Annotated in this window: 51 protein-coding genes (1 of these 51 running past the window's edge); 37 read left to right on the forward strand and 14 right to left on the reverse strand. The window is 47.2% G+C overall.

Features of this window, described 5'->3' with window-relative positions; genetic code table 11:
- Window positions 1–57 precede the first annotated feature (57 nt).
- The 15 genes from RQP52_RS25080 to RQP52_RS25150 all read left to right on the forward strand — a co-directional run bounded on the left by RQP52_RS25080 (window position 58) and on the right by RQP52_RS25150 (window position 16255).
- A complete protein-coding gene (locus RQP52_RS25080) occupies window positions 58–1800 on the forward strand; it encodes an ABC-F family ATP-binding cassette domain-containing protein (protein WP_315954367.1) in 1743 nt (580 codons plus the stop codon).
- A gap of 183 nt (window positions 1801–1983) precedes the next feature.
- On the forward strand, window positions 1984–3180 hold the full coding sequence (locus RQP52_RS25085; protein ID WP_315954368.1) for an MFS transporter: 1197 nt from the start codon (window positions 1984–1986) through the stop codon (window positions 3178–3180).
- 137 nt (window positions 3181–3317) lie between these two features.
- A complete protein-coding gene (locus RQP52_RS25090; RefSeq protein WP_315954369.1) occupies window positions 3318–3788 on the forward strand; it encodes a phage tail protein in 471 nt (156 codons plus the stop codon).
- Between the two features lie 152 nt (window positions 3789–3940).
- Entirely contained in the window at window positions 3941–4528 is a 588-nt protein-coding gene (locus tag RQP52_RS25095) for a YdeI/OmpD-associated family protein (RefSeq protein WP_315954370.1), read from the forward strand.
- Window positions 4529–4665: 137 nt separating this feature from the next.
- A complete protein-coding gene (blaI, locus tag RQP52_RS25100; protein ID WP_315954371.1) occupies window positions 4666–5040 on the forward strand; it encodes a penicillinase repressor BlaI in 375 nt (124 codons plus the stop codon).
- Window positions 5041–5082: 42 nt separating this feature from the next.
- Window positions 5083–6558 carry a M56 family metallopeptidase gene (locus RQP52_RS25105; protein ID WP_315954372.1) on the forward strand — a complete coding sequence of 492 codons (1476 nt, stop codon included), beginning with the start codon at window positions 5083–5085 and terminating at the stop codon, window positions 6556–6558.
- 163 nt (window positions 6559–6721) lie between these two features.
- Entirely contained in the window at window positions 6722–7060 is a 339-nt protein-coding gene (locus RQP52_RS25110) for a TM2 domain-containing protein (protein WP_127454005.1), read from the forward strand.
- Window positions 7061–7073: 13 nt separating this feature from the next.
- Window positions 7074–7475 (forward strand): TM2 domain-containing protein, encoded by a 402-nt coding sequence (locus RQP52_RS25115; protein WP_315954373.1) that lies wholly within the window; start codon window positions 7074–7076, stop codon window positions 7473–7475.
- Between the two features lie 320 nt (window positions 7476–7795).
- Window positions 7796–10225 (forward strand): EAL domain-containing protein, encoded by a 2430-nt coding sequence (locus RQP52_RS25120; protein ID WP_315954374.1) that lies wholly within the window; start codon window positions 7796–7798, stop codon window positions 10223–10225.
- Between the two features lie 130 nt (window positions 10226–10355).
- Entirely contained in the window at window positions 10356–11822 is a 1467-nt protein-coding gene (locus RQP52_RS25125; protein WP_315954375.1) for a spore germination protein, read from the forward strand.
- Window positions 11823–11850: 28 nt separating this feature from the next.
- Window positions 11851–12948, forward strand: coding sequence for a GerAB/ArcD/ProY family transporter (locus RQP52_RS25130; RefSeq protein WP_315954376.1), 1098 nt, complete (start codon window positions 11851–11853; stop codon window positions 12946–12948).
- Entirely contained in the window at window positions 12945–14114 is a 1170-nt protein-coding gene (locus RQP52_RS25135; RefSeq protein ID WP_315954377.1) for a Ger(x)C family spore germination protein, read from the forward strand. The genes RQP52_RS25130 and RQP52_RS25135 overlap by 4 nt, the downstream gene beginning before the upstream one ends.
- A 320-nt stretch (window positions 14115–14434) precedes the next feature.
- Window positions 14435–15451: an SDR family oxidoreductase gene (locus RQP52_RS25140; RefSeq protein ID WP_315954378.1), complete on the forward strand. Its 1017-nt coding sequence runs from the start codon at window positions 14435–14437 to the stop codon at window positions 15449–15451.
- 18 nt (window positions 15452–15469) lie between these two features.
- Window positions 15470–15838 (forward strand): DUF4180 domain-containing protein, encoded by a 369-nt coding sequence (locus tag RQP52_RS25145; RefSeq protein WP_315954379.1) that lies wholly within the window; start codon window positions 15470–15472, stop codon window positions 15836–15838.
- Between the two features lie 48 nt (window positions 15839–15886).
- Entirely contained in the window at window positions 15887–16255 is a 369-nt protein-coding gene (locus RQP52_RS25150) for a VOC family protein (protein WP_315954380.1), read from the forward strand.
- Between the two features lie 70 nt (window positions 16256–16325).
- On the opposite strand, the gene RQP52_RS25155 is transcribed toward RQP52_RS25150, so the two are convergent.
- Both RQP52_RS25155 and RQP52_RS25160 read right to left on the reverse strand, forming a co-directional pair.
- A complete protein-coding gene (locus RQP52_RS25155; RefSeq protein ID WP_315954381.1) occupies window positions 16326–17171 on the reverse strand; it encodes an aldo/keto reductase in 846 nt (281 codons plus the stop codon).
- 177 nt (window positions 17172–17348) lie between these two features.
- Window positions 17349–19094: a sigma-54-dependent Fis family transcriptional regulator gene (locus RQP52_RS25160; protein WP_315954581.1), complete on the reverse strand. Its 1746-nt coding sequence runs from the start codon at window positions 19092–19094 to the stop codon at window positions 17349–17351.
- A gap of 235 nt (window positions 19095–19329) precedes the next feature.
- On the opposite strand from RQP52_RS25160, the gene adh reads away from it, so the two are divergent.
- From adh to RQP52_RS25190, 6 genes are all read left to right on the forward strand, one after another.
- Window positions 19330–20850 (forward strand): aldehyde dehydrogenase, encoded by a 1521-nt coding sequence (gene adh / locus RQP52_RS25165; protein WP_315954382.1) that lies wholly within the window; start codon window positions 19330–19332, stop codon window positions 20848–20850.
- A gap of 13 nt (window positions 20851–20863) precedes the next feature.
- Window positions 20864–21226 carry a DUF779 domain-containing protein gene (locus RQP52_RS25170; protein ID WP_315954383.1) on the forward strand — a complete coding sequence of 121 codons (363 nt, stop codon included), beginning with the start codon at window positions 20864–20866 and terminating at the stop codon, window positions 21224–21226.
- Window positions 21227–21442: 216 nt separating this feature from the next.
- Window positions 21443–22732: an RNA polymerase factor sigma-54 gene (gene rpoN, locus RQP52_RS25175; RefSeq protein WP_315954384.1), complete on the forward strand. Its 1290-nt coding sequence runs from the start codon at window positions 21443–21445 to the stop codon at window positions 22730–22732.
- A 265-nt stretch (window positions 22733–22997) separates the two neighbouring features.
- On the forward strand, window positions 22998–24191 hold the full coding sequence (locus tag RQP52_RS25180) for a ParM/StbA family protein (RefSeq protein ID WP_315954385.1): 1194 nt from the start codon (window positions 22998–23000) through the stop codon (window positions 24189–24191).
- Window positions 24188–24616: a hypothetical protein gene (locus tag RQP52_RS25185; RefSeq protein WP_315954386.1), complete on the forward strand. Its 429-nt coding sequence runs from the start codon at window positions 24188–24190 to the stop codon at window positions 24614–24616. Before RQP52_RS25180 ends, RQP52_RS25185 begins: the two co-directional genes overlap by 4 nt.
- A 37-nt stretch (window positions 24617–24653) precedes the next feature.
- Window positions 24654–25112 (forward strand): hypothetical protein, encoded by a 459-nt coding sequence (locus tag RQP52_RS25190; protein WP_315954387.1) that lies wholly within the window; start codon window positions 24654–24656, stop codon window positions 25110–25112.
- A gap of 98 nt (window positions 25113–25210) precedes the next feature.
- Here RQP52_RS25190 and RQP52_RS25195 read toward each other — a convergent pair whose 3' ends face one another.
- Genes RQP52_RS25195 through RQP52_RS25210 form a run of 4 tightly spaced genes read right to left on the reverse strand, consistent with a single transcriptional unit; the run spans window position 25211 to window position 28970 of the window.
- Window positions 25211–26221: a FecCD family ABC transporter permease gene (locus RQP52_RS25195; RefSeq protein ID WP_315954388.1), complete on the reverse strand. Its 1011-nt coding sequence runs from the start codon at window positions 26219–26221 to the stop codon at window positions 25211–25213.
- A complete protein-coding gene (locus RQP52_RS25200; RefSeq protein WP_315954389.1) occupies window positions 26218–27216 on the reverse strand; it encodes a FecCD family ABC transporter permease in 999 nt (332 codons plus the stop codon). The genes RQP52_RS25195 and RQP52_RS25200 overlap by 4 nt, the downstream gene beginning before the upstream one ends.
- Window positions 27217–27238: 22 nt before the next feature.
- The gene (locus tag RQP52_RS25205; RefSeq protein ID WP_315954390.1) at window positions 27239–28174 is read right to left on the reverse strand and encodes an iron-hydroxamate ABC transporter substrate-binding protein; all 936 of its coding nucleotides are present in this window, start codon (window positions 28172–28174) and stop codon (window positions 27239–27241) included.
- On the reverse strand, window positions 28122–28970 hold the full coding sequence (locus tag RQP52_RS25210) for an ABC transporter ATP-binding protein (RefSeq protein ID WP_315954391.1): 849 nt from the start codon (window positions 28968–28970) through the stop codon (window positions 28122–28124). The genes RQP52_RS25205 and RQP52_RS25210 overlap by 53 nt, the downstream gene beginning before the upstream one ends.
- Window positions 28971–29148: 178 nt before the next feature.
- Here RQP52_RS25210 and RQP52_RS25215 point away from each other — a divergent pair, with 178 nt between their 5' ends.
- The gene (locus tag RQP52_RS25215) at window positions 29149–30198 is read left to right on the forward strand and encodes an NAD(P)/FAD-dependent oxidoreductase (protein WP_315954392.1); all 1050 of its coding nucleotides are present in this window, start codon (window positions 29149–29151) and stop codon (window positions 30196–30198) included.
- A gap of 271 nt (window positions 30199–30469) precedes the next feature.
- Window positions 30470–30823 carry a hypothetical protein gene (locus RQP52_RS25220; RefSeq protein ID WP_315954393.1) on the forward strand — a complete coding sequence of 118 codons (354 nt, stop codon included), beginning with the start codon at window positions 30470–30472 and terminating at the stop codon, window positions 30821–30823.
- A gap of 78 nt (window positions 30824–30901) precedes the next feature.
- Here RQP52_RS25220 and RQP52_RS25225 read toward each other — a convergent pair whose 3' ends face one another.
- A complete protein-coding gene (locus RQP52_RS25225; protein WP_315954394.1) occupies window positions 30902–31333 on the reverse strand; it encodes a VOC family protein in 432 nt (143 codons plus the stop codon).
- Between the two features lie 252 nt (window positions 31334–31585).
- Here RQP52_RS25225 and rlmN point away from each other — a divergent pair, with 252 nt between their 5' ends.
- The gene (gene rlmN / locus RQP52_RS25230) at window positions 31586–32668 is read left to right on the forward strand and encodes a 23S rRNA (adenine(2503)-C(2))-methyltransferase RlmN (RefSeq protein WP_315954395.1); all 1083 of its coding nucleotides are present in this window, start codon (window positions 31586–31588) and stop codon (window positions 32666–32668) included.
- A 131-nt stretch (window positions 32669–32799) separates the two neighbouring features.
- Here the strand turns inward: rlmN and RQP52_RS25235 are convergent, their stop codons facing one another.
- Window positions 32800–33318 (reverse strand): hypothetical protein, encoded by a 519-nt coding sequence (locus tag RQP52_RS25235; RefSeq protein WP_315954582.1) that lies wholly within the window; start codon window positions 33316–33318, stop codon window positions 32800–32802.
- A gap of 237 nt (window positions 33319–33555) precedes the next feature.
- On the opposite strand from RQP52_RS25235, the gene RQP52_RS25240 reads away from it, so the two are divergent.
- Window positions 33556–34215 (forward strand): glycosyltransferase, encoded by a 660-nt coding sequence (locus tag RQP52_RS25240; protein ID WP_315954396.1) that lies wholly within the window; start codon window positions 33556–33558, stop codon window positions 34213–34215.
- Between the two features lie 60 nt (window positions 34216–34275).
- Here RQP52_RS25240 and thrC read toward each other — a convergent pair whose 3' ends face one another.
- Window positions 34276–35664 carry a threonine synthase gene (gene thrC / locus RQP52_RS25245; RefSeq protein ID WP_315954397.1) on the reverse strand — a complete coding sequence of 463 codons (1389 nt, stop codon included), beginning with the start codon at window positions 35662–35664 and terminating at the stop codon, window positions 34276–34278.
- Between the two features lie 130 nt (window positions 35665–35794).
- Window positions 35795–36487 (reverse strand): hypothetical protein, encoded by a 693-nt coding sequence (locus tag RQP52_RS25250; protein ID WP_315954398.1) that lies wholly within the window; start codon window positions 36485–36487, stop codon window positions 35795–35797.
- Window positions 36488–36675: 188 nt separating this feature from the next.
- On the opposite strand from RQP52_RS25250, the gene RQP52_RS25255 reads away from it, so the two are divergent.
- From RQP52_RS25255 to RQP52_RS25290, 8 genes are all read left to right on the forward strand, one after another.
- Window positions 36676–38418 carry an ABC transporter ATP-binding protein gene (locus RQP52_RS25255; RefSeq protein ID WP_315954399.1) on the forward strand — a complete coding sequence of 581 codons (1743 nt, stop codon included), beginning with the start codon at window positions 36676–36678 and terminating at the stop codon, window positions 38416–38418.
- A gap of 22 nt (window positions 38419–38440) precedes the next feature.
- Window positions 38441–40189, forward strand: coding sequence for an ABC transporter ATP-binding protein (locus tag RQP52_RS25260; protein ID WP_315954400.1), 1749 nt, complete (start codon window positions 38441–38443; stop codon window positions 40187–40189).
- Window positions 40190–40599: 410 nt separating this feature from the next.
- Window positions 40600–41043, forward strand: a complete 444-nt coding sequence (locus RQP52_RS25265) for a MarR family winged helix-turn-helix transcriptional regulator (protein WP_315954401.1) — start codon at window positions 40600–40602, stop codon at window positions 41041–41043.
- Between the two features lie 98 nt (window positions 41044–41141).
- Window positions 41142–41543, forward strand: a complete 402-nt coding sequence (locus RQP52_RS25270; RefSeq protein WP_315954402.1) for a DoxX family protein — start codon at window positions 41142–41144, stop codon at window positions 41541–41543.
- Between the two features lie 70 nt (window positions 41544–41613).
- Window positions 41614–42567 carry a ring-cleaving dioxygenase gene (locus RQP52_RS25275; RefSeq protein ID WP_315954403.1) on the forward strand — a complete coding sequence of 318 codons (954 nt, stop codon included), beginning with the start codon at window positions 41614–41616 and terminating at the stop codon, window positions 42565–42567.
- Window positions 42564–43172: an alpha/beta hydrolase gene (locus RQP52_RS25280; RefSeq protein ID WP_315954404.1), complete on the forward strand. Its 609-nt coding sequence runs from the start codon at window positions 42564–42566 to the stop codon at window positions 43170–43172. Before RQP52_RS25275 ends, RQP52_RS25280 begins: the two co-directional genes overlap by 4 nt.
- Window positions 43173–43192: 20 nt before the next feature.
- Window positions 43193–43810, forward strand: a complete 618-nt coding sequence (locus RQP52_RS25285; protein WP_379173389.1) for a flavin reductase family protein — start codon at window positions 43193–43195, stop codon at window positions 43808–43810.
- Between the two features lie 132 nt (window positions 43811–43942).
- Window positions 43943–47185, forward strand: a complete 3243-nt coding sequence (locus RQP52_RS25290; protein ID WP_315954406.1) for an Ig-like domain-containing protein — start codon at window positions 43943–43945, stop codon at window positions 47183–47185.
- A 111-nt stretch (window positions 47186–47296) separates the two neighbouring features.
- Here RQP52_RS25290 and RQP52_RS25295 read toward each other — a convergent pair whose 3' ends face one another.
- Window positions 47297–48526: an MFS transporter gene (locus tag RQP52_RS25295; protein WP_315954407.1), complete on the reverse strand. Its 1230-nt coding sequence runs from the start codon at window positions 48524–48526 to the stop codon at window positions 47297–47299.
- Between the two features lie 222 nt (window positions 48527–48748).
- Here RQP52_RS25295 and RQP52_RS25300 point away from each other — a divergent pair, with 222 nt between their 5' ends.
- From RQP52_RS25300 to RQP52_RS25315, 4 genes are all read left to right on the forward strand, one after another.
- Window positions 48749–50659: a heparinase II/III domain-containing protein gene (locus RQP52_RS25300; protein WP_315954408.1), complete on the forward strand. Its 1911-nt coding sequence runs from the start codon at window positions 48749–48751 to the stop codon at window positions 50657–50659.
- A 23-nt stretch (window positions 50660–50682) separates the two neighbouring features.
- Complete coding sequence (locus RQP52_RS25305; protein WP_315954409.1) at window positions 50683–51819, forward strand: glycoside hydrolase family 88 protein; 1137 nt, start codon at window positions 50683–50685, stop codon at window positions 51817–51819.
- A gap of 144 nt (window positions 51820–51963) precedes the next feature.
- The gene (locus tag RQP52_RS25310; protein WP_315954410.1) at window positions 51964–52500 is read left to right on the forward strand and encodes a PadR family transcriptional regulator; all 537 of its coding nucleotides are present in this window, start codon (window positions 51964–51966) and stop codon (window positions 52498–52500) included.
- A 1-nt stretch (window position 52501) separates the two neighbouring features.
- On the forward strand, window positions 52502–54025 hold the full coding sequence (locus RQP52_RS25315; RefSeq protein ID WP_315954411.1) for a DHA2 family efflux MFS transporter permease subunit: 1524 nt from the start codon (window positions 52502–52504) through the stop codon (window positions 54023–54025).
- A gap of 876 nt (window positions 54026–54901) precedes the next feature.
- On the opposite strand, the gene RQP52_RS25320 is transcribed toward RQP52_RS25315, so the two are convergent.
- The 3 genes from RQP52_RS25320 to RQP52_RS25330 all read right to left on the reverse strand — a co-directional run.
- A complete protein-coding gene (locus tag RQP52_RS25320) occupies window positions 54902–55912 on the reverse strand; it encodes an extracellular solute-binding protein (protein WP_315954412.1) in 1011 nt (336 codons plus the stop codon).
- Window positions 55913–55991: 79 nt separating this feature from the next.
- The gene (locus RQP52_RS25325; protein ID WP_315954413.1) at window positions 55992–57071 is read right to left on the reverse strand and encodes an ABC transporter ATP-binding protein; all 1080 of its coding nucleotides are present in this window, start codon (window positions 57069–57071) and stop codon (window positions 55992–55994) included.
- A 17-nt stretch (window positions 57072–57088) separates the two neighbouring features.
- A protein-coding gene (locus tag RQP52_RS25330; RefSeq protein WP_315954414.1) for an ABC transporter permease crosses the window boundary here: on the reverse strand, window positions 57089–57671 show its 3' portion. The gene runs 1076 nt beyond the window's last position; only the last 583 of its 1659 coding nucleotides appear in the window; the start codon falls outside the window, past its right edge; the stop codon is at window positions 57089–57091.

The following is a 57671-nucleotide window of genomic DNA, read 5'->3' on the forward strand; positions in this document are numbered from 1 at the left end:
GTGTTACTCTTACAACGGTAAACACATACTCTACGTTTTGCAAAGAAAGGTAACACTATGATAAAAGTTGAAAACCTATCCTTCTCATTTCCGCAAAAAGAACTATATACAAACGTTTCATTTACGCTTGAAGAGGCACAACATTGCGCTTTTATAGGAACAAGTGGCAGTGGAAAAAGTACATTGATAGATATACTTATGGATCCAGAAAGATATTTGTTCGAGGGCAAGTTAGAAATAGATCCGACTTGCAAAATTAGGCATGTAAGTCAATTCCCACAATTCGACAAAACGAAAGAAACAACGGTTTTTGAATATATAGGGGAAGAATTTATTAAGATACAAGATGAAATAACATCGATTTGTACGGAAATGGAAACATCACCGGATGATATTGAATCGTTATTAGACAAGTATCAATTAGCTTTAGACGCATTTGATTCAATCGGTGGGGCTGATTTTGAAAGTAATATCAATAAGAAACTAAATCTAGCAAACCTCATGAAGCTAAAGGATCTTAGGGTATCCGATCTAAGTGGCGGGGAATTCAAACTTATTCAAGTGATGAAGGAAATGCTTAGTAGTCCAGACTTAATGATTATGGATGAACCAGATGTATTTTTAGACTTCGAAAACCTAAATGCACTTAAAAATCTGATTAATTCTCACAAAGGAATACTGCTTGTTGTTACGCACAACCGATATCTATTGAACCATTGTTTCAATAAAATCATACACCTTGAAAACATGGAGATCCAAGAGTTTGATGGGCGATATATGGAGTATACTTTCTCATTACTTCAGACAAAAATTGAGTTGCAAGAGATCGCAGTCGCTGAGCAAGAAGAAATTGAGAGATACGATAACATTATTGATAATCTTAGAGTTATCGCAACTATTAATTCAGAAGCATCTAGAGGCAGAGCATTAAAAGCTAGAGTTAGGTTTCAAGAGAGATTGGAAGCGCGTAGAATTAAAGCGCCATTCGTTGATATTAAGCAACCGAATATTCGTTTTGGTATGGATAATGAAATTGAAGACAGCGTTGTTGTAAAAGTCAATAATTATAGTGTTACTTTTGATGAGTTGCTTTTAGATAATGTTAACTTTGAGATAAAATCTACGGATAAAGTAGCCATTATTGGTCCAAACGGTACCGGAAAAACGACCTTACTCCGAGATATCTTTAAAAATAAGCATGCTGCAATTGAAGTTAATCCTGATGTTAAAGTGGCATATTTATCTCAGTTTCAAGGCGAAATGCTAAAAGATTCTAATACAATACTAGAAGAATTCATCGATGCTGGGTTTAAAACTTATGATGAGATTAGAACATTTATTTCAAACTATGGCTTTGAAGGGGAAATCGTTAATCAAAGGATAGCTTCTTTATCTGGTGGAGAAAAAAATATGCTTCAATTGGCTAAGGTTTCTGCCAGTAAAGCAAACGTTTTGCTTCTTGATGAACCGACAAGCCATTTGGACACGTATACACAAATAGCGCTAGAGAAAGCCATTGAAGACTATAAAGGTGCGATTCTCATGATTTCTCATGATTTCTATTCGGTTGTAAATGGTATGGATTATGTTTTAATCATTGACGATAAGACGATTAGAAAAATGAGTATGCGAAAATTTAGACAGATGATTTATGCTAGTCATTTTGATAGAGACTATCTAGAACATGAGCAAAATAAAAAATCACTTGAAATGAAAATAGAATTGGCTTTAAAAGATACGAATTTTGAACTTGCAAAAGTTTTGGTTGATGAGCTAGAAGAGCTGATTAAGTTGCTTTAGAAGACAATAATCCTGAAAAAGGGCTCTTCCGAATACAGGAAAGGCCCTTTTGGTGCGGCATCTGTTTTTCGCAAACCCTGAGCTTCTATATGTCGCCTTCTTATATAATAAGTAATTGGAAAAAGGGAAGACTACACGATATCGCTTTTTCGCCAAAACTTATTATTTCTTGGAGGATGACAAATGAAAGGCAATTCAACCAAAGCAGCATTTTGGATAGTCGCCTGGGTGCTCGTGCTCTGTTTATGGTCTAGTGCAGCGCCTTCCATTGTGTTTCCATTATATGCAACAGATTGGCATCTCTCGAAATCAACAACGACAGGTATCTTTGCTATGTATCCTATTGCAATCATCTTCGTGCTTGTAATCGTAGGTAATATTTCAGATTACATCGGACGCCGAATGACGTTAATGATCGGACTTACTTTCCTCCTCTTTGGCGCATTCGTTTTTGCCTTAGCTCCGAACTTGCACTGGCTGTTTGTCGCCCGAGCACTGCAGGGCTTTGGAGTTGGATTGACATCGGGGGCGGGGGCCGCAGCGCTTGTAGAGTTTAATCCGACATCGAACACGAAATTTCCCGGATCGATAAACACGATTACTCAGGCAGTTGGTGTGTTCATTGCATTAATTCTTGGGGCAATTCTAATTAAGTATGAGCCATTCCCGCTACATTTAAGTTATTGGGTTTTATCCTTACTCATATTTGTCAGCATGATCCTGTGTTTCTTCCTTCCGAAAAATCAAACATCTCGATCTGGCGATAAATCGAACTGGAAACCAGCGGGGATTAAGGTACCGAAAGGATTATGGGGCATTTATCTCCTGGCAGCATTAGCCGTAGGAATCGGCTTTGCCTATGGAGGAATATTTTTATCTCTTGGGGCTCAAATTGCGCGCGATGTCGTTGGGACGAAAGATATTCTTGTGATCGGTATGGTGTTATCGATTTTGAGTTTGCTAATTGCGGTGGGTGCTACAATTGCAGGGCGAATGAGTCCGCTGCCTTCAATTCGTATCGGAACGGTTCTGATAAGCTCGACATTGGTTCTTCTTGTCATGGCGTCAGAAATGCATTCTTTCATCCTATTCGTAACGTCGTCGATTACCGGAGGACTTGGTTATGGATTCTCTGTAACCGGAGGGATTGGCCTTGCGAACATGTACGCGTCACCTGAAAACAAAGCGCAGTTTTTATCTTCTGTTTTTGTCGTCTCTTATCTGTTCCAAGGAGCCAGCGCATTTGGCGGTGGTTTGGCTTCCACTATTTATGGCTTTAGCTACGCAATATGGATGCTTTCTCTTATAGTCGGATCAATTGCGCTTATTACGCTACTGTCTACGATGATGTTCAATAAGAAAATGGTCTATGCCAAGTAAATAAAAACACGAAAGTAGACTATCCTTCCTCAGGGTGGTCTACTTTTTGCTATAATATGTATAGTAGGACTGTTTAACAATTGGGCAAATATGGAATCCTAGTACTATCAAATAATGAGAGAATATGAGGGATGAAAATGTCGTACATCGTTGATTTTAAAAATGTGTCTACAGTAGGTTTAGAATCTTCGCCTGTAGCAGAAGCGCTTGCCGGTTTACGTGCGAATGAAGCCCGTTATTTCATGAACAAATACAAGCATGAATTCGAGGTTGTACCCGCTAGCGAAAGTCAGGAAAATCTTGATTATGCGAACAAAATTTTAAAAGAACGTGACATTGAGTTTGCTGCCAAGCCTCTAGAAACGTCGCATTTTCAAGTGGAAAATATTCAGTTTACCTATGTTTTTTACGAGGATGGCCTGTCGATCAATGTCATGTATACCGTGGATGATCCTAAGAAGCGGGCGGTTGGGTTTAAGCTTTCTGAGGGTATGGAGATACCTAAGGAGTTAGAATCGAAGTTCAAGTTCGCTAGGCAGAAGTCTAAATTGGCTGGAACGATTCGGGGTTCGTTTTTCGTAATCAAAGGAGAATATACGTATAACTGAAGCTTGAAATAAGAGGGTGCCCCTGCCATTTCCATGGCTTTTGGGACACCCTTATTTACGCTACATATGGTTGTGTGATGTTAAAAGCGACTGACCGCAACAATGACAGCTAACGCGATGAAGACGAATAAGTTGTACGGAGGTGATCTTTCATGACAAAAACGAATCCTAAGGTTGACGAATTTATTAGTAAGGCTAAAACCTGGAAGGAAGAATACGTAGAGTTGAGAAGAATCGTTCTTGGCTGCCAGTTAACCGAGGAATATAAGTGGATGCATCCTTGCTACACGATTCAGGATAAAAATGTTGTTCTCATACACGGGTTTAAAGACTACTGCGCGCTTTTGTTTCACAAGGGAGTTCTGCTAAAAGATGCTCATGGTATCCTTATTCAACAAACCGAGAATGTCCAGGCGGGGCGCCAGATTCGGTTCACCCATGTTCGGGAAATCCTTGCAATGGAGTCGATCTTGAAAGACTACATTAACGAAGCGATTGAAGTTGAAAAAGCCGGTTTGGAAGTAAGTTTTAAAAAGCAGACAGAATTCACAGTTGCAGAAGAGTTTCAAATGAAGCTCGATGAGAACCCTGCTTTGAAAACGGCCTTTGGAGCCTTAACACCCGGACGGCAAAGAAATTATCTTCTTCATTTCTCTGAGCCCAAACAATCTAAAACGCGAGAGTCACGGGTGGAGAAAAATGTGCAGAAAATTCTCGATGGAAAGGGATTAAACGATTAAAGAGGAAAACCATCCGTTTGCAGGGTGGTTTTTTTGTTATTTCATGACCTAGCCGTTGAACTTGACAAGTATGGATTACAAATGTAATACTGAGTTTGTATTACATTTGTAATCCAAGTAGAAAGGAGGTAGCTAATGTGAAAACTGTCCCACATATTACGGATGCCGAATGGGAAGTTATGAAGGTGCTCTGGAATCAGTCGCCACGCACGGCGAATGAAGTGATTGAAGCAATGCAGGATCAGACGGAGTGGAAGCCGAAAACGATTCGAACGCTGTTAAACCGATTAACGCAGAAGCAGGCGCTGTCTTTTACGCAAGAAAACAGAGTGTATGCCTATTTCCCTTTAGTTTCTGAGGGGGAATGTGTGAAGTCAGAGACGCAATCTTTTCTGAAAAGAATGTATGGCGGTGCCTTTAAGCCGATGCTGGTTAACTTTTTGAAGGAGGAGCAGCTGTCGGAGGAAGATATTAAAGAGTTAAAACAACTTTTGGAAAATAAATCCAACTAACAGCGATGCCCGAACAGGCGGCGCTGCTTCAGGAAGGAAAGGGTGAAAGTGAACCAAACCAATGAACTTCTCAAGGGTGTTTTTGAGTGGATTTTGTCGGTATCGGTAATGGCCGCCATTACGGTAGTGTTGATCATGCTAACCCAACGTGTCCTGCATAAACGGATAAAACCAAGATGGCACTATCTCCTGTGGTTATTGGTCATGGTGCGACTGCTCCTACCCTGGGACCTGGAAAGCGATTTAAGCATCTACAATTGGATAGCTTACTCTGGTGGCATTCACGAAATCGACTCCGTGGTTCAGATAGGAACACAAGAGAGATTGGCTGCTGTGGACTCAGTAGGTACTATTTTGTACAGGTACTCCATGTATGTATGGTTGCTTGGTATTGTCGTATTTGGCATATACACGGTGGTGATTAACCGTAAATTTGCGCGGAAAATAACAAAAGAAACGAGTCCGATTACAGACGCCGGCATCCTGCAATTGTTTTCCCGATGCCAAGAGCTAATGTCGGTACATAAACCCGTTACACTAGTCGTATCGGATCAATTGACGATGCCCACGCTTTTTGGATTCTGGAAACCACGGTTAGTTATACCTCAGAGGGTGATTAATAGCTTAAGCCAGGAACAATTGCGGCATATCTTTCTGCATGAGCTGGCCCACTGCAAACGGAATGATATTGGCATCAATTGGATCATGCAATTTTTATTGATTATTCATTGGTTCAATCCTGTTCTTTGGTACGCGAATCAACGCATGCGCGAGGATCAGGAGATTGCAAGCGACGCGTTAGCACTTTCTTATCTTGAGCCAGCGGGAAGAGACAGTTACGGATATACGCTCATTCAGTTATTGGAAAGCTATGTACGTCCTGTAAGTGTACCTGGCAATGTTAATTTATCGGGCAGTAAGTCACAGTTAAAAAGGAGAATTATCATGATTAAACAGTTTCAATTTAATTCGTACCGTTGGTCGTTCGTTGGCTTAGCTGCTGTTTTGATAATTAGCGGATGTTCATTGACGAATGCGACGAATACGGATAAGCAAGCTTCGGCTCCACCGAGCTCTCCGGCTATTGATCAAAAGACGACGGAAACAACAAATACTGCAAACTCAACAGATACAACAAATACAAGTACGCAGACAACTGATACGGATAAAAAGCCGGAAACAACAGGTGATACACAAACTATTAACTCCGTGACACCGACTGCACCACCAAAAGTTACCGCGGAAGAAGCTAGGCCAACAGCAGTAGTATCAAGAACGAACGAGTCGAAGCCTTCACCGGTAGCCTCCGTCACAGAGGCAAGACGTGCTGCGGCTCAGGCAGCGGAGAGTCCAAGACAAGCACCTGCTGCATCACGACAAGCGAGTGAGGTAACGGCAGTGCCTTCATCCCGAGATGTCAAAAGGCCGACGGCAGTGCCAGCACCGGTACCGGATACTCGGCCGGCACAGGCTGAGCCAACCGCCAGAGTGCTAACTCCGGAGCAAGCGGCTCAGTAAACTTTCAGGGCAAAGTTAACCAAGAAGAAGATACCTTTGAGGGTGTTTTCTTCTTTTTCTATACGAATCTTTGTGAAAACTTGACCAAAATTTAGGGAAAATTGATATAAAATGATACTTCCTCACGGTATAATTTAAACATTATACGAGAAGGGGTCGAACTATGTCGTCACTATTGCAAAAACAGAGTTTAACATCGGAACAGCTTCAATTGCTTGCTTCCGAGATGAGTAAGAAACAGAAATCAGGTGGTATTGCATGGCTACTCTGGTTTTTCACTTGCTCATTTGGAGGTCACCGTTTCTATTTAGGTCGAATTGGAACAGGAGTAGCTATGTTACTCACACTTGGCGGTTTGGGTATTTGGTCACTCGTTGATTTGTTCCTGTTATCAGGGATGATTAGAGATACGAATGAAAAAGTTGAGAATGAGATTATTTCCGAAATCCGTCTGATCCACCAAGCGCGAGCCAACTCAGAAGCTGCTGTAGCGCAGGCATAACGAACATCATATTATGGATAATTTAAATTTATTGCGTACGCTAACACTGGAAGAACTAGCTATTTTAGAAGCAGAACTGCTGAAGAAGCGCAAATCTAAGGAAGTTGTATGGGCGCTATGGTCTGTGCTGCATTATTTTGGAGCTCACCGTTATTATACAGAGAATTATCTGTATGCCAGCATGATGTTTGCTGCTACGGTCGTTCCGGGTCTTGCGATCATTCTACTGGTGGTCTACACAGAGTTAGAAGCATTTAGTTACTTTCTTTTATGGTTTAGCATAGCCATATTAGCTGGATCTTTGCTTTGGAGCTGGATCGATGCTTTTTTTCTAAACAGAAGAATAGAAGAGATGAATCAGGAGCAGGAACGTGTAGTGATTCGTCGTATCAAAGCAACAAGTATGAACCAATAAGAATGAGGCCGTCAGAAACCACAAGGTTTCAAACGGCCTCTCTTTTTTATACGCAATGACCACACTAATTAATCAACAATGTAAGTAAAACCACGCCAAGAAAAGCTTTCGTGACCTTATGCTGTTCGACAATGGATTGACGGAGCTCGGCAGCTTGTACGAGGTGGCGCAGTGAGAACAATCATCTGTGTCGAAAGGGTTAACTGTTAATCAGTTAGCCCTCTTTTACAGGTTAGGAAGCTATTTATCTTTCGACAAATCAGGTAATATATATATTATAAATGATTGCCAATATTTTATAGTTGAAATGAGGTCTAGAAGTGCATCATTTGCATGGTACATACGATATGGTTTTAGTTGCATTTTCCTATGTGGTTGCTGTCGTGGCATCCTATACTGTCCTCGATTTAGTAGGAAGAATCAGCACGTCCAAAGGGCTGTTTCGCTGGTTATGGCTCCTTTTCGGAGCGATCGCAATGGGGCTTGGCGTATGGTCCATGCATTTTGTCGGGATGCTTGCATTTTCGCTGAACATTTCAGTTGCCTATAACTTAGTCAAAGTCATACTTTCCGTCGTGGTCGTTATCGCGGCTTCCTTCCTTGCCTTGTATGTAGTTGGCCGCAGTCAATTATCTTGGCGATTATTACTTGTAGGAGGGCTGCTGCTCGCAACGGGCATCTCGGCTATGCATTACATCGGGATGGCGGCAATGGAGATTCATATTTCCTATAAGCCTGTATATTTCGTACTATCGATTCTCATTGCTATTGTGGCGTCCATCGCGGCGTTATGGTTAGCATTCTATTTCCGTAAGGGCACAGAGCCAAGTAGAATGTGGAAAAAGCTAGGCAGCGGCTTAATCATGGGAGCTGCCGTGGTAGGCATGCACTATACGGGCATGTATGCAGCGCAATTTCAAATGCTCGATGCACTAGACGAAACGAAGGGTATGTTTCTGGATCAGAAGCTTCTCGCTTATACGATTGCAGGGGGTACATTGTTCACGTTAGGTTTGTCGCTTTTTGGCATATTTATTTCCAATCGATTGTCACGCAAAGATACCGAAATTCAGGAACATGAGAAATGGTATAGATCATTATTTGAAAATAATCAGGATGGCATCATTTCAATTAATATGCAGTATCGCATTATTGGGTTCAATTCCGCTATTACGCAGCTCACAGGGCTAACCGGTGAATGGTTTCGCAATCAGACGATCGACAATATTCTACATTTCATTGTACCGGAAGATCAGGAGCGCACGAGGGAGATGTTTGTAAAGTCGCGCAGCGGCGAGATGCAAACTTATCAGACTGCGATTATCCACGAGCAAGGGCACCGAGTCGAACTCAGTGTGATTAACGCTCCGGTCATCCTCGATGGACAAGTTGTCGGCAGCTACATCATTGCCAAAGACATTACAGAAGAAAAGCAGTCCAAAGAGAAAATTCAACATCTCGCCTTTCATGATGAGTTGACGGGAATGCCGAACAGACGAATGTTCAATGAAGTGCTGGGCCAAATGATCGATAGTGAAGCTGAGCAGTTCGCTGTTATGGTAATGGATCTGGATCGGTTTAAATTAATTAATGATTCGCTTGGGCATACGTATGGAGACCAATTTTTGCAGGAGATGTGTGAGCGTATCCGTCGGTGCATGGAGGGCATGAATGTGACCTTGGCGCGTATGGGCGGTGACGAGTTCACACTGCTCTGTGACAGCCGTTACGATAGAGAAGAAGTTGCCGATTTGGCTGAACAAATCATCAGAGCGATTGGCGTACCGTATCGTCTTAAAGAGAATGACTTCTACGTTACAGCGAGCATTGGTATTGCCCTCTATCCGAACGACGGCGCGGATGGGGTGCAGCTGCTCAAAAATGCGGACACTGCGATGTACGAAGTGAAGAAAAACGGCAAGAACGGGTACCAGTTCTATACGGGCGAATTAAACGAGCAGCTGCAGGAGAAAATTGAGCTGGAAGTTGAATTGCGTCAGGCGATCGCGCGCAAACAGCTGTTCTTGAATTATCAGCCGCAAATTCGAGCCGGGGACGGCCAGATGATTGGCGTCGAAGCGCTCGTTCGTTGGAATCATCCGACGAAAGGCACGATTTCTCCAGGCGTATTCATTCCCATAGCCGAAGAAACAGGCATTATTTATGAAATGGGCACATGGGTGCTGAGAGAAGCCTGCCGGCAAATGAAAGAATGGCATCGCGGCGGCGGGCCGTTGATCCCTGTTTCCGTCAATTTATCCTCCCAGCAGTTCCACCAGACCAATTTGGCGATGTACATTAAGGAAATCCTTGAGGAGACGGGGCTTGAGCCGCAATATTTGGAGCTGGAAATTACAGAAAGTATGATGATGGATGCGACGGTTTCCAGAAGTATTCTAAATGAATTGACGGAATCGGGCATTCGGATCAGTCTGGACGACTTCGGAACGGGATACAGTTCCTTAAGTTATCTGAAGCTTTTGCCGATCCACAAGCTCAAAATTGACCGTTCGTTTATCCGTGATATTACGGAGAACAATAATGATAAAGCGATAGTGGCCACGATTATCTCGATGGCGCAGCATTTGAATATGGACGTTATTGCGGAAGGTATTGAAACGAAGGAACAGCTGGATATTCTCATGGATAATGATTGCAAAAAGATTCAAGGTTATTATTACAGCAAGCCGTTGCCTGCTCAAGATGTAGAAGAAGCTTTTTTCGCGCCAATGCGAGCAAGTGGATCATAAAAACGACAAGTTAGAAACCCGATTAGCTCAGTAGAGCTTGTCGGGTTTTTGTTTACTAGTATAAGTAATGTTTACCAAACAAATAATACCATGAGATCTGACAAACGACGTTGGAAGGTGGGGAGTGGCATTGACGGTAAGTGGAACCCTCTCTGACAGTGTTAATTTGATTATGGACGTCATCGGGCACAATCATGATGTCGTTTTGCGAGAAATTATATTAGGAAGTACAGGGCGAAAAGCTGCAATTATCTATATTACTACCATCGGGAGTTCGGATGTTATTAACAAAAACGTGATGCAACCACTGATGCAGATGGAAGCGGCTGACGGCGATTCACTCTCAGAACGGTTCAAAGAGAGAGTGCTGGGCACCACGATTTTACTCTCCGAAATCGTGGAAATTGACTCCGTGACGGCGTGTATTCGCAATATTTTATCAGGGAATACCGTACTCATCATTGACCAAATTAACAGCTTTATCATTCTTAGCACGGCACATTTGGAAGGAAGAAGTATTCAAGAACCGAAGTCGGAATCCGTGGTGCGGGGCTCGCGTGAAGGTTTTGTTGAGAACATCTCTAAGAATATTACGCTACTGCGGCAGCGGATCAAAGATCCCACGTTCACGATGCTCCAATATCACGTTGGCAAGCGTACCGAAAGAGAGCTCATTATTGCTTTCATTAAGGATATTGCCAATGATCAGATTGTGGAAGAAGTCTGTCGCAGGATTGAAACGATCGATATTGACGATGCAGCTGAGTCCGGGTCTATTGAACAGTTTATTGAAGATAATACCTTTTCTCCGTTCCCGCAAGTTATGAACACAGAACGACCGGATCGAGTGGTCAATGCCTTGATGGAGGGCAAAGTGGCTATCCTTTTGGATGGCACGCCTTTTGTGCTTATCGTGCCGGTGACATTACCGATGATGCTTTACTCTCCGGAAGACAATAACGAACGCTGGATCTATTCAAGTTTAATCCGCATGATGAGGTACATCCTCGTCGTCGTTTCTCTTTATTTGCCATCCCTGTATATTGCCTTTATTTCCTTTCATCAAGGGCTAATCCCCACCAAGCTGGCCATATCCATCACTTCCAGCAGGGAAGGTGTTCCCTTTCCTACCTTCGTGGAAGCCATGATGATGGAAATAACGATTGAAATACTACGTGAAGCCGCAATTCGGCTGCCCAAACCAATCGGGCAAGCGATTGGCATGGTCGGCGGCTTAGTCATCGGGCAATCGGCGGTACAGGCGGGTATTGTGAGCCCGATCATGGTTATTGTCGTGGCTGTGACGGCAATCGCATCGTATACGATACCTATATATTCGGCGGGAATTGCCATGCGTTTGCTAAGGTTCTTCATGATGCTGGCAGCCGCAGTGTTAGGCTTGTACGGGATTATTATGGTTACGCTGCTGCTCCTCTCCCACATGATGAAGCTAAAAAGCTTTGGGACTAATTATGCAGGCGTGTACGTGCATTATCACCCTTCAGACTGGAAAGATTCAATCATTAAATATCCCTTGAAATGGATAAAAGACCGTCCAAAATTGTTAGATCCTAAAGATAAGAAACGAGCAAATTAAAGCAACTATTTAAAGGGGAAATGGACACATGAAGATCGTGCGAAGTGATCAGATTTCGTTATCGCAATTAACTGTCTTAAACACGTCCATGATTCTCGGACTGTCCGTTCTCACGCTGCCAAGGGCCACTTCTGAGAAGATCGGTACCCCAGACATATGGATCAGCATCATCATAGCGGGGTTAATCTCTATACTGTTAGCTGTCATTTGTACGAAGGTAAGTCAGCGGTTTCCCGGAAAAACTTTTTTTGAATACAATAAGCAGATTGTCGGTAAAGCGATCGGAATAGCTTTTAGTGTCATATTTTGCGTTTATTATATTTTGATGGCTGCATTCGAGGTGCGTATGCAAGCCGAGGTGATCAGGCAATTTCTATTAGATCAGACACCGATTGAAATGACCATGATCACGTTTCTGTTTGTTGCCGGTTATTTGCTCCTGGGACAAATAAACCCCATTGCCCGACTCATGGAATTTTTATTGCCGATTACCTATATAAGCATTCTGTTTGTTATGCTGCTCAGCGTCCAAGACTTTGATGTCGATAAGTTGCGCCCGGTTCTAAGCGAAGGGATGCGTCCTGTTTTAAATGGCCTTCTCTCGACGGCACTTTCTTATTCAGGTTTTGAGTGTATTATGGTGTTCTCCGCTTTTGTGGATAAGCCCCAAAAAATGGTGCGTTCAGCTATCATCGGTGTTGGCTTGATCATCGTCTTATACACGATCAATGCGGTAATTGTTATTGATGTACTAGGTGTCTCAGAATCCAGTACGTTAACCTGGCCGACCTTGGAATTAATCAAAAACGTGGAGATGGCTGGCTTTTTTTTAGAGAATTTTGAAGTCATCTTTATTGCTGTTTGGCTTGTTGAGATTTTTACTACCTATATTATCTCTCATTACATCGCAAGTCTTGGTATCAGCCAGTTGTTTGGCGTCAATATCAATTATGTGCATATCGGTTTGTTGATTGTTATTTATATCATTGGCATTTATCCAAGCGATTTGAACGGCAGTATCAAGCTAGGAGAAATCATTGGCAACTTGTCCTTATTCACTGCTGGAGTCATGCCAATCTTATTATTATTCCTTGCAGCACTTAGAAAAAGGGGACATACACCGTGAAACAACCTGCAAAACGGACTGTCTTATTCCTATCCTTGCTGTCATTCATTGTACTGCCTGGGTGCTGGGATAAACGGGAAATTGAACAGATTGGCATGATTACCGGAATCGGGCTGGATCAAGGGGAAGACTCAACCGACCACCGGATAAAAATGACGCAACAATTCGTCAACACGACTATCGGATCGAAAGAAGGCGTAGTAAAAGGATATTATAACCTTACGGATGAAGGCTCCAATATATTTGAAATCGTTAGAAGAACGTCAACCCGGACGGATCGTTCTCCCTATTATACGCATTTGAAGGTCATTATTTTAAGTGATAAGATCACATCAACCTCCCAGTTGATGGACTTAATAAACTTTTTTCAGCGGGACCATGAGATGAGACGTACCGTGCGTGTGTACTTTTCCAAAGGGCCTGCGAGCACGATTCTTGAAAAAACGACGGAAAATAAAGAGATTCCGGCCTTTAATATTTTTTATAAATCCCGAAATCATTACAAAACGCTAGAGATGCCTCGTCAATTAACCTTAGGAGAGATGTCCGTCTATCTATCTAGTCAACAAAGCTTCCTTGTTCAAGTAATTGGTCTTATAAATGGGTCCGAGATGCAAGGAGCTGCTATCGTTTCAGGAAAAAAGAAGCGTTTAATCGGTTGGTTGAACAGAGAGGAGGTTTCGGGAATCAATTGGATTTTGGGAACTAAGAGTGGAAGTAAAGGAGGAATCATCACAATCATAGATAAGAAAACGAAGAAGGACATTATCTATGAAGTTGATCATATCGCTACAAAAATAAAACCCAAGGTGGAGGGTGAGCAGATCACATTTCACGTTTCCATTGATTCTGAAGGTCGTCTTGGGGAAGATTGGACCGTGAATGATGCTTTTGATGAGGATTTTATTAAAAAGACGGATGAACAGATAGCGGAAGAGGTAAAGCGTATTGTGGAACAAAGCATTGCCAAAATAAAGGACACCTATAAAGCGGATGTTGCTGGCTTTGGGGAACAATTTAGAATCAAGAACTACAAGGAATGGAAGAAAGTAAAGGATGACTGGGATGATGCGTTCAGCCGTTCAAACGTAGAGGTAGAGGCAAAAGTGCACATTCGAGAGTTCGGATCGAAAGGAAGGAAGGTTCCCAAGATTCCCAAAACCTAAGACCAACAATAGGGGAGGAATCTGAAAAGCCTACGCAAAGCCAATCATTAGTGGCTTTGCGTAGACTATTGTCGTGTATTTAATCAATTCGATATCTATTGATTTCCCATTTACTGCATCGAACTCTACAGTCGTTTGCCGTAATTCTGATATGCGCCATACACATTTTGATTGCTGGCAGATTCGAAGTTCCAGGCTACAAAAGACACCTAGGGGGTGCCCTTAGTACTAGGTTTCTTTTGACATAGATCAGCATAGGAGGTTTCAGAGTCCTTATGGCGAATAAATAGGTGATTGTCTAAGAACGCCGGAGGTGGAACATGAAAGCGCTATTTATTGGAGGAACAGGAACAATTAGTTCAGCAATTACGAAGCAGCTGCTGGACAGTGGATGCGAGCTTTATCTGTTGAATAGAGGCACAAGAAATGAATCGTTGCCAGCGGGGGCTAACTTGCTCACTGCAGACATTCGGGATGAAGAGCATGTCGCTAGTCTAATTGAACACTTGGAGTTCGATGTCGTTGCGGATTTCATCGCGTTCGAACCAACTCAGCTCGAAAGAGATTATCGCTTATTTCAAGGTAAAACCAAACAATTTATATTCATAAGTTCAGCGTCTGCGTACCAAACACCGCTGTCTGATTATAGAATTACGGAAGGGACGCCTTTATCGAACCCGTATTGGGAGTACTCGAGGAACAAGATTGCTTGTGAGGATTACTTACTCAAGATGTACCGCGACCATGGTTTTCCCATTACGATCGTAAGACCGAGCCACACCTATGATGAACGCTCCATACCGCTTGGTGTGCACGGCAGTAAAGGCAGCTGGCAGGTTGCCAAACGTATGCTGGAGAACAAGCCCGTCATCATTCATGGAGACGGCACTTCGCTGTGGACAATGACGCATAATAGCGACTTTGCTAAAGGTTTTATTGGACTTATGGGCAATATTCATGCTATTGGGGAGTCCGTACATATCACTTCCGATGAGACGCTGACTTGGAATCAAATTTATGAAGCTATTGCTGATGCACTAGGGGTCAAACTGCAGGCGGTTCATGTTTCGTCTGAATTTCTGGATGCGTGCAGCACGGAGAATTACAGAGGCGGATTGCTCGGAGATAAGGCGAATTCCGTTGTTTTCGACAATGCGAAGCTGAAGCGGCTTGTTCCGGAGTTCGTTGCGACGACTCGTTTTGATCAAGGGATTAAAGCGACTGTCGCCCATATTTTAGCTAAACCCGAGTTACAAAGAGAAGATCAGGAATTCGATCAATGGTGCGATAAGGTGATTCGGGCCCTAGAAGCGGCTGTACAGGCAATTCGGGAATAGATTCGAAGGGGATGGCTAATGAATATAACGGTTGATACCAGAAATAACTCCAGAGTCGCTATTGTGCAAAGTGAAGACATCCTCATAAGTAATGTGCAGGAGGCTTTGGATTTAATGGCGTCTGTTCAATATCTGGAAGAGTGCCACAAAATTTTGATGGACAAATCTAACATTTCAGAAGACTTTTTTGAGCTTAAAACCCGCCTTGCAGGTGAGATTTTGCAGAAATTTACGAACTACAAGGTTAAATTTGCGATTGTTGGCGATTTTGACGTGTATAACAGTAAAAGCCTGAGGGATTTTATCTATGAGTGCAATCAAGGAAACGCAGTTTTCTTCCTCAAAGACAGAGGGGCAGCGCTGGACGCTCTGCACAATGCTAATTAAGGTTATTTCGTCACATCTTTTAGAAATGGAAACTCGGAGGGAACCGTAATGAGCAAGGTTTTACGTTTTGAAATGCAAGTACCGGATCCAGAAAGTACGATCGCGTTTTATTCGAATACCTTCGGATGGAAGTTTACAAAGTTCCCTGGGTCGCGAGATTACTGGTTTATTGAAACTGGGGAGGCGGATGAAAAAGGCATTGACGGAGGGTTAATGAAATCGCCAGATGGTGTGGCTAGAACGGTTAATTCGATTCATGTATCCTCCATCGATGATTTTTTAGCCTCCATTCCTGCCAATGGCGGAGCCATTGTTGTTCCCAAAATAACGATGCCAGGAATGGGGTATCTTGCCTATTTTACGGATCCTAGCGGCATGCTCCTTGGGGTTTCGCAGGCAGATCCAAACGCACGTTAAACGAAAAAAAAGCACTGTTCCTCCACGTTGGAAGGAACGGTGCTTTTTTAATAGGCTGCTTAAAAGCTGCTTAAAAATCAAAGTTGTCCGGATCGGGTCCGACACGTCGATTCTCGTTCAAGGCATCAATACGAGCCATCTCTGCATCCGTTAACGCGAAGTCAAAAACGTTGGCGTTATCGATGATGCGCTGCTCTTTGATTGACTTCGGAATCGTCACAATGCCGCGCTGCAGATCCCAACGGAGAATGACTTGAGCAACCGACTTGCTGTGGCTAGCGGCGATGTCATTAAGAACCGGGTGATCGAATAGCTGGCCCTGCATGAGCGGAGACCAAGCTTCTAACTGAATATTATGCGCTTTGGAGAAGCTGAGGAGCTCTTGCTGTGACAGAAGCGGGTGAAGTTCAACCTGGTTCACCATTGGCACGATTTCCGCGTCTTTCATCACATCTTCGAGATGATGAATTTGGAAGTTGCTGACGCCGATCGCTTTCACGCGGCCCTCTTTGTACAGGGTTTCCAGAGCACGCCAAGCTTCTTTATATTTCCCTTTGACCGGCCAGTGAATGAGGTACAGGTCAAGATATTCCAGCCCCAACTTGGATAAGCTGGCTTCATAGGCGGCAATTGTCGACTCATAGCCAAGATTTGCGTTCCACACCTTGGAGGTTACGAACAGATCCTCTCTAGCGAGTCCTGTTTCAGCAAGGGCCTCGGAAATGGCTTGTCCGACGCCTGTCTCATTCCCGTAAATAGCGGCCGTATCAATACTGCGGTAGCCGCTTCGAATGGCTGCTTTGACAGAGCTTACTACCTCGGAACCGTCTTCTACTTTGAAAACACCTAACCCGAACCATGGCATTTGAACGCCGTTCAGCAGGGTAGTTGTGGATTGTAAATGGTTGATCGTCATGCGTAATTCCTCCTCATGTAACTGTGTATATATGGGCCAACCGGCCTCATCGCATCATAAAATCCTCACCATCAGTAGGATGTCACCTGTTGGCAATTGCTATTATGAACGTTTCATGAGGAGATGAAAAGTACGTACTTTTTAGTACGATAGTTACTCTTCTGTGACTATTGGTGCTTAAATGATCCTATATTCCTCGATTTTACGGTACAAAGTCGTTCTTCCAATCTGCAATTTGGCGGCAGCCTTGCTGAGATTCCATTCAGAAGCAGTCAGTGCCATCTTGATCGCCTTAATTTCCGCTTCTTTTAGTGTTAGAGGGTAATCTTCGCTGGCGGCTTCGCCTGTAAGCTCATCCGCATCTTCCAGCATTAGATGCTCAGCATCAATCGGCTGATCTCCAGCCAGGAAGATTGCTTGCATCAGAATGCCGCTCAGCTCTCTGATATTGCCTAGCCAATTGTAGGCCAACAGCTTGCGCTTGGCGGCTTCCGTGAAGGCGCAGCACGGTGAAGCATGCTTCTGAAGCAGATGAAGCGCCAATGTCAGGATATCGCTTCTTTCCCGTAGAGCAGGCAGCGTAATCGGGATGCCCTTCAGCCGATAATAAAGATCGGCCCGGAATCCGCCGGCCTTCACTTCTGCGGCCAAATCCTTATTCGTTGCGGCAATTACGCGCACATCAACGGCTTTGCTTTTCGCGCTCCCAACCGGAGTAATCCTACCGTCCTGGAGCACACGCAAAAGCGCAGCCTGCGCCCGAAGGGGCATATCGCCGATTTCATCGAGGAAAATCGTGCCTGTATGCGCAGCCTCGAATTTTCCGATATTGCCCTCTTTGCTTGCACCAGTGAAAGCGCCGCGGGCATAGCCGAACAATTCGCTTTCGACGAGACTGTCTGGGATGGCACTGCAGTTAAGTGCAATGAACGGCCCTCCCGATCGGACGCTTGCCGTATGAATGGATTGTGCAAACAATTCCTTGCCGACACCACTTTCACCCAAGAGCAGAACAGGGAAGTCGGAGGAGGAAGCCTTCTGGGCCAGCTCTTTCCTCTGCAAGAACGTCGGACACGTGCCGACGAGATCATCAAACGTGTATAAATGCTGATCATTTCCAGTCACCCTTCGAATGGAGACAGACTGCCACAGCTTTTGATGTTCATTATGTAAAGTTTGAACGGCAAAACCCTCCAGTTTCGGCATGGGTTTACCGATGACGTCGCCGCCCATGATCCGCATAGCGGCGTGATTTGCCCGGAGGATGCGGTTATCTCGGCTAAGCGAGAGCAGGGGCAAAGGATGATGCATGGAGGAGTAATCCAACTCTTTTAGCGTGATGAGGTGTTCCTTCTTCGATTCCTCGAGCAAAATTTTGTTTTGCAACGATTGAGCAGCCAAACAGGCGAGGGTAAAGGTATAGGCATGGAAATTCTCTTGCTTGCCGCTAATATTGACGATTCCGATAAGCTCGCCGATTGCGTTGAAAACAGGAGCAGAAGCGCAGGTCAGGAAATGGTTCGATTTGAAATAATGCTCTTCGGCATGCACACGCACGGGCTTACGCTCTGTAAGAGCGACGCCGATGGCGTTCGTTCCTTTGCGATGTTCAGCCCAATTGGCGCCTACTTGCAGCTGAACCGCCAGTGCTCGACGGGAGAAGTCGATATCTCCTGCTGTGTGAATAATGGTTCCTTCCGGGTTGATCAGCAGTGCCATCTGGCCGGATTCTTTGATGCCGGCATGCATGTGTTCGAAGATTTGCTCGGTGTATTGGATGGTTTGCTCATTTTGCTTGAGTAAAGACTGCATGTGAATTCCTGTTAAAATGTCATCGTCAATGGGGTCGGTGGGCACTAAACCAAGTTCGTGACAGCGCTTCCAAGAAGCTGCCGCTGCTTCGGATAAAAAGTTATTTTCCACGGATAGCAAAAAGATCCCTCCATTGCAATCGTATCTTATCCGATCATACCATAGTTGCTTTTATTAAAGGAGGGCTGCCCGTAAGAATGTCCCAAAATGGAACACATCCTTTGTATCAAAACGGAACATCGAACTTCGTACGCCATTCATAAACCCCGTTGTAACGGGATTTTGTCCGTTGGCACGATTCTTGCTTATCTATTTATGTATACCATTTTAAGGAGGCTGAGCGAGAATGATTTATGCACAACCTGGACAAAACGGATCCAAAGTAACGTTCAAAAAACGGTATGAAAACTTTATCGGCGGACAGTGGGTTGCGCCTGTTAAGGGGCAATACTTCGACAATCCGTCTCCTGTAAATAATCGTGTGTTCTGTGAGATTCCACGCTCATCTTCTGAAGATATCGAGCTGGCTTTGGATGCCGCACATGCTGCCAAAGAGGCATGGGGACGCACGTCGGTTGCTGAGCGCGCTGTTATTTTAAATAAAATTGCTGATCGTATGGAAGCTAATTTGGAAATGCTTGCGGTTGCCGAAACTTGGGATAACGGTAAGCCTGTCCGTGAAACGCTTGCGGCCGATCTGCCGCTGGCGATTGATCACTTCCGCTATTTCGCAGGGAGCATCCGCGCCCAAGAAGGTACGCTCAGCCAATTGGACGACAATATGGTGGCTTACCATTTTCATGAGCCGCTCGGCGTCGTCGGGCAGATCATTCCGTGGAACTTCCCGCTGCTGATGGCGACATGGAAGCTCGCTCCGGCGCTTGCGGCAGGAAATGCCGTAGTTCTCAAGCCGGCTGAGCAAACGCCGGCTTCCATTCTGGTGCTGCTCGAGCTTATTCAAGATTTGCTGCCTCCAGGCGTCGTCAATGTCGTTAACGGCTTCGGCCTTGAAGCGGGTAAACCGCTTGCCTCAAGCAGCCGTATCTCGAAGATTGCCTTTACGGGAGAAACGACAACGGGCCGTTTAATTATGCAATATGCTTCGCAGAATTTGATACCGGTTACCTTGGAGCTGGGCGGTAAGTCTCCGAACATCTTCTTTGAAGATGTGCTTGCGCGGGATGACGCTTTTTTCAATAAAGCGCTTGAAGGTTTTGCTATGTTCGCTCTCAATCAAGGGGAAGTGTGCACGAGCCCGTCGCGCGCATTAATTCAGGAGTCGATTTACGATCAATTTATGGAGAGAGCTCTGAAGCGGGTCGCTTCGATCACACAAGGCAACCCTCTTGATACATCGACGATGATTGGGGCACAGGCTTCAACAGAGCAAGTTGAGAAAATTATGAGCTATATCAACATCGGCTCGCAAGAAGGTGCGGAATGTCTGATTGGCGGTGACAGAGGGAAAGTGGAAGGGGAGCTTTCGGAAGGCTACTATATCCAGCCGACCGTTCTTAAAGGGAATAACAAGATGAGAATTTTCCAAGAGGAGATTTTCGGCCCTGTACTTGCGGTTACGACGTTCAAGAATCAGGAAGAGGCTTTGGCTATTGCGAATGACACGCTCTATGGTCTTGGAGCAGGCGTATGGACGCGCGATATGAACACAGCCTACCGGATGGGCCGCAGCATAGAAGCGGGGCGTGTATGGACGAATTGCTACCATGCATACCCTGCCCATGCAGCTTTTGGCGGATATAAGACTTCAGGCATCGGCCGCGAGAATCACAAAATGATGCTTTCGCATTACCAGCAAACCAAAAACTTGCTCGTTAGCTACAGCCCTGAAGCACTGGGCTTCTTCTAAGAGAGCTGCTGCGATGACGGAGGCAAGCAAGGTTGTTGCTACTGAGGCTGCTCTGGAGCTAATTGAAATCGTGAAAGCCAAACACGGCCCCGTTATGTTTCATCAATCCGGCGGCTGCTGCGACGGAAGCTCTCCCATGTGTTATGCGCAGGGGGAGTTCCTGATCGGCGACAGCGACGTTTGGTTGGGGGATATCGGCGGCGCCCCCTTTTATATGAGTAAATCCCAGTACGAATATTGGAAAAACACGATGCTGATCATCGATGTGGTTCCCGGCAGGGGCGGCATGTTTTCGCTCGAAGGCCCGGAGGGCCGGCGGTTTTTGACGCGTTCGAGGATGTTTACGGAGGAAGAGCGGCGCGTGTTAGGTTTGTAAGAAGTGTACGCAGGACCTGGCGATGTTCTATCGCTAGGTCTTTTTGTGCCTCATAAAGTACATGTCAGGGAAATTACAGGGCTCTATTTTTGCCCTAAAGGCTATTGTGCGGTGGGCGGATTCTTGGAGTGCAGCCCTTTTTCATGGTGGATTTTACAGCAAAAGTACGAATATACTAAAGGTAAGCGATTTCATTCTAAAAGGAGGAGTATGCGGATGGAAATCTCATTGACTACCCTGCAGGATCAAAGAATGCTGCTTACCCCACATATGCGGCAGTCTATGGAGATTCTTCACATGTCTTCCTCGGATTTGCATGAGTTGGTGAAACAGCAAGCAAATGAGAATCCTTTTATCGAACTTAAGTATAGACATCCGGCAAACCGCCCAATTAGAGGTTCTAATAACGATTGGCGGCTCAATGTCGATCATAACGCCACGCCTACGTTAGAATCGGTTTTACTAGAACAGATAGCCTGTATGAATTTGGAAAGTGTTCTAAAGGTACTCTGCAAATGGATCATCGGAAATCTGGATGCAAAGGGCTACCTTCCCTATACGAGAGATGAAATTTCTGCCATTCAAGGCTCCTCGTTGGAGCTAGTGCGTCAGGCTATTCAAATTATCCAAAGCTTAGAGCCATACGGCGTAGGGGCTTCAACCTTAGCGGAATGTCTTCTCCTCCAATTGCAGCAGATGAAGGGAATAGACCCGTTGGTGGTAGATTTGATCCAACAGGATTTGCCCGAAATTGCCGCTGGCAAGCTTCATCAGTTAGCGGTCAAATACGGGACAGAGTTACCACGCATCCAAGCAGCGATTGAACAGATAAAAGCGCTCAACCCTAAGCCTGGAGCGATGTACAGCAGAGAACAGCCGCAGTATGTAGTACCAGATCTCAAGTTGAAGCTGGTAGAGGGGAAGTATACTGTTTTTCTGGAAAACGCAGCGATTCCGGGCATTACACTCAGCGATTCCTATTTTCGTCTGATGGAGCAGAAGGCTTCGCAAGAGTCTTACCGCTTCTTGAAACAGCAATGGCAAGCAGCAAAGGGGCTCATGGACAGCATTGAGCGAAGAAAAGCTACGCTGCTGCAAACCGCAAGCCTCATGTTCGAGTTTCAGGCCGACTTTTGTGCGAAGGGCACCGCTCATATCGGAGCGATGACGATGAAGCAAGTGGCTGAAGCGCTGCAAGTACATGAATCCACCGTAAGCCGTACGGTCAGCCGGAAGTACGTTCAAACCCCGTGGGGGATATTTGAGCTGAAATATTTCTTCTCCTCTTCGATAAAGCTGGCCGATGGAACGTCGGTTTCCTCTTTTTACATCAAGGAAAAGCTTCGCGAAGCGATTGCGGGAGAGAATCGAGACCAGCCTTTCTCGGATCAACAGCTTTCCGAGCTTTTCATCAGCAGGGGCCTCGTCATTTCGCGCCGAACCGTGGCTAAATACAGAGAACAGATGAATGTTCCACCTGCTCTAAAAAGGCGATCTAACGTTTGAAGGTTAAACTTTAAACGCTAAGCTTTTAAAGTTTTCAGATCTTAAAGTTTAAGATTTGAGGTTCAGATCTTAAACTTTAAGATTTGAGGTTCAAATCTTGAAGTTTAAGGCTTGAACTTTACCGTTTAAAGTTTAAACTTTAGACTTTAAACTTTATTCCAGTGAAAGCGTAAAATTAACGAAATATTCCAAATACCCACTCATTCTACTTTCCTATTGCGAATAGGTATATAGATTCAAATCAAGGTAGGAGAGGGGAATTGACTTGACAAAGAACGAAGTCTTAACCACTACCATCACGCTGTCCATAGATAACGGCAGCAGTCATGTCAAGGTCATTTATGACCATCTGGACTGTAGCTTCATTTTCCCTAATGTACTAGCACAACCGTTTGGTGAACGATTTCTTTTGATGGAACAAGGTGATCCCTTGGATTTCCTCGACGTTCAAATTACATCGCCTGCCATTGAAAGTGATCAGTACCGACATGTTTACGTGGGAAATCTCGCTATTGGCGATGAAGGTATTCTTCACGAGATTGTCGGAGATAAAGCTGTGCAAAAGAAAGCCCAGAGACCGGAGACCATGGTGACGCTTCTGACAGCTGCCGCTTATGCCATTGCCAAACAACATGAGGACGCAATCAAGCAGGGTAAAAAGCGGATTAAAGCTGCCGTAAACCTGGGCACCGGCCTGCCGATTCGCGAAATTACGAAATTCCGCGATGAATTTGCCCGTAAAATTACCGGAGGCGTCCACTCCGTCACGTTCGTAACGACCCCTGTTTTCAAAGGGATCACAGTTGAAATGGAATTTTCGCTTCCAACCGATATCAGCATAGACGATGTATCCGGCGTTTATGATTTGGAAGCAACTTCGAAATCCCATCTGTCGCACAAAGGCTTTGGCATTGCCGATGTCGGCGGCGTAGATATGGATATCGCTTTCTTCCGACCAGGGCTTGATCTGGATCAAAGGCACTCGACTGGCGCAAAAATCTATCTCAACGACGCACTCGAAAGCATTCGGAACGAGGTGAATGCGCAAGGCGAGGAGCTGCTTGCAAGCACAGCCGAATTGACGCTCATGCTCGTCAACAAGGAGTATGAGATCTATGCCGAGGGCAAGGTCGTGTTTGATATGACGAGCCTGATCAACAAACACATGCGCATATTAGCGGAGAAAGTGCTGAAGTTCGCCCGCAGCTCCTGGAAGCATGTTCGTTATGCGAACGAGTTCTGGTTTATCGGCGGCGGAGCTGTTGTTTTGCAGCCTTGGATTGAGAAAATAAACGCCGAGCTGGGCCTGCCCATTCGGTTTGATACAGCCGAGCACAGCCAATTCCGGAATGTTCGAGGCACGTTCCTCATGCTGGACCACGCCCTGAAACATGCGGACGAAGTCGCGGCCGGCACAGATGCCAAAGGAGTCTCCGAGAACGGGAGCGGTCAGGATTGAAAAAACGCCGATCCACCGTCTACGTTCGCTCTGGCAAGGATGTAACTTTGTATATTCCATCAGATACGCCCACTGAGGTCATCGATTATTTAAACCAGTTGAAGATGGATGGCTATTTTAGCCAAGGTATTATAGATATTTTAACGAAATATGTTCGCGAAGAGCGCTTGTCAGCATCTGCAACATCTGAAATTGAATTATTTCCCGGGAAAGAAATGTTCCACGATATAGACAGAGTAAGCCCTCCCGTAGAACTGGAAGAGATCGATCCCAAGGTAGAATTGGACGAGCCTCCAGAGCCAGCTCCAGCAGCAGGTGCGGAGGGGGAACAGAAGAAATTCAGCTTGGCACAAATATTCCAGCAGTCCCGGCAAAATTCAGGGAAGCTAGTGCCTACTTCGGATCATGGAAGGGAGCCCGAGTAGGGGGAACTCCATGATTCAGGATAAGGAGGACACCCAAATGGATAACAATCAGGGGAAAGAAGCAGCTAGGCATTTTACATTAACTGATGATATATTTCGTTATCCTGGCATGGATGTTTATACGCAAATGACCGTTATCGTGTTGAAATGCTTCTCCTCAGAATCAAATGTTCCCGATTTGGTTGATATTGCAAAACTTGGTCGGATGAATCTGAAGCAGGTAACGAAAGCGATGCAGAATCTCGTCGAGATGAAAATTATTTCCCAGAAAATGTTTCGCCGGTTGGTCGGTGATTTCCAAGACGATCGGTTATCCTGGGCAGCCAAAGGTCTGCTTGCTTTTTGCAAGGAACATCCTAAGATTGACTTGACCGACTTGTTGGAACTCTCCAGCGAGTCAGGCGAGGATGAGAGCAGCATCCGCAAGGCACTTACGGAACTGCACCAGTATGGTTACTTGGATGAGTATCCGGTCTGGAGTCAAATCGCGAACTGAGGAAAACTGCAAATAACAGGGAAAACTCCTGTTCATGATCAAAAAAAGCTATTCCCCCAAAAATCGGGAGGATAGCTTTTTTTGCATGCTGTCTTTCTTCATGCTTTCTTCAGCAATAAGTATATGAAATAAGGTGCACCGATCAACGCGACCATAATACCGGCGGCAATCCCATCGGGGTCGAGCAAATTGCGGCCGACAGTGTCAGCCAGAAGCAGCAGCCATCCGCCGATTAGAACAGCGACCGGAATAAACAGCTGATTCCTTGGCCCGACCAAAGCTTTTGCGATATGCGGAGCCATAAGCCCGATAAAGGTAATGCCTCCCGTGACGGAAACGGCTGAAGCCGCAAGTGCGACAGCGGTAAGAAGTAGGACGATACGCTCTTTTTCCACCGATACACCAACCCCGATTGCAACGGGCTCGTTAAGACCAAGCAGATTTAACCGGTTGGCTTTGTACAAGGAGAACGGGATGAGCACGATAAGCCAAGGCAGAAGCGCCCAGATGAACGGCCAATCGGTTCCCCAGATGTTGCCTGCCAGCCACTTGGCGATAAAGTCTACCTTCGCACGTTCTGCGGAGGAGATGACGACAATCATGATGCCGGATAAGGCCATGGAGAAGCCAATCCCCATTAACACTAATCGGACGGGTTGAAGACCTTCTTTTCGACTATAAGAGAGCAAGTAGATGCAGGCTGCCGTTAGCAGAGCTCCAATAAAAGCGACTAGCGGTAGAAAATACACGAAAGAGCCTGCTTTTACCGGGAAAAAGAGAAAGAAGACGGCAACGGCGACACCCGCACCGGAGTTTATCCCGATAATGCCGGGATCAGCTAGATCATTGCGTGTAACGCCCTGCAGGATCGCTCCGGATAGCGCAAGTGCCATGCCGGCCAATAAGGTAATCAGAATCCGAGGTAATCGAATTGAAAATAACACAAAGTCTTCTTTGAAGGTCCCCTGACCAAATAGGGTAGGAAGCAGCCGGTTATAGGACAACGACGAGTAGCCTAGCCCCATGCCGATCACAATCGTAACGATGATAAGTGACAGAGCTCCAACTACGAGCAGGCGTTGTTTTCTGAGAATAGATGGATGAATCATGAGAAGGCTTTGCCCCCTTTACGTACGATAAACAGGAAGAAAGGTAAGCCTAGCATCGCCACAATAGCCACTACAGGCGTTTCATACGGCGCATTCATGGTGCGTCCGAGTGTATCTGCGAGCAGCATGAACGTACCGCCTGAGACTGCGGACATTGGAATAATGAACCGGTAATCGGTGCCTACGATAGCACGCACGACGTGCGGTATCATAAGCCCAATGAAAGCCATATTGCCGACAAGGGCGACGGATGCGCCTGCCAATAGAATAATGATGATGAAGAGAATCGCCTTAATTTGCGCCGTTTTTTGCCCTAATCCAACAGCCACCTCTTCGCTTAAGCTAAGAATGGTAAGCTGCCTGGAGAGCAGGAGAGATACCAGCGATCCCACCACGATAAAAGGTACGATCACCTTCAGCTGGTCCCATGATGCGCCGATCAATCCGCCTGCCGTCCACATGGTAACATCTTTTGAGATTTTGAAATAAAGACCGAGCCCCTCGGAAACAGCGTATAAAAAGGCCGAGATCGCAGCTCCGGCGAGAACGATGCGGATGGGTGAAAATCCGCCTTTTTTCATCGCTCCGATGCCGAAAACCAGAAGCGCCCCTATGGCCGCTCCAATGAAACAAGCGAGCATGATACCCAAGTAGCTTGTTGAAGGGAATAAAGCGATGGTTAGGGCGAGTGCTGCGTTGGCACCTGCTGTCAGCCCCAGCAAGCCGGGATCCGCTAGCGGATTACGTGTTATTCCTTGCATAATGGCGCCTGAGACGCCTAAAGCCGCTCCAACGAAAATCCCCGCGATTTCGCGGGGTAATCGAATTTCACGGATGATTGTAATCGCACCGCTTGTGGTGTGTGAAGTTAGTGCCAGCCAGACATCCGAGAGGGTAGCATCCGCTGCCCCAAACACCATAGCAACAACAAACATTCCCACAAACACAAGGAGCCCAAGGGCAAATTTATAACCAAATGAAATGGATTGTTTCATCCGAGACGGCTCCTCCGTGATGTTATTTAAGCAAATTTTTGATGAAGAAATCTAGTTGGTATTCCAGCGTTAAAGGATCGTTGAAGTAGAAAATCTTGGCGTTGGCTTCATAAACGTGACCGTTTTTTGCAGCCGTTGTATTCTTGTACGTCTCTGTTTGTTGGAACGAGTTGTCGGCATCCGGGTTTTTACTGAAAATCACGTAATCGCCCATGAATTGCGGCAGCACTTCCGTCGACAAGGCATAATAGCCTTCTTTCAGAGCTGTTTCCTTCACTTTGGCAGGCATAGGCAATTTCATTTCTTGATAAAGAATTTCTGTCCCGCGCCCCCAGTTATCGCCATATACGTAAAGCTGTTTGTCGAAGCTCTCGATGACGGAAATGGATTTGTCAGCGCCGATTTTGGCTTTAATGTCAGTACCTGCTTTTTGTGCGCGTTTCTTGAAGTCGTCAACCCAAGCTCTCGCTTCACTTTCTTTGTTCAAAAGCTTTCCGATTTCGATATGTTGGGTTAGATAGTCAACTTTCCCATATGTGTATGTAACGGTTGGCGCGATTTTCTTAAGTTTATCTATATTTTTGATTGTGGATAGACCGATAATGAGATCGGGTTTTAGTTCAATGATTTTTTCCAAGTTTTCATCGGAAACTTCCTGCACATCTTTTAGGGTTTTGTCAAAGTTAGGGTTAGCTTTGGACCATGACTCCACGCCGACAAGCTTCACATTTAACGCCATTACGTTTCCTGCAAAAGCAGAAAGGACTATGACACGCTGTGGATTGGCAGGCACTTCAACGGGCCCATCTTCGGACTGGTATGTGATTGTTTTGGACCCAGCCGCAACTGAAGTAGCCGGTGTTGCAGAGTCATCTTCTTTTTTAGGTGCTGCAGATCCGCAAGCGCTAGTAGCTAGTACTAGGATGAAGAGCAGGAATGGAATCAGTATTTTTTTCACTTGAGTAGTCTCCCTTTAGTAAGTTGTAAGTAATGCACATGGGTTTATGGGTCCTAGGATCTCTTCCGATCTCCGCATCAATGTGGAAAACTTGCTTGAGAACTTCAGGCTGCATCACTTCTTCGCAATCGCCAGCTTTGACAATTTCGCCATCTTTCAGAGCGATGATGTAATCCGCGAAACGAGCGGCTTGGTTCAAATCGTGCAGCACCATGACAATCGTTCGGTCTTGTTCCCGATTCAATCGCTGCAACAGCTCCAGCACCTCTAGTTGATGGGCCAAGTCCAAGTAGGTTGTTGGCTCATCCAGAAAAATAATATCGGTTTCCTGGGCGATAGCCAGCGCAATCCAAACGCGTTGCCGTTGACCACCGGATAAGGAATCGACAGGCCTGTATTTGAAATCTTGGGTGCCTGTCACTTCGAGCGCCCAGTCAATGGCTTCATAGTCCTTTTTTGCCAATCGGCCAAAGCCGGTTTGATAAGGGAAGCGGCCATAAGACACTAATTCACCGACGGTCAATCCGCTGGCGCTTTCAGGCGTCTGTGGCAGGATCGCCATTTTTTTGGCGAGAACTTTGGTGTTTTCTTTCGAGATAAGTGCTCCGTCCAGTACGATACGTCCGGATTGGTGAGGAATAATCCGTGTAGTAGCTTTCAAAAGGGTGGATTTACCGCAACCGTTAGCACCGATAATGGTCGTAATTTTTTTGTCAGGAATGGCAACGCTAAGATTTTTGACAATCGAACGTTCTCCATAACCAATGTTGAGTCCATCTATATACAGGCGAACCATAAGACACCTCCAGAATGTTATCGATAGTGATAATCATTATCATTAACATAACTAAACATACTTTAAGTCAACAAATTAAGGTTGTCAATGATTATTTTGTTGTCAAAAGAAAAAAATAGTCTTATAGTTAATTGATAATGATAATCAATTGCATGTAAGTGAAAAGGAGTGAACGTTTATGGAGAATCAGGAATTGTTTGATGTAACGATCATCGGAGGAGGCCCGGCAGGGCTTTACTCTGCTTTCTATAGCGGCTTGAGAGAAATGAAAACAAAGATTATTGAGTATCAGCCACAGCTTGGCGGCAAAGTGCATGTCTACCCGGAAAAGATGATCTGGGACGTTGGCGGTCATACACCGCTGCCTGGCGCAAAGCTGATCGAGAAACTAGTCGAACAAGGATTAACATTCTCGCCGGAGGTTGTCTTAAGTGAGAAAGTCGAGTCGATCTGGCGCAATGAAGAGGGGATCTTTGAACTACTCGCTGCATCCGGCGCAAAGCATTTGTCGAAAACAGTCATAGTCGCAGTAGGCGGGGGCATTCTCAATCCCAAAAGGCTTGAAATCGAGGGTGCGGAACGGTATGAGGTATCTAATTTGAATTATACGGTGAAGTCTCTTGAGCGCTTTAAGGGTAAAACGGTCGTCATCTCTGGCGGGGGCAACTCAGCCGTTGACTGGGCTAATGAGCTGGAGCCTGTGGCTGGAAAAGTCTATTTAACGTATCGCAAAGATGCGCTTTCCGGTCATGAGGCTCAAGTGAAGCAGCTTATGGAAAGCTCTGTGCAATGTATTTTTAATTCTTCGATTTGTAAATTAATTGCCGGTGCAAATCACGAAACGATTGAGCACGTTCAGCTTGAGAATCACGAAACGGGCGAAATTTCGTATTTGGAAATTGATGAAGTCATCATTAATCACGGCTACGAGCGGGATACGACTTTACTTCAAAATAGCGAAGTGAAGATCGAGATCGTAGACGACTATTATATTAAAGGCAGCGCAGCGAGCGAATCTTCCATCGAGGGGATTTATGCAGCTGGCGATATTCTCAATCATGAGGGGAAAGTCCATCTGATCGCCGCAGCCTTCCATGATGCAGCGAATGCTGTAAATAAAGCGAAACAATTCATACAGCCAGGTGCCTACAAGTATGCTATGGTTTCTTCCCATAATGAAGTTTTCAAAGAACGAAATCGGGAACTAGTGAAGCAAATGTTCAGCTAACAGGACTCTTTAAATTGGTTGCTTTGGGAATAATACCTCTCGTACAAGCAAAGATGCTTCGTCAGGACTTCGAATTGCCAAAGAACGAGGAACCATGCAATTTCTGAGAAAAATACAGGTAAGGCCCACGTTTACAAATTTTTCCTAACAAAAGACGACAAGATTCCTTGGCATTCCCGAAAAATACTATAATCTTGCTCCCCTCACTTCGACAGCTATTCCAATTGGGGTGTTGTACTATTTTAGTACATACATCTAGGAGGTGCAGTGGTTGATAGATAAGAATATAAAGAGCAGAGCAGTTATGTTCGTAAAAAGTGACATGGAGCGGGTTGTGAGGGATTTGGAAAGTGGGATCATCACTAGGGATCAAGCTATTGGCAGTTTGAATACACTTTTCAACATCGCCTCCGGGATTGAAGATACGATGCAAATGCAAATGATTTGCAGGATGATTTCCTACATACGAACGACAAGTTTTTACGGTCAAATTAAGAAGATGTATGCGAATAAAATGTTTCATGATCAGCCAGCACCAACGTCAGCGCCTGTACCTATGCAAGTACCAGCTGCTGAAGAAATAGCAGCCTCTTCTATGAAAATCCTCGAGAAAATCGTTCGATAAGCATGTTAGGGGTTCTACATAAAAAAGCCTTCAATCCAACGGTAGAAATGGAATGAAGGCTTTTTGACATTCCGATCTTTAGTTGTTCGTTGGTTGGTCAGTGAAAATGTGGAAGCCTACGCCAAACTTGTCGACTACTTGGCCATATGCAGGGCTGAAGTGGGATTCTGACAGCGGGATAATGACGCGTCCCCCATCTTCCAGTGCATGGTAGATCGCTTTGGATTTCTCAACATCCTTGATCGAAATGCAAATGGTAACATTGGCACCTTTCTGAACAGGTTGCCCAGGGAAGGCGTCGGACAGCATCAGACGCGTATCGCCCACCATCAGCATCGCATGTCCGATAAGTTCATTAGCCTCTGAAGGGAGCGGGAAGTCCGGATTTGCTGGCATTTCACCAAACGTTTGTACGAAAACTTGTTTAGCTCCTAATGCCTTTTCATAGAATTGGATGGCTTCCTTAGCGTTTCCTTCCATGACTAAATAAGGGTCTAAGCGTAATGTCATCAACCTTCAGCTCCTCGAGTTAATTTTGATTAGGATCAATGTTAAGAAAACCTTACCTCTTATTATTAACACAAAACGCGAAAAAAATAAAGAACATATGTTCGATTAATTTGTAAATCTTTGATGAATCACTGGAAGCTCACTCCTCTTGTGTTCATGGACGATTTTTGGCACAATAATAACTAGATGGTAAGCTTCGGCTGTTTCATAGAAATTGGACTGTAAGTGAAAGTCTTGAAAAGAGGATAACACATGAATAAAGGATCCATTTATGGATTAACGTTTGATCAATTAGTTGCTTGGCTCGCTGAAAAAGGATTCAAAAAGTCGCGGGCTTTACTTGTATGGGATTGGCTGTATGGGAAGCGGGTAACCTCGTTCTCGGAGATGACGGATGTTAAACAGGACTGTCTTCAGGTGTTGGAGGAGCATTTCGCCATTCAAACCTTGACGGAGCATCTGAAACAAGAGTCGGCGGATGGGACAATCAAATTCCTGTTTAAATTGATGGACGGCAACCTGATTGAAACCGTGCTGATGCGTCACAAATACGGGCTGTCCGTATGTGTAACAACACAAGTTGGCTGCAATATCGGGTGCAGCTTCTGTGCAAGCGGTCTGCTGGCTAAGAGCCGGGATCTCACCAGCGCAGAAATTGTGGAACAAATTATGAAGGTTCAGCTTCATTTGGACGGCAAGGGCGCGAATGAGCACGTTAGCCACATTGTTGTCATGGGAATTGGCGAGCCTTTCGATAATTTCAAGAACATGGTGGATTTCATCCGCGTCGTAAAAGATCAGAAAGGTCTTGATATTGCCGCTAGACATATCACCGTTTCCACAAGTGGTCTTGCTGATAAAATCAGAGAATTCGCGGATTCCGATTTGAAGACGAACCTCGCGATTTCCTTGCATGCCCCGACGAACGAGCTTCGGACGCGGATTATGAAAATTAACAAAGCGATTCCTATTGAAAAGTTGATGAGTTCGATTGAGTACTATCTGGAGAAAACAAACCGAAGAATTACAATCGAGTACATTTTGCTGAAAGACGTGAATGACGGCAAAGAGCATGCTATCCAGCTGGCTGAGCTGATACAGCACATCCGTCAACTCGCCAATGTGAATCTTATCCCGTACAATCCGGTGGATGAGCATAGCCAGTACCAACGAAGCGAGCGGGAGTCCGTGCGGGCATTCTATGATACGCTCAAAAAGCAAGGCATTTCCTGCAGTGTCCGTCTTGAACACGGAACCGATATTGATGCCGCTTGTGGACAATTACGCAGCAAACAAATCAAGAAATCCACAGAGGATAACTTGGTTGCTCAATAAAAAAGAACCTTCCAGTCCACAAGTTCGTGGTTTGGAAGGTTTTTTTCAGTAGATAAGAAAGTATAAGTTTTTTACTTTTGCTTCGCTCTACCTTGAGAACCACGCTCGTCCTGAAAGGACGACGAAGTCGTTTATCCTTGGTACTTGCTAGTTTCCCGACCGCGCATAAACATTAAGGCCAAACCGACAACAATGAGCAGAGCGGCGAAGATGGGCTGATTGTGGAAAATGCCAGAGAAGAGCGATCCGATCGAGAAAATCGTAAAGAACAAGAGGGACATCACGGTCAAAATGTTGATCGGAATAAGCAGCCATTTATTGCGGCCTCCGAACCAATACAGCTCGAACAAACCGACGGCGGCTGCAAGCATAAAGCCCGGCCACATGAGATGCCAAATGTCGAACAGCATGGATATTTGGCAAACAACACCTGCCGTAAGCAGAATGCCGCCTGGCACCAGAACCCCTACACCTCTGCGATGCAAGATGAAGAAGTACAGCCAATGAAAGAAGACACCGACTGGAATGACGAATAAGGTTGGCCAGAAATATTCAAAAATGGTGCCCGTACTGAACGTGATTTCCCCTTTAAGAAACAGGAAGATGCCTAAAAGAATCAAGATCGGGCCGAGAAAAGCGCTGCGATTCATATTCACTATTTTCACTCCTATTAATTTATTCATTACATCTAGCATATCACGGTGCAAGAATCACGTCCTCCTGCTTAGGTGGAGGAACTTATCAGTCTCAAGACTGATTTTGTCCGGCCGATTCCCTGCATGCTAACTTTTTGCTGGAGCTTCCTCCCTCTTTTATGAATGAAAACGACTCAAGCGTACACAATATAACGAGCTGTTTCCGATTTAGATGAAAAGGAGAATCTACCTATGCAAGGCAAATGGATCAAGTTAACGCTGCTCTCTCTCTCTATTGCGTTCAGTACGGCTCCACTTCGGGCAGAAGCGCAGATGGATGATCGTGCAGTGGCCGCTAAACAGATGATGTACACGCAATCGATGGTGCAGTTGAAAAGCGACTTAAGAAGGCTATGGATGGATCACGCGATTTGGACCCGCAATTATGTGGTAAGCGCTTTGGCCGGTCTAGAAAATAAAGATAAAACACTGGCTAGGCTGTTAAGAAATCAGAAGGATATTGGGAATGCGATAAAGCCTTTCTACGGAGAGGATGCCGGGAACAAGCTGGGTGAGCTGTTGACGGAGCATATTGTAATCGCTGGCAAAGTAGTAGACGCGGCGAAAAGTGGAAATACGGCTGAGTTCGACAAAGTGAACAAGGACTGGTACCGCAACGCTGACGATATCGCCTCCTTTTTAAGCAAAGCTAATCCGAATTGGCCGATGAACACAGTACAGGATTTGATGTATGTTCACTTGCAAATGTTGACGGAAGATGTGAAAGCCATGCTGGCTAAAGACTGGGATGCTGATATCCTGTGGTTCGATAAAGGCGCTGATCATCTTATGATGATGTCCGACGCGCTGACAGAGGGCATTATTAAACAATTCCCGCAAAAATTCAAGTAGACATGAAAAAGGGACTGCTCCGAAGGTCATTTCAGACTTTCAGAGACAGTCCCTTTGATTTTAGAAGAACTTCACGAGCTGGTCTTTGATCTCCTCATTCGAACCGCCAACAACCGTCTGGAACTGCGGTTTGTCGAATAGAGCTTGAATTTGCTGCGGGTAGGTTTGCTCAATACCGCGCAAACGGATCGATTCATCGAATTTTGCCGGATGAGCGGTGGAAAGGGCTACCGTCACTTCGCTGTCCGCTGCGATACGGTCGGCAGCAGCGACACCACACGCTGTATGCGGATCAAGCAGATAGCCGTACTCCTTGTAATAGGAGCTGATTGTATCCAAACATTCCTCGTTCTGTACGCCGTACGCGGCGAAATCCGCCTGCACCGCTTGCAGCTTGTCGGCAGGAATTACAATGCGACCTTCGGCTTTGAACTGCGCCATCAGGGTGGTCACGGCTTCTGCATCTTCGCCGTATAAATAGAACAGGTAGCGCTCGAAGTTGCTGGCTACTTGAATGTCCATGGAAGGGCTGTATGTGCCGCGGAAAGCTCCAGGCTGGTACACGCCTTCCTTCACGAAACGCTCAAGGATGTTGTTTTCATTCGTCGCAAGAATGAGCTTATGAACAGGAAGGCCCATCTTCTGAGCGAGATAACCAGCGAAAATATCGCCAAAGTTGCCAGTCGGCACGCTAAAGTTAACTTTAGCTCCTGCATCGCCAGCTGTAACTTGGAAGTAAGCATAGAAGTAATAGACCGTTTGCGCTAAAATGCGGGCGATATTGATGGAATTAATTGCGCGCAAGTGGTAGCGATGCTTGAACTCAACGTCGGCAAACAGCTCTTTGATAATGCGTTGGCAGTCGTCGAAAGTCCCTTCAACGGACAGATTCAGCACATTTTCGCTATCAACCGTCGTCATTTGCAGTTCTTGCACGCGGCTTACCTTCTGGTGTGGGTGAAGAATACAGATGCGGATGCCTTCTTTGCCACGCACACCTTCAATAGCGGAAGCTCCGGTATCACCGGAAGTTGCGCCGAGGATGTGAATAATCGAGTTCGTCTTGCGGGAGACATACCCGTACAGATTGCCCAGGAATTGCAGCGCGATGTCTTTGAAAGCAAACGTTGGACCGTGGAACAATTCCAGCACATAAGTGTCATCGTTCAGGCGTTTAACAGGCGTTACAGCTTCATCACGGAACGTGCCGTAGCTGTCCTCAACGAGCTGTTTCAATTCTGCGCGCGGGATTTCGTTTTCAATAAATAGGGAGAAAATTTCAAGAGCCAGCTCCGAGTAGGAGAGGTTTTGCCACTTCTGGAGCGTGTCTGCGGATAGTTGCGGGATCGTTTTGGGAACAAGCAAACCACCGTCGTTCGCCAATCCCATCAGGATGGCATCGATAAAGCCGAGGGGTTCTACTTTTCCGCGTGTGCTAATGTATTCCATATTAGTCCCCTTATTCGAATGAATTTTCAGTTATTGTATCAAAAAACGAATCATTTGGACAGTGCGATCAGCCACGTTAAACAAAGAAACCTCCCATTTGGCATGGAAGATTTCAGCTTTTTACAAAAAATTATTCTTCTTTATCAGCAACAACGATTTTCCAAGCAGTACCGATAGGCGGCAGGCTCTTCGTCAAAGCAGGTCCGTAGAATCCAATCACATTTGCGCCCTTCACAAGCTTTGAGGTCGCAACTTTCTTCCCATTCAAGTCAACGATAGCCGTATCTTTCGTCAAATTCAGCACGATTTCGCTTGGCGAAGTTTCCGTTAAGCCCTCGCCTTTCACACGGATTCGCAGATCATCCTTATTTTCGCTGTGCAATTCTTCAATAACACCGGCTGTTCCCATCAGATCTTTTTGTATTTTCGCATCCAGAACCGTTACTTTGGACGTTGGCGTTTGCGGCGGCAGGCTCATCGTCATCACTATGGAATGTTCAGCCAAAACGGTTAAGCCTACATGCAAATCGGCAAGACTAAGCTTAGTGCCATCGGCCATTTGAAAGACCGTATCTTTGTCGACGTTAAGAACAAGGCCGTCTGTGCCTACACCTTGAATGTGGATCAATGCATGATCGCCGTCCGCACGAATGGAAGTGATGACGCCTGTCGCTTGGATTGTTTTGGCCTCTTCCTTCATGGAGAAAGAGACGGTGAGGTTGCCTTTCATCGATTCTGCAGCAAATGTGTCGCTAGGCGTGCCGTAAGCTGTGCCCGCAGTCAACAAGGCAGATAGGGATAGAATGGCAAAACTTTTTTTCATAACAGGATGCATGGAAGGACTTCCTTTCTATATGTAAAGTTGTCATTAGTCTGTCCTTCTTACATAAAAAATTTCCAAAATGTTGCAGGAACAGGAAAGTTTGATTAAATCGAACTTCCTCATGGACTTCACTCGAGCGAAACTATAGAATCAATTTATGTGTGTAACAATGGAAAGAGGTGGAATTCTTGTCTTTTATCATCAAGCTTCGGTGGTTTTTCAAAGAAAGATGGAAATATTATGCGCTGGCAATCGGTCTGTTAATAGGTGTGAATTTATTGACAACTATCCCGCCTAAAATGATAGGAAATACAATTGACCATATCCGCAGCGGGAATTTGTCCGCTACTGCGCTCAACCATACGGTCCTTTTGCTGATAGGACTTGCTGTTCTGCTATACATCATGGCGTATGTGTGGATCACGACATTATTCGGCAACTCGGCTTTGGTTGAAAAGGTGCTTCGTGGCCGCTTGCTTGCGCATTTGTCGAAAATGACGCCGGCGTTCTTTCAACGCAACAGCACAGGCCAGCTAATGGCGTTAGCAACGAATGACGTGCTGGCGATCGGTCAAACTTCGGGGTATGGAGTAATGACGTTGGTCTCCACGATAGTAGGAGCATCGGTTGTTATTGTGATGATGGTATCGCTCATCTCTTTTAAATTAATGATTGCGGCGTTGATTCCGCTGCCATTTCTAGCTTTTGTGATCAGTAAATTGGGTCAAAAGGTGAGAGTGCGCTTCCTTGCGGCACAAGCTTCATTCGGCAAAATGAACGATCATGCACTGGAATCGATTTCAGGCATTCGGGTAATTCGATCCTATGTACAGGAAGATCATGATCTAAAAGCATTTGATCAAGTCACATCCGAAGTGATGAATAAGAACAAACGCGTATCGATGCTCAATGCGCTTTTTCAACCGTTAACTTCCCTCATTGTAGGTTTGAGTTATTCTATTGGGATCGGATATGGTTCCTATCTGGTGTTTCATCATGAGATTTCACTGGGACAGCTCGTTTCGTTCAACATTTATCTGGGTATGCTGATCTGGCCGATGATTTCCTTCGGCGAGTTTATCAACGTCCTGCAGCGCGGTAGCGCCTCCGCTGACCGACTGGATACGGCTCTGACACAGAAGGCTGATATCGTAGACGTGGATAATCCGGTAGCGGTTAGTGTGCCTAATCGGATCGAAATGAAGGATCTCAGCTTCACATATCCCACTGCGAATCACCCAAGCCTGGCGCATGTGTCTTTCGAGCTGGAGCGGGGTCAAACCTTAGGCATTGTAGGACGTACAGGAAGCGGCAAAAGCACGCTGCTCAAGCAATTGCTGCGACAATACCCGATTCCTCCTGAGAAGCTGCTGATCTCTGATGTACCGATTGAGCAGATTGCGATTGATCGGGTGAAAAGCTGGGTGGCCTATGTTCCGCAGGAGCATTTGCTGCTGTCCAAATCGATTCGCGACAACATCGCGCTGGGCAAGCATGACGCTCCCCCGGATGAGATCGCTCGAGCGGTGGAGATGGCATCTTTCACGCAGGATATTGAGCAAATGCCGGAAGGCCTTGCCACGATCGTCGGCGAGAACGGGGTCATGCTGTCCGGCGGGCAGAAACAGCGCTTGGCGATTGCCAGAGCCCTGCTCATCGATTCCGAGATCCTTCTGCTGGATGACTCGTTATCCGCGGTAGATGCCCGGACGGAAAGCCGCATCCTGCAAAATATCCGCAAGGAGCGGGCAGGTAAAACGACATTGATCTCGACCCATCGTTTATCCGCGGTGAGCCACGCCAATTGGATTCTCGTTCTGGATGAGGGACGGATTATTGAAGAAGGAACACACGAACAGCTGATGCAGTTTGGCGGTTGGTACCGGGAACAGTGGGACCGTCAGCAAATGGAAGCAAGTTTAGACGAATAATGGAAGAAAGGAGGAAAACACGATGAATCAACCATCAACGGCAAGAAGGCTCGTCTCGTACGCGCTTGTCTATAAATTTAGGATCATCGGAGCGCTGCTCATATTATGCTGTGCGGTAAGCGCAGAGCTTGCAGGGCCCTACATTACAAAAACGATCATCGACCAGCATCTTTCCGTAGATACAAGCCAGATGTCCTCTGTGCTGAAATTGATTGGTCTCTACATGGGGCTGCTTTTAATAGCAAGTATTTGCAACTATTCCCAGGCCTATTTATTTCAGTCCACAGCGCTTCAAATCATCAAAAACATGCGTATGGACTTAATGCAGCACATCCAGCGCATCGCACTGCGTTATTTCGACAATACGCCAATTGGTCAGGTGGTGTCGAGAATTGCCAACGATACGGAGGCCATACGCGACTTATTCATGAGTTTCATGGCGACGTTTGTCGTTAGTACGATGCAGCTTATCGGTATTTTCGTCGCCTTATTTATTCTGGATTGGCACTTGGCTGTCTATTGTTTGGTACTGCCGCCAATTTTCGCTCTCATTATGAAGATTCACTTGAAATATTCGAAAGTGTTCATTACCATCATGCGCGCAAGGCTAAGTGACATGAACGCAATGATTAACGAATCAATCGTCGTCATGCCGATTATTCAAGCCTTTCGCCGCGAGAAGGTGACGTTGGATGAATTTGAAGTGTTGAATAAAGACCGCTATGTGAATCAATTGAAGCAGTTCCGCGTTTTTTCCTTGTCCTCCCGCAACATTGTAGGTACAATCGGGAGCTTGGTGACGGCGATGGTCATTTGGTATTTTGGCCGGGAATCTCTGCAAGCGGCTATTTCCTTTGGGGTGTTTTATGCGTTTATCGATTATCTGGGGCGTATTTTTCAACCGATTATCGGGATTTTCGATCAGCTGACCAATGCACAAAGGGCTTTTGTATCCGCAGATAAAGTATTCGCTATTATGGATATGGAAGGCCAGGACGTTGAGAAAACAGATAAGGTGAGCCGTCCGGAAGGAATTGTGAAGTTTGATCAGGTTACGTTTGCCTATAAAGAAGGGGAAAATGTGTTGAAGCAAATTTCCTTCGAGGCTCGCAAAGGGGAAACGATCGCGCTCGTAGGCCATACTGGCTCAGGCAAAAGCTCAATTATGAACCTGCTGCTTGGTTTTTATGAACCCAATGAAGGCAGTATTACTATTGATGGGCGTGACATCAGGTCGATGTCCAAACAGGCGCTGCGGAAACATATGGGCATCGTGCTGCAGGATCCATTCTTATTTGCAGGGGATATTAAGTTTAATGTAAGCCTCTATAATGAGGAGATTTCTATCGATCGTGTAAAAAGCGCACTAAAAGATGTCGGCGCAGCACCTTTCATCGAGCAGCTGCCTCATGGCTACGACGAACAGGTTGTGGAGCGGGGCAGCACGTTGTCCTCTGGGCAGCGGCAGCTGATCTCCTTCGCGCGAGCGCTCGCCTTCGACCCGTCCATCCTCATATTGGACGAAGCGACAGCGAGCATCGACAGCGAGACCGAAGGGCTGATCCAGCAGGCGCTGAAGGTTGTCAGCGAAGGGCGCACGACACTCGTCATCGCGCATAGGCTGTCTACGATCCGCGATGCGGATCAGATACTTGTGCTGCACCGCGGGGAAATTGCGGAGCGCGGCAATCACGATGAGCTGATGGCGCTGAATGGCCGGTACGCGAAGATGTACCAACTGCAGAAGGGCGAGTCGGCTGTGGTGGGTTAAAGGATTGAGCTGCAGACAGCAGGAAAGCACATCCTCTTTTGAAGGAAGAAGGTGTGCTGGACCGAATGTGCGGAAGTTTGGATGATGGAGCTAACTAACGGACTGAGATGACCTTATCTACTCGTTACAGGGTTGAATTTAGCATTTAACGGACACACACGCGCCGCTAATGCCTTGAATTTAGCTAAAAACGACACTATTAAGAGCAGATAACGGCTCCTCAGTCCGATAACTCCTAAAAACGTTGGCAAATCATAGAAATAGCTGCAGTTGAGTCCGTGAGAGTAGAGTGAAACGTCCATCAAACAACAAATTTTAAAATCAGGTGTTGACATTTATCTTAAATTAAAGTATCTTTAAATCAAGACATCAAACATAAACGAAACCAACGATGAAATGAGGTGAACCTAATGAGCGAAACACGAAACGATTCCTTGGATCTCTACATCGCACTTTCCAGAGCAAGTGAATGGGTCAATGCACACGGCGACCGCGATATCCGCAAGCATGGATTAAACCGGACTGAATTCGGTGTACTGGAACTTCTTTATCATAAAGGAGCACAGCCTATTCAACAAATCGGCTCCAAAGTGCTGATGAGCAGTGGAAATATCACCTACGTGGTCGATAAGCTGGAGAAGAAAGAGTTTGTTGTCCGCCGGACATCCACGGAAGACCGAAGACTTGTTTTTGCGGAAATTACGGTTAAAGGCAAGCAGTTTATTGAAGAAGTTTTTCCTCAGCATATTGAAGTGATTGAGAACGCGGTGGCTGGTCTTACTGCCGAAGAGAAAAGAGTCGCTAGTCAATTGTTAAAAAAGCTCGGCAAGTTCGCCCAAGACGGTTTCAAATAGAAAAGTAGTTTGTCCTCAAAACGGAGGAGTAACTACTTTACCTTATGCCTAATATCTTAAATTAAAGATTCTTAAATTTGAAATGGAGGAGATCATTGATGAGTATCGCATTAGGATTGTTGCTGATCCGCTTGGTTGTGGGGCTTAGCTTCATGGCCCATGGCTCTCAGAAATTGTTTGGCTGGTTCGGGGGCTACGGTCCGAAAGGAACGGGCGGTTGGATGGAGTCCATTGGCATTAAGCCTGGTGTCGCGATGGCGGTTATGGCGGGCCTGATGGAGTTTGCAGGTGGATTATTGTTCGCAGCGGGTTTAGGCACTGTGTTTGCTTCCTTGCTGATTGCGTTGACGATGGTGATGGCGATTGCCAAAGTACATGGCAAAAACGGCTACTGGAACACAACAGGCGGTTATGAGTACAATTTACTGCTGCTTGCAGTTGTTATAGGTGTAGCACTAACCGGCGCTGGCGCCTACTCCATTGATGCATTATTATTCTAAGATTCTTTCTTCATACGGCAGGACATAACTAAAACTAACTATTAAAACTAATTATGAGGAGTGTATTCAAATGACAAAACAACAAACAGCAGGTATTCACCATATAACAGCTTTCGTTCAAAGCGCACAAGGAACTGTAGATTTCTACGCGGGCATTCTGGGATTACGTCTGGTCAAAAAAACAATCAACTTCGACGCACCTGAAGTGTACCATCTCTACTTCGGCGATGAGCATGGCACGCCAGGAACAATCATCACGTTCTTCCCTTGGGCTGGTTCCCGCAAAGGGCGTATCGGCGGCGGCCAAGTAGGTATCACAACATATGCGGTCCCTACAGGCAGTCTTGCCTTCTGGGAAGCGCGTCTGACCAAATTCGGCGTAGCCTTTGAGAAAACAGAAAGATTCCATGAGACCTATCTGCAATTCGAAGATCACGACGGCTTGAAATTGGAAATCGTTGAGCGTGAGCAAGGAGCTCCTAGCACGTGGTCATTTGGCGGCATTCCTGCTGACAAAGCGATCAAAGGCTTCGGTGGCGCTATCCTCTACAGCACGGCTCCGGACAAAACATCGCAGCTGCTTGAGCAGGTCATGGGGCTTGAGAAAGTGGGGCAAGAGGGAGCTTACGCTCGCTTCAAATCATTTGGCGATATTGGGAATATCATCGACATTCTTGTGAATCCAATGCCATATGGAGCAGGCGGAGCGGGTACGGTTCACCACATCGCATGGCGGGCCAAAGATGATGCTGAGCATGAACTATGGAGAAATCATGTGCAGAACAGCGGGTACCATCCGACGCCGATTGTAGACCGTCAATATTTTAACGCGATCTACTTCCGTGAAGAAGGCGGCATTCTGTTCGAAATCGCGACAGATCCTCCAGGTTTCGCAAGAGATGAAGCTCCTGAGGCGCTTGGTGAGAAAATCATGTTGCCGGAATGGTTCGAAGCAAACCGTGCACAAATCGAGCGCAACCTGCCACCGATCGCGGTGCGTGAATTGGAGGGGAACGGACAATGAGACATATTTTCCAACAAGGAACAGATGTAACGGCTCCGGTGCTCGTGCTCTTGCACGGGACCGGCGGCACCGAGCGCGATCTTCTGCCGCTGGCGCAAGCTATCTCCCCGGCGTCATCCGTATTAAGCATCAGAGGCAATGTGCTTGAGAATGGGATGCCGCGGTTCTTTCGCAGACTCGCGGAAGGTATCTTCGATGAGGAGGACCTCATCTTCCGTACCAAAGAGCTGAACGACTTCTTGGATGAAGCCGCCGTAGAGCATGGCTTTGACCGCCGGAATATGGTGGCCATCGGCTACTCCAATGGCGCCAATATTGCGGGCAGCCTGTTGTTCCACTATCCGGATGCGCTTCGAGGCGCGATCCTGCATCATCCGATGGTGCCGCGGCGCGGTATCCAGCTTCCGGATTTGACCGACACCCCCGTCTTTATCGGGGCTGGCCGCAATGATCCCATCTGTTCGCCGGAAGAGACCGAAGAGCTGCAGAAGCTGCTAGGCGAGGTGGGGGCTGAGATCGAAGTCCATTGGGAAAATGCCGGACATCAATTGACTCGTTCGGAAGTTGATGCGGCGGGCACTTGGTTTAAAGCAAATTTAACTTAAAAATAACAAGTAAAGGGGTGATGTCTGTGATCGCCATCGACCCTTCGAATCAAACCGAACGGGAGAATTACAAGCTGCTGATCGGCAGCATTATTCCCAGGCCTATCGCATTTGTCACGACGCTCTCGACAGAGGATGTCCTTAATGCCGCACCGTTCAGTTACTTCACGATTGTGACGGCGGACCCGCCGATGATCGCCGTGTCCGTACAGCGGCGACAGGGCGAACGCAAAGATACATCACGTAATGCTATCGCCAAAGGGGAACTCGTTGTTCATATCTCTGACGAATCGTATGTCAACGAGATCAATCAAACGGCTGCTGCACTGCCGTCTGATGAAAGCGAAGTGGTGTTAGCTGGCCTGACACCTGTTCCAAGTGTGAAGGTAGCTGTACCGGGCATCGCGGAAGCCAGCATCCGGATGGAGTGTGTTCTCGAGCGAGCCATCCCGCTTGGGGGGACGGAAGACGCCCCTTCTGCGGATTTGCTGATCGGCCGAGTGGTGCATTTTCACATCGCCAATGAGTTGTACGACAAGGGTCATATTGATGCTCAGAAATTGAGACCGGTGAGCCGGCTGGCGGGCAACTCCTATGCGAAATTGGGAGAGCAGTTTGAGATAGAGCGTCCTGTTTGACGTATGAGACGTGAAAAGCCATTTGTACCCGCGGTTGATGGGGGCAGATGGCTTTTTTCTATTCATTTTATGCACCGAAAACCCGATAAATTTAGTATACTTACTAGAGTTACGCAGGGCGGAGGAATGATAGTGAAACGGAAAAATGGGAATAAGCTGCGTTGGATCAGCGCAGTTCTAATGGTCGCGTTGTTGGTTAACTTCTACCAGCCTGCAGCTTATGCAACTACAACAGTGGAACAAATGATAACGGGCCCATCTTCGTCCATATACGGAGAGTCAGTGCAATTTACTTCGGTTGTGGCGGATCGTGCAGCGAACGGGTCTACCCCAACAGGGAATGTAACGTTCTACGATGGGAGTACGTTGATTGGGGGACCGCTGGAGCTTGTTGCTTCAGAGCCGGAGGTTGTTTCTAGGAGCGCTGGGCTTGCTCCGGTGCAGTCTGGCAAAAAATTGACTTGTTCGGACTGTCCTGTGATTCAGTGGGGCGGGCTGAATTACTGGGCGTACAGCGATACGGATAACAATTTCTATGTGTATTTGTATGCCTTTGATGCGAATAACAATTTGGTAAAGTCCTGGCAGCTTTCGGGGAATCGTTACGTGACAGGTATCACAGTAGATAAAGTGGCCAAAACAGTTACACTTGTCGGCCAAGATAATGTACTCACGACACGAACTTGGGGGGAGCTTGAAAATTACAACGCTTATACGGCCATGTCCTTTTCCGGTCTAGCCGTAGGTGCACATACGATAACAGCTAATTATTCAAGCGGCGATGGTATTCATGACTCAAAGACGTCTACCTTTGTACATACGGTTGCTAAGATTCAAACCAATACCACGCTAACCTCGAATGCCGGATTCATTTACGTCGGCGAGCCGATCACCTTCACGGCGACAGTCGCCAACACAGGTGGCAATCCGGTTATGCCGGGGGGAACGGTTACTTTTAGAGAAGGCAGCAATATCCTGGGCTCTATGAGTGTCAACGGAAGTGGCTTTGCTAGCTTTACAACGTCGTCGTTGCCGGTTAGCGGTTACTCGGTCACGGCTACTTACGATGGTGATGGTCAGCATCTCGGCAGTACGTCAAGCAGTTTGTCGCAATCCGTGCTGGGGATACCAACCGTAGTGGCGGTTAGCGCTAGTCCCGGAAGTACAGCTTATGGGAATTCGGTAACGTTGACGGCAACCGTGGCGAATGGCTTGGCAAGCATTTTTGTACCGACGGGTACCGTGACGTTTAAGGACGGTTCGACAGTGCTTGGCACAGGGACGTTGAATTCGGGAACGGCAACCTGGACGGCCTCCAATTTGGACGTGGGAACCCATTCGATTACAGCGAATTACGGAGGAAGTCTTACCCATACTGCGAATAGTTCAAGCTCCACTCCAGTGACGATCAATCTGATTCCTACGTCATCCACTTTGACGGTTACAGGAACGACGGACGCGACTTCCACCTACGGGACTCCATTGACGTTAACAGCAACCGTGGCGAATACGAATGGCAGCTCGGTTATGCCAGGTGGTACCGTAACATTCAAAGATGGTGCAACCACCTTGGGTACCGCGACACTAAATGCAGGAACGGCTGATTGGACGATGCCGAATCTTTTATCGGCGGGATCCCACGCGTTTAAAGCGGAGTACGGCGGAGATGCCAACCATGCGGTTAGTCTAGCAACGGCTGTCGGGCATACCGTTAACAAAGCAAGCACATCAACAACCCTGTCGTCATCGGGTGGGATTTCAGTTGGTGAATCGACGACTTTAACGGCACAGGTCATAAATACAATTAATCCTAATATTAAACCTACAGGTACAGTTACGTTTAAAAATAACGGTGAAAGCTTGCAAGTGCCGGTCTCACTAGACAGCAACGGCGCTGCGGTGCTTACCACTCATGATCTGCCGGTTGGCGATCTCGTCATTACGGCGGAATATAGCGGTGATGGCAACCATGTTGCGAGTGTTTCACAGTCCATCACCCAGCCGGTAACCAAAGCGCCGGTTACGGTTCACCTGTCTGTGGCACCGCAAACGGGAGAAAGTGTCTATGGGCACACGGTGAGTATAACGGTGCAGGTAGTTAATGCAGGCAGCGGAGCTTCCGTACCTACGGGGACGGTCACACTTTCGGGTACAGGAGGCTTCAGCAATTGGCCGGGGGCTATGACGCTGACGAACGGGACAGCGATTTGGGAGACCGACCAGCTGGCCGTTGGAACACATACCGTCGTCGCCAACTACTTGGGGGATCACGAACACCTTGACGGGGTATCAACGAGCAGCAGCCTGCAGATCAAACCGATCCCTGTTGCCGTCATGGTTACCGCTTCAGTAACGGAGGCTGTTTATTACGGAAGTCCAATTACATTTACCGCTCATGTGACGAATACGAATGGAGAACCGCAGATCCCTGGCGGTCATATTGTTTTTAGTGGCGGCAATTTACTGGGCACACCAATAGAACTTGACTCGGCAGGGACTGCTACTCTTACATCAGCAGCTTTGCTGCCTGGGACATACGACATTCAGGCCGCGTACATTCCTGATTTGGTGCACGAGGAGCGAATTTCAGCCCCGATCACTCAAATCATCAAACCCAATACGCAGGGGACCGTACTCATTTTGAATCATCCGAGTGGCATTTTTCAGCTTGGAGAACCTATTCAATTCTCCGCATCTGTAGGGAACTTGATCGGTGACCTGAATCAACCCGGCTACATTTCATTGAGAGAGAACGGCACTGAACGAGCGAGGGTAACGACGGATGTGTACGGGAACGCCGAAATTAGCTTAACAGGCGTGAATTCCGGTACACACCGATTTACAGCGCTGTACGAAAGAAGCGGCATCACAGACGGCACGGAGTCCCAAGCGGTGACAGTTGTTGTACAGCCTGCCTTGGTACAGCTTTCGCTCACGAGTGATGACTATGGCAAAGTGCTGCCAACATCCACGCCGTGGACCTCAGCTGTTGTTCATGGCGCTAGCCCGGCATTCGTCTTCCACGCAGCTTCTTCCGAAGAGGGCACTAGCACCTCGTTGAAGCGAATGGATCCGCAGAGCGGCGAGCTGGGTTCAGCCATCGCAGTGTCGAACGGACAAAGCGAACCCGTTACTTTCGTGGAAGGACTGAACCGATTCCAAGTCAAAGTAGTAAGCTCGGACGGTACAGCTTCGACCGAACATATCGTGTCCCTTTTTTATCAAAAAGGGGAGAAGCTTTGGGATATCACCAACGTTCTCGCCGTGACGCCATTGCGCTACGATATGGATGGCAATAGAACGTTCGATAAAGCGGACGTCATCGCGTTATTGAAGTTAATTGAGCCGGTTACCGCGGAATCGCAGCGGCCATAACAGAAAAGGCATACCCTCAGTAGTAACTACTGGTGGGTATGCCTTTTGTTGTTCTCTGATTGCCGGAGGGAACTGGAGTCCGCTATTTGAGGGTCAGGTTTGTCCTACGAACTACCCCGCCAGTTTTTGCCCGCTCGGATTTGCGTTCGCGCGCTTCTCTTTCCGCTCCAACCCATAGCTGACAAAGCCGATCAGCAGTCCCAGCACTGGCAGCAAAGCCCCAGCCCAAGGGAGATAGGTCAGCCCCATATGGGTGATGACCCACCCGCCGATAAAGGCGCCGCTGGCATTGCCGAGATTATTCGCCGAATGGTTCGAGGTGGAGGCGAGCATAGGCGCGTCCTTCGCCATCGTCATAATGCGCAGCTGCAACCCCGGCAGAATGCCGAACGCAGCCGCTCCCCAGACGAAAATGGTGATGACAGCAGCAGCGGGCAGATGAACCGTGATATTAAAAATAACAAGAATGAGGGCCAAAGCCGCGTAATTACCCAGTAATGCCGGCATGAGCTTCCAGTCGGCAAGCTTGCCGCCAATGATATTGCCGAAAGTAACGCCAAAGCCGAAAAGAACGAGAATCCATGCAACACGATGCTCCGAGAAGCCAGTCACTTGTTCCAGCAGCGGTGTAATATACGTGAAAACGGTGAACAAGCTCCCGCTGCCCAGCGCGCCCATGAGCAGCATCAACAGCAGCTTGGGCTGCGTTAAAGCACGGAACTGCTGAAGAATACCCGCACTTTTCTCCTGCTGCACGCGCGGGATTAAGAACATAATGCCGATGAGCGAGACAATGCCCATCAGGACAATCGCACCGAACGAGGCGCGCCACCCGAGCTGCTGCCCGATGAAAGTGCCGAACGGGATGCCCATAATATTGGCGATCGTAAGACCGGCCATCATAATCGAGATCGCCGCCGCCCGTCGATCCGGGCGAACCAGATGCACGGCGATAACGCCGCCTACGCCGAAGAACGTCCCGTGAGCTAGCGCTGTCACAATGCGAGCGCCCATCAGGATGGCGTAATTGGGCGCGATGACGCTGATGGCGTTGCCTAAGATGAACACACCCATTAACAGGCATAACAGCAGCTTTTGCGGCAGTTTGTTCGTGAACAAAGCAAGAATCGGAGCACCGATCGCTACCCCCATGGCATAGCTTGTGATAAGCTGGCCGGCTTGTGAGATGGTAACATGCAAGTCTTCCGCAACATTGGGCAAAAGGCCCATAATTACAAACTCCGTCATGCCAATGGCAAAGGCGCCGGCGGTTAATGAAAGCAGGGAAATCGGGAACCGCCCTTTGGGGGCATCGCTTCCTTGTACGGCTTGATGACTCATTTTTCTGTCCAACCTCTCCGGTAAATTCTAGTCTCAATATCTATCTCTCTATCATGTTGCGCCATAGTGCCAAACTGGTCAAGATAATAGTCAAAAAAGTCAAAATAACAGGGTAACGATTGGCCTCTAATTCTTTATAATGAAAGATATCTAGCTTGTAATGGTAAGATCCAGGAAGTCTGCTCGGACGGAAGGCCAGCCGCCTTCACATGACATGGGAAAGTGGGTCGAATTACGATGAGTGTATCTGTAGACAACTTGAACTTGGAAAATGTAAAAGCAGCCCTGCTAGCTGTGTCAAATACCCCTTCACAGCTGCTGTTTCAGGCGGAAACGCCCCTGCAAGTAAAGGCACGCTTGCTGCAAGGCAAGGAAAGCAAACAGCTTATCCAGGAGATTCGAGAAGAAGGGGACAAGCTTCTGCAGGAAACGATTCCGACGTTGACGTATTCTTTGTTTCGTTTATTCTCCACAACAGGTTCTCGAAGGGAATATGAGCTTGTTTATTTCCGCCGTCGCAATCGATTGACGACATTTGGTTTATTAGCATGGTTAGAAGGGGCGGACAGCCCATATCTGGATGCGCTTTCTGATACAATTGCTACTATTTTGGATGAGTATACATGGTGTTTGCCTGCGCATATTTTGCATGGGCCGGAAATGAGGTCCGCCGAAGAGGCGCAATATGCGGCGGAGGGGCTTGTGAACCACTCCACGGAGTCGTTCACAATTGATCTCTTCGCGGCGGAGACAGCCTTCGCGCTCAGCGAAATCAGCGCGCTGCTCGGCGACGCGCTGCCGCAACTTCTCCGCGTACGTATCCGCGAAGAAGTGCTGCGCCGCATTCTGCGGCCCTTTGTGACGCAGGCTCCCAGCCACTGGGAGACCGCGACTCACAACTGGGCCTCTGTCTGCGGAGGCTCCATTGCCGCAGCAGCGATTTACACGCTGCAAGACGAGGACGAGCTCGCAGCGGTGCTGGAGCGAGCTTTTCCCGCGCTCGCTTCGTACCTTAGCGGCTTCGAAGAAGACGGAGCATGTACCGAAGGGTACATGTATTGGCAGTACGGCTTCGGCTATTTCACCTATGCCGCTAATTTGATCCTGCGGCGTACCGGTGGCGCCGTCAATTGGTTCCAGACGGACAAGGTGCGGCAGGTGGCCTTGTTCCAGCAAAAAAGCTTCCTCCACGGGAGGAAGGTTGTGAATTTCTCCGACTCGCAAGGGGAGGCGGGGATCTTTATGGGATTAAGCGGCTATCTGAAGCAGCTTTATCCGGAGATTGAGCATCCCGAGCTGTCGCTGCGCGCAGGTTTCCGGGATGATCACTGCAGCAGATGGGCGCCTGCGTTAAGGAATTTGCTCTGGTCTTTAGAGGACATCGAGGAAAGCGCTTGGCAAACGGCGGCTTACTATTTGCCGGATGCCCAGTGGCTGGTGTCCAGACAGCTTCAAGAGCAGGGCGCTTATGTTTTCGCGGCCAAAGGCGGGCATAATAATGAACCGCATAATCATAATGACATCGGACATTTCATCCTGTATGCGCAAGGCGAAACGCTGCTTCCCGATCTGGGGAGCGGGCAATATTCGCGGAAATATTTTGGACCGGAGCGCTATGAAATTTTGTGCAACGGCTCGCAAAGCCACTCTGTACCGATCATTGACGGCTTGTATCAACAAGCTGGAGCGGAGCATCGGGCAGAGGTGCTGAAATATAGCAGCAATGAGGAGCAGGATGATTTCGCATTAGAAATATCCAGCGCCTATGACACAGAGAAGCTTAATGAACTTGTACGTCGATTCACTTGGCACAAAACAGAGCCGCCAACTCTAGAGGTAACCGACATCTACGAATTCGCACAAGCCCCAACAGCAGTGGTGGAGCGGTTCATGGCATGGCACCTTCCGCAGCAAGCGGAGGATGGGCGAATTGTCATAGCGGCATCGGCAGAAGCGCGGGTTCTCGTTTCTTATGACATGGATCTGTTTGATTGGGAGGTCGAGACTCTCCATCACGTGAATCATTTTGATCAGCCGGAGACATGTTATGCGCTTGATTTTAAGTTGAAGCCGGGTGTGTTGTCCGATTCAAACCTGAACATTCATGCTGCGTTTAGATTTGACTTTCAATAAAATTAACTTAGGATGTGACCAACATGAGTACTTCGAATACTTCACTAGATTGGGTTCAGGAAGCTTGGGACAAGACAGTTCATAAAGTAGCAAAGACAAGCCAAAGAATCGGAGACCGCTTCCCTCATGCCAGCGTGAAGGGCGAATACCAACTGGAGCCTGCGTCTTGGTGGACAGCCGGCTTCTGGACGGGACTGCTGTGGCTGTTGTACCGCGACACGCAAGACGAGCAGCTGAAGCTGCTGGCTGAGTCCTGTGAGGGGCAGCTCGATCAAGTCATCGCAGATTATTACCGCTTAGATCATGATATCGGCTTCATGTGGACGCTGACGAGCGTTGCGCGCTACAAGCTGCTAGGCGCGGAGGACTCCAAACGCCGCGGCTTGCTAGCGGCGAATTTGCTCGCTGCACGCTTCAACGTGCAGGGCAACTACATCCGCGCCTGGAACCCGTGGCGCGAAGGCGAGGACAATGCCGGCTGGGCCATCATCGATTGCATGATGAACCTGCCGCTGCTGCACTGGGCCTCCCGGACAACCGGAGACCCGCGGTACTCGCATATCGCCGTGCGGCATGCCGACATGGCGTTAGAGCACTTCATTCGCCCGGATGGTTCTGTGAACCATATCGTGATCTTCGATCCGCACACGGGCGAGAAGCTCGAAGTGAAAGGCGGACAGGGCTTCGCCCCTGATTCCGGCTGGTCGCGCGGCACGGCGTGGGCGATTTACGGCATGGCGCTTAGTCATCTCCATACGGGAGATGCGAGGTATCTGGATGCCGCCAAGCGCGCAGCGCATTTTTTCATAGCCAACTTGCCGGAGGATCATGTGCCGCATTGGGATTTCCGTTTACCGGAGGGAATCACGGCTTATCGCGATACGTCGGCAGGCGCTTGTGCGGCCTGCGGTTTGCTTTTGATCGCAGAGCAGGTTAGCGGCCAAGAGAGCAGCCTGTACCGTCAAACGGGTGAGCGCATCCTGCACTCGCTTTACACGAACTACGGCGCGTGGGACTCGGAGGTGGAGGAAGGACTGATCCTTCACGGTACCAGCCATTACCCGGAAGGCAAGAATGTGGATGTGCCGCTAATTTACGGCGATTATTACTTTGTGGAAGGCTTATCCCGGCTATTAGGGCACGGGGAGTTGTTCTGGTAGGCATTCGAATAAGCTGTCTGAGGTCAGAAATGACTTTGGGCAGCTTTTTTATTTGCAGTTTTCATATATAGACACAACATATATCAATATGATATATTAACAATCGAAATATAAAATATAAGCATTTGTGGAGGAGATCTCATCTTGAACAGTCAGGACGTCATTTTAGGAACATTAATGGATCGTTCGTTAACTGGTTATGAAATTAAACAATTATTCGAAACTTTATATTCCTATTTCTATAGCTCTAGTTACGGAACGATCTATCCCATGCTTCACCGAATGGAGAAGGATGAGCTGCTGACGAAGGAAAGCATTTTGCAGGATGGGAAGCCGAACAAGAATGTTTACACCATCACAGAGAAAGGAAAAAAACAGTTTAACGAATACTTGCAAAGCCCGATTGAAGCGGAGAATGTGAAATCAGATTTCCTGATGAGACTGTTTTTTGGCGAATATGTGGGGAATAGCAAGGTCATCGAGTGGCTGGAGAAAGCACAGATCCAAATCATGGAACAGCTAGATCAGCTGAAAGACTTGCGCGCGTTGTACAAGGATAAGATGCATCCTTCGCAAGTCATCTGTATTCAAATTGGTATGAAGAATTATGAAGCTAAGCTCGAGATGATTACGGAAGGTCTGATTCGGCTTAGAAATGTAGAGCATGAGGAGAGGGATTAACATGAATGGTTCAGGTTCAAATAAGAAACTGATTATTTTAGCCATGGCGTTAGGTTTATTGATGTCATCATTGGATAATACAATCGTCGCTTCCTGCATTAGCAAGCTAAGTGAGGATTTCAACGTATTTGATAAAATCAGCTGGGTATTTACCGCGTATATGCTGGCGGCGACGAGTACCATGCTAGTGTTTGGAAAAATGTCGGATTTATTCGGCAGAAAAATGTTTTACCTGATCGGGATCGGCCTGTTTCTGATTGGTTCGGCCTTATGCGGGATGGCGCAAAGCGTGGATCAGCTCATTTTGTTCAGAGTCATTCAGGGAATCGGTTCTGGCGCGTTATTGCCCATTAGTTTCACGATTATCTATACAATCTTTAACGATCCGAAGGATGCTGCCAAAATGTCAGGGGTTTTCGGGGCGATTTTCGGCCTTTCTTCCGTAGCGGGTCCACAGCTGGGTAGTTTTATTGCCGAACATCTAGGTTGGAGATGGAATTTTTATATCAACGTCCCGATCGGATTGGCTTCTATGCTCGTTCTGATCATTGCTTTGAAAGAGACGCGTTCGGAACGCAAACCGAAAATTGATTATCTTGGCACCTTATTTCTCATTATCACAACCGTTTCACTCATGCTGGCGCTGGAATGGGGCGGGAAAGATTACGCTTGGAACTCGTGGCAGGAAATTGGCTTGTTTGCTGTGTCGGTGGTTTTTGCCGTTTTCTTTATTCTAGTTGAAAAGCGGGCTGCCGAGCCGGTCCTTCCACTCAACATTTTCAAGAACAAAATGGTGCTAGGAACCAGCATCATCGTCTTCTGCCAAGGAGTCCTGATGTTCTCTGCCATCACCTATCTGCCTATTTTCTCCGTCGCTGTCCTAGGTCAAACCAACTCTAATGGCGTGCTGACGCCGATGATGGCCTCCCTTATTTGCGGAGCTGTTCTTTTCGGTTTCTTGCAGTCCAAATTTGCCTTCCGCCCGCTGCTGCTCGTTAGTATGACGATGACGATTGTTGTTGCGTTGCTGCTGACCAAAGTTGGCCCGACTGCCTCTAGCGGGTATATGATCGCTCTTATGATTCTGCTTGGATTTGGTGCAGTAGGTCCATTAATGAGCGTTGCACAGAGTGCCATAGCCGCTAATGTTGACCCTAAATACATGGGAGTCAGCTCCTCCATCGTTGGCTTCTGGCGCAGCATTGGCGGAATCATGGGTGCGTCGATTATGTCCACCATTGTCAATAATAACTTGAGTCACCTGATAGCAGATGGTGCGGCCAAAGCTGGCATTCCCGCTGACAAAATCAACACCCTGGCGAATCCAGAGCTGCTGATGCACGCAGGCGGAACGATTCCGCCGGAAATCCGTCAGTTCCTGCAAGGTGCGTTGGCAACCGCGATTAATCACGGTTTTATCCTCAGCATTTGCGTAGGTATTATCGGCTTCATTACCGCAATGTTCGTGGGTTCAAGCAGACTTGAAGCTGCGAAGAGGCAGGAAGGCACCCCTGTTCATGTGTAAAAGTACTCCCTCACGGTGAGGATAAGTTATGAAGCTGTCAGCTTGAAGCAGGAAATCTGCTTGGGCTGGCGGCTTTTTTTGGATCGGTTATGATTTGTCGTGAGGTGAGGAGGAGTCGTGGATTTGTAAGTAGCGTGGTAATGCGGCTGAGTGGTGAGTAGAGAGTAATAATATAAGGGGTAAGCAGCACGTGTTAAGGAGCAAATGATAAGTAGTATCTAGTGAGTAGTGAATAGTAAGGAGTGGCGAATGAGCATTAAGTAGTAAATGTAAAGGAGAAAGGAGCAAGTAGTAAGTTGTAAATAGTGGGAATTGAGTAAAGTGTGGTGAATGGTGAGTGGGAGGCAGATTGGGAAGTTTCGGCGTTTTGCTTCGTTGGATAGAATCCAACGAAAGGGCGATTTAGCTAGTCAAAAAGCACCTTTCATTGGATGAAATCCAACCCAGTGTTCGATTTTGAGCTAATTTAGTAGGGTTTGAAGGCGCCTCATTGGAATTCATCCAATGAAAAGTGGGATTTGCACCTGTAGATGATGGTTTCATTGGAAATCGTCCAATGAAACGGAGAAGGGGCTCTCGAAATCGAGAGCGGCACCCTCAATTGAGCCAGCGTTATGATCTCGTTGCACTTTCTGCAACATAAATGAGGTCTGCACCGTGTAAACCCGCTTTTCATTGTATAAAATACAATGATCTAACCCAAAAGCCCCCTAAACAGCCTGTTTTAGCCGAAATTGTTGTACTTAGTACAACATAGAGATGAGCAGAGGCCAAATGGGGCTCATTATGTTGCACAAAGTACAACATAGGGAAGAGCTAAGGCCAAATGGGGCTCATCATGTTGGAGCTCAGGGGGCTGCCAGCGCTCATCCCCCGTTACTCTGCCGTTCGCCACGCGCTCAGCAGCTTCTCATGCTGCTGCGCAGCTAGATCGAAGCGGTAGCTAGCAAGCAGATTCTCCAGCTTCACTGGTGCAAGGAGCGGGTTCACCGGAATATCCGGTGCCACAGGAAAGGAGAAGGCGGTGTTCATGTAATCCGTCTGCACCTCGCGGGACAGCATGAAATCGACGAGCTGCTTAGCCGCAGCGGTATTGTTACCGCCTTTCAGGATCGACACGGCTCCAATCTCCCAGCCGGCCTGCGGCGGGATGAAGGAGGAGATGTTGTAGCCGGAGTTTTTGAAGCGCAGCTGGTCGCTCAAGAACGAGACGGCCGCCGCCATCTCGCCTTCCGCCAGATGCTGCGCGCTCGTGTTGCCGGCGAACGTCATGGAGGCGCTCTGCTTCTTCAGCGCCTGCATTAGAGCGATCGCTTCGCTGTCGCCGCGCTGCTGGGCAAGAGAAGCGAGCAGCGTGTAGCCGGTTCCCGACGTCTCTGGGTCGGGAATCTCGATCTTGCCCTTGAGCTCGGGTCGCAGCAGATCTTCGTACCGCTGCGGTAGCGGCAGACCCTTCAGCTGAGGGTCCTGCTGCCAGACGGTCTGGTTCACGCCAATGGCGAGCGCCCCCATGTACATGCCGGTCCAGTAGCCGGCGGCATCTTTGTATGTAGCTGGAATGCTGCTTGCAGCTGCTGGGGAGTAGCGAAGGGATTTGCTTTTGTTTTTGAGCTGCTCATGCAGATCGGCAGGGCCGCCGAGGACTACGTCGATGCCGGTTTTACCCAGCGTCAGCAGATGGTAGCTGGCTTCGCCGCTTGACATCCGGATGATGTCGTAGGACTGGCCTGTTTTTTCCTTAAACGTTTCGAGCAAAATCCGCCCGGCATCTTCCTGGAAGATCACATACACTTTGAGCGGCTGATTGCTTTTCTTTTCCCCCATGAAGCGAAAACCAAGGAAAACCCCGATCCCCGCTAGGAGCACGAGCAGACTTTTTTTCCACATGATGCAAATCCCTCCTGAACAGCCAAAAAAGGAAACCAAAGTTCCCCTTTTCAGCCAAGCTGCTAGTTGTATTTATGTCCTATTCATGTATCTTCATTAAATGAATTTTATCGTCACCGGCATGGATCGTGACATTCCCTTGAAACCTGGTTAATCCGATGTCATAGGCATCAACAATCCATTCTTTCATATTATCGTCCAGAATGAAATACCGCTCTTTCTCACCGAGGAACATCGATGATTTTACGAATCCGCTAACGGCAAAACTCCCAGCCTCCGGCGCATTAATCCGCATGGATTCCGGACGAATACTAAGCAGCACCTTCTCGCCTGGTGCCAGAACTTCATCCGTCGTTACGCTGGCTGTACGGCCACTCGCGCCGTACTCCACTATGACCGTACTACCCGTCACTTCGCGCACAATAGCATCAACGAAATTGGTTGTACCAATAAAATCGGCGACATAAGGTGTGCGAGGCTTGTAGTAGATCTCATGCGGCGTGCCATATTGGTCAATCGCACCTTTATTAAAAACAACGATGGAGTCGGACATCGACAAAGCTTCGAGTTGGTCATGGGTAACGTAGATGACGGTTAATCCAAGCTCTTGTTGAATGCTGCGCAATTCTACGCGGACTTCTTCGCGCAGCTTCGCATCCAGATTGCTGAGCGGCTCATCCAACAGGATGATCGGGGAGTTCATGACCAGTGCACGAGCCATAGCCACGCGCTGCTGCTGACCGCCGGACATCTCATGCGGGTAGCGCTCCTCCAGACCGGTCAGCTTCACTTTGGCCATCGCTGTCTTTACGCGTTCTTGCACTTCCGCCTCGGGGCGCTTCTGAATATCCAACCCGTATGCGACATTATCGAACACGGTCATGTGCGGGAACAAAGCGTACTCTTGGAATACCATCGGCGTTCCGCGTTTATAGGGCGGCAGATCGTTGACGAGCTGGCCGTCTATTTTAATTTCACCCTCATCTATGGTGTAAAAGCCTGCAATGGAGCGCAGCAGTGTTGTTTTTCCGCATCCGCTAGGTCCGAGAAACGTAATGAACTTTCCGCGTTCGATTTGCAAATCGATCTGTTTGAGAACGTGGTTGCTGCCGAACACTTTACTAACATTTTTTAAATCCAATAAAACTTGTGAACTCATCATTTCTCACTCCTTATCTAGAAATCAAATATTTTCACCTTCGAGCGGAAAATGAGCTTCATTACACCGAGCGTAGCCAGTGTAGTTCCCATCAATCCGACAGCAACAGCGGCTGCCCAGTAGTAAGTCCCGGTCTCAGCGTAGTTGAAGATCGATACGGCGGCGACGACCCATTTGGGCGTAATCAGAAAGACAATGGTGCTTAAGGTGTTCATGTTTTTCATAAAAGCGTAGACGAAGTTGGCGACAATGGTCTTTTGCAGCATCGGGAACACAATGGTTGTCAGTGTACGGCGGCTGTCCGCTCCGAGATTGGTGGCTGCTTCCTCGATGGATTTATCTACCTGCTTGAAGGAGGCGGTGAGTCCCCGATACCCAACAGGCATTTGTTTAAGCAGCATGGCTACGATAATCAAGATGGCGGAGCCTTGAAGCATGATAGGTCCGTTGCTGAAGGCAACGATCAAGGCCAAACCTACGAATGTCCCCGGCAAAGCAATGGGCAGAACAGCCGTGAAATCGAGCATTTTTTTACCTGGAAAAGGCTTGCGCACTACGACATAAGCCAGGACTAAGGCGAAGCCGACGGCTAGAATAGAA

Source organism: Paenibacillus violae, assembly GCF_032461945.1.
GTDB classification, from domain to species: domain Bacteria; phylum Bacillota; class Bacilli; order Paenibacillales; family NBRC-103111; genus Paenibacillus_E; species Paenibacillus_E violae.

What these genes read in the sequence shown, in the direction of transcription:
- RQP52_RS25080 (WP_315954367.1), top strand. Translation starts at nt 58, where the DNA reads ATGATAAAAGTTGAAAACCTATCCTTCTCATTTCCGCAAAAAGAACTA.
- RQP52_RS25085 (WP_315954368.1), top strand. Translation starts at nt 1,984, where the DNA reads ATGAAAGGCAATTCAACCAAAGCAGCATTTTGGATAGTCGCCTGGGTG.
- RQP52_RS25090 (WP_315954369.1), top strand. Translation starts at nt 3,318, where the DNA reads ATGTCGTACATCGTTGATTTTAAAAATGTGTCTACAGTAGGTTTAGAA.
- RQP52_RS25095 (WP_315954370.1), top strand. Translation starts at nt 3,941, where the DNA reads ATGACAAAAACGAATCCTAAGGTTGACGAATTTATTAGTAAGGCTAAA.
- RQP52_RS25110 (WP_127454005.1), top strand. Translation starts at nt 6,722, where the DNA reads ATGTCGTCACTATTGCAAAAACAGAGTTTAACATCGGAACAGCTTCAA.
- RQP52_RS25115 (WP_315954373.1), top strand. Translation starts at nt 7,074, where the DNA reads ATGGATAATTTAAATTTATTGCGTACGCTAACACTGGAAGAACTAGCT.
- RQP52_RS25130 (WP_315954376.1), top strand. Translation starts at nt 11,851, where the DNA reads ATGAAGATCGTGCGAAGTGATCAGATTTCGTTATCGCAATTAACTGTC.
- RQP52_RS25140 (WP_315954378.1), top strand. Translation starts at nt 14,435, where the DNA reads ATGAAAGCGCTATTTATTGGAGGAACAGGAACAATTAGTTCAGCAATT.
- RQP52_RS25145 (WP_315954379.1), top strand. Translation starts at nt 15,470, where the DNA reads ATGAATATAACGGTTGATACCAGAAATAACTCCAGAGTCGCTATTGTG.
- RQP52_RS25150 (WP_315954380.1), top strand. Translation starts at nt 15,887, where the DNA reads ATGAGCAAGGTTTTACGTTTTGAAATGCAAGTACCGGATCCAGAAAGT.
- RQP52_RS25155 (WP_315954381.1), bottom strand. Translation starts at nt 17,171, where the DNA reads ATGACGATCAACCATTTACAATCCACAACTACCCTGCTGAACGGCGTT.
- adh (WP_315954382.1), top strand. Translation starts at nt 19,330, where the DNA reads ATGATTTATGCACAACCTGGACAAAACGGATCCAAAGTAACGTTCAAA.
- RQP52_RS25170 (WP_315954383.1), top strand. Translation starts at nt 20,864, where the DNA reads ATGACGGAGGCAAGCAAGGTTGTTGCTACTGAGGCTGCTCTGGAGCTA.
- rpoN (WP_315954384.1), top strand. Translation starts at nt 21,443, where the DNA reads ATGGAAATCTCATTGACTACCCTGCAGGATCAAAGAATGCTGCTTACC.
- RQP52_RS25190 (WP_315954387.1), top strand. Translation starts at nt 24,654, where the DNA reads ATGGATAACAATCAGGGGAAAGAAGCAGCTAGGCATTTTACATTAACT.
- RQP52_RS25195 (WP_315954388.1), bottom strand. Translation starts at nt 26,221, where the DNA reads ATGATTCATCCATCTATTCTCAGAAAACAACGCCTGCTCGTAGTTGGA.
- RQP52_RS25200 (WP_315954389.1), bottom strand. Translation starts at nt 27,216, where the DNA reads ATGAAACAATCCATTTCATTTGGTTATAAATTTGCCCTTGGGCTCCTT.
- RQP52_RS25210 (WP_315954391.1), bottom strand. Translation starts at nt 28,970, where the DNA reads ATGGTTCGCCTGTATATAGATGGACTCAACATTGGTTATGGAGAACGT.
- RQP52_RS25215 (WP_315954392.1), top strand. Translation starts at nt 29,149, where the DNA reads ATGGAGAATCAGGAATTGTTTGATGTAACGATCATCGGAGGAGGCCCG.
- RQP52_RS25225 (WP_315954394.1), bottom strand. Translation starts at nt 31,333, where the DNA reads ATGACATTACGCTTAGACCCTTATTTAGTCATGGAAGGAAACGCTAAG.
- rlmN (WP_315954395.1), top strand. Translation starts at nt 31,586, where the DNA reads ATGAATAAAGGATCCATTTATGGATTAACGTTTGATCAATTAGTTGCT.
- RQP52_RS25235 (WP_315954582.1), bottom strand. Translation starts at nt 33,318, where the DNA reads ATGAATCGCAGCGCTTTTCTCGGCCCGATCTTGATTCTTTTAGGCATC.
- RQP52_RS25240 (WP_315954396.1), top strand. Translation starts at nt 33,556, where the DNA reads ATGCAAGGCAAATGGATCAAGTTAACGCTGCTCTCTCTCTCTATTGCG.
- thrC (WP_315954397.1), bottom strand. Translation starts at nt 35,664, where the DNA reads ATGGAATACATTAGCACACGCGGAAAAGTAGAACCCCTCGGCTTTATC.
- RQP52_RS25250 (WP_315954398.1), bottom strand. Translation starts at nt 36,487, where the DNA reads ATGAAAAAAAGTTTTGCCATTCTATCCCTATCTGCCTTGTTGACTGCG.
- RQP52_RS25260 (WP_315954400.1), top strand. Translation starts at nt 38,441, where the DNA reads ATGAATCAACCATCAACGGCAAGAAGGCTCGTCTCGTACGCGCTTGTC.
- RQP52_RS25265 (WP_315954401.1), top strand. Translation starts at nt 40,600, where the DNA reads ATGAGCGAAACACGAAACGATTCCTTGGATCTCTACATCGCACTTTCC.
- RQP52_RS25270 (WP_315954402.1), top strand. Translation starts at nt 41,142, where the DNA reads ATGAGTATCGCATTAGGATTGTTGCTGATCCGCTTGGTTGTGGGGCTT.
- RQP52_RS25275 (WP_315954403.1), top strand. Translation starts at nt 41,614, where the DNA reads ATGACAAAACAACAAACAGCAGGTATTCACCATATAACAGCTTTCGTT.
- RQP52_RS25280 (WP_315954404.1), top strand. Translation starts at nt 42,564, where the DNA reads ATGAGACATATTTTCCAACAAGGAACAGATGTAACGGCTCCGGTGCTC.
- RQP52_RS25285 (WP_379173389.1), top strand. Translation starts at nt 43,193, where the DNA reads ATGTCTGTGATCGCCATCGACCCTTCGAATCAAACCGAACGGGAGAAT.
- RQP52_RS25295 (WP_315954407.1), bottom strand. Translation starts at nt 48,526, where the DNA reads ATGAGTCATCAAGCCGTACAAGGAAGCGATGCCCCCAAAGGGCGGTTC.
- RQP52_RS25305 (WP_315954409.1), top strand. Translation starts at nt 50,683, where the DNA reads ATGAGTACTTCGAATACTTCACTAGATTGGGTTCAGGAAGCTTGGGAC.
- RQP52_RS25315 (WP_315954411.1), top strand. Translation starts at nt 52,502, where the DNA reads ATGAATGGTTCAGGTTCAAATAAGAAACTGATTATTTTAGCCATGGCG.
- RQP52_RS25320 (WP_315954412.1), bottom strand. Translation starts at nt 55,912, where the DNA reads ATGTGGAAAAAAAGTCTGCTCGTGCTCCTAGCGGGGATCGGGGTTTTC.
- RQP52_RS25325 (WP_315954413.1), bottom strand. Translation starts at nt 57,071, where the DNA reads ATGAGTTCACAAGTTTTATTGGATTTAAAAAATGTTAGTAAAGTGTTC.